Below are 57,671 nucleotides of genomic sequence, written 5' to 3'. Positions count from 1 at the left end.
TTGTAAAGGATTTTCAAATGCATCAATTTTACCTCCAACTGGAGTGTACATATCTTTATTAGGTTCCTTTAATCTTTTTAATAATAAGAATTTGTTTTGATAACGTAAAATGCAAAGTGTTGCGACACGTTTCATTCCAACAGGTAATGTATTCATGATCGGATTCAGTCTTTAATTTGTTTTAAAAGGGTTTGAATATTCACAGCAGGATTAATGGCTAATAAAAATAATATTCCTTCATACTTGGCAATAATCTGCGTAGCAGTTTTTTTTGATCTTTCGCCATTATCTTTTGCATGAGTCAGCAGATATTCCAGGTTGCTGTAAAACTTTTTGATCTCTTCTTTAAAATGTGGAAGAATCGTAAATGCTTCAAAATACATAATATAATATGCAGACATTCCATTTTCTGTAATAGATAGGATCTGTGGAATAAAACCTAAATAAAAGTCTTGAATTTTCTCCTCGATATCCTTTAGCGTCATTTCAGCCTTTGCATAGCTGCTCCAATCAACAGAATGATAAAATTGCAGGAAATAATGATTGATAACTTCCTTATAAAGATCATTTTTGTTTTTAAAATGATGATAAAATGCTCCTTTAGAAAAGCCTGAAGCTTCAACCAGCTGCTGCATGGAAGTATTATGAAATCCTTTATTGATAAATTGCTGATAGGAGACTAATAATATCTTTTCTTTTGTATCCATTACTTTTCTGTCATTGCGGCATTGGTTGCAAAGATAATAATCCCTAGTCCTATGACAATAGCAAATCCCATAAACCAATATAAAGATTTTGAATAGTGAACAACATTTTCTCTGCTTTTAAATTCTTTAATTTTCCTTTGAGCATAAAACATGAGCGGAATTGATACAATTATTCCCAGTGCTTCTAAAATCAACAGTAAATTAGGCATTGGGGTAGGAGACTTAGGAAAAACCTCCAATAAATCAATGGTGTATACTATAAAATAACTGATCCCCGAGAAATAGGCTATTCTATAGGCCCAGCCATACTGCTTACTAATAAAATAAACCAGAAATAGACTTATAATCCCCAAGGTTGTCAAAAAAAAGTTAAATACTCCCAGAATAAGAGGTGAAATTTGCGAAAAATCTCTAGACTCAATAAATCCTCCGGGGATCATCAATGTTAGATTTACTGATGATAAAATAAGTAATGTATTCATCAATTTAGATGTTTTCATAATATATACAATTTTATATACCGACCGTTCGGTATGTAAAATTAGACAATTAATCTGAATAATCAAAATAGAGGTATATTTTTTAAACATTCAAGAAAAAATATCTGCTTTTAAAATCAATAATTCTATTTGGGCAGTAATGAACTCTGTGATGAAAGAATAGTTTCCCAGTGCCTATTTTCGTCTTTACATTTTTTGCCACGAGCTAAAGAAGCGTTAAATGACCATTATAAATATAAAACGATCATTATCTAACATAAGGAATGCTCTAATTTTGCTGGAAAGAGTAGGATAAGATAAATAAAGGGATTAAATGCAGAGCATTATTAAGAAAAATAGATAAAAAATATCTTATCCATCTATTATCCGGCTTGGTTCATTCAGTATTACTAATGCTTTAAGATTGGAACATAAAATAATAGTCACAATATTTAAATAATGAGTCATGATAAAAATTAACTTTTATCCCCAACAATTGGGGGTTTGTAGCTTACCCTTCCTTTTATGTTTTTACTTTAATACCAAAGCACAAAAGAATATAGAATATGTTCTTCCTACAGCTGCTTTTAATAAAGAAGAAGCTTATAAATTGCTTGATCCGGGGAACGGCAGCATTGAAGGCACTATTTCATTTAAAAAAAGAGGATATGTCAATTATCCGGACTACCTGTCCAAAGTTTTATTATATCCTGCAACCCCTCATCTTACTGAATATCTTGAGCTTAAAAAGAAATATAACAGTCGGAAAAAACAGGCTGCTATGACAAAGGAAGCTGCTATGGCCCGCATTGAAACAAAGACCAGAGACAACAAAGGCAATTTTGTTTTTACTAACATAAAACCGGGGAAGTATTATATTGTAAGCTTGGTAAAGTGGGAAAAAGTTAGAGGAAATAAAGTTCAGTCAGGGGAGGTTGTTGCCAATAAAAACATGCTTGGAATCCAGATGGGAGGTGGCTATTTTTCAACAGAGATGCAATATGAATCAAAGGCTTATGAAGAAGAGGTAGGAGAATATATTGAAGTATCAGGAAATAATAGAGTGACTACTATCAATATAGCTAAATAAACGGACTTTTTTAAAGGTCATCGTTATTACATAAAAATGAATCATTAAAAATCAAACTTATGAAAGCTGTTACAATAATTCTCATATACTTGTATTTAGGTATTTTCACCATAAAAGCCCAAATTATCAATTTTTCTGATGAAAATTTTAAAGAAGCCCTGATAGCCCAGGGCGTTGATACAAATAAAGATGGAAACATTCAGAAATCAGAAGCAGTAAATATTAAAAAGCTGCATGTAAATAACGCCAACATTTCTTCGGTTGTAGGGATTAAAAACTTTACCAACCTTGAAGATTTTGCTTTTCTTGATAATAAGCTTACCATTGTTGATCTTGAAGGGATGCGAAATCTCAAATACCTTTATGGAATCAATAATAAAATTAAGCAGCTCAAATTAAAAGGCTGTACAAACCTTGAAGTGATTTTTATGGATCAGAATGAATTGTCTGTTCTGGACCTTTCCGGGCTTACAAAGTTAAAAGACATAAGAATCAATGTAAACAATTTAGAATCAATAGATCTAAGCAGAAAGCCTAAGTTAGAAAATGTACAGCTTTTCAGAAATCAGATAAGAGCATTCAAAGCTGAGGACTCTTTTGATATTAAAGGATTGGACCTTTCTAAGAATCTAATCACAGAAATAGATTTGAGACCTTTTTCTAAACTTGAAGAAGTTGATCTTAATGGTAATCCTTTAAGAAAAATCAATGTGGAAGGTCTTAGCAAGCTGGAAAAACTTTATCTGGAACCTGCAGCTTTTACATCATCTTATATTAATCAATTGAATACCAGTGGACTTGTTAGTCTAAAAGAGTATAAATGGTAAATCTTAGGGTTTGTATTTAAAAAAGACTGATCATCATCAGTCTTTTTTATTGAATCTGTTTTTCAAAGAATTCTTATTCTCACTTTGAGCTTTACTACAAGCTTCTTGAACGGGCTACCGAAAGAAGATACACTAGATGGGCAAACATATTTCTTTTTACAGATTCTATCTTTATATCTCCAGTGGTCTGGTTAATAGTCGTTACCAGATCCGTATTACACTGCCCGCTAAAATTTCCGCTTCCTAAATAATTTACAGAATTGGCAGCTGGATAAGAAATTCTGGGATAATCTGGAGCTGTTTGGTTGGCAATAGCAGTAGTATTTGCAAACCCTTTATTATCAATATATCGGGCAGTCCACGAACCTAAGAATTGTCCGTTAGCTGTATTAATACCTTGTCCTACTACTACTTGTGTGTCTACAGGATTACTAAACCCAGCACAGGAAGTATAATGATTTATAGAAACAGTACAGGAAGAAGCATTATCTGCAGGTTGAAAGCATTTTCCTTCATATACTGTTAATCTTTGCTCAGTGGCAGACATTGAAGTATTTAATAAAGCTTTAGGAGCAAAAATCTCTTCAGGAGAGATAAGTGTCAGAACCCCCTGAGCATTAGCAGCAACAATTTTATTTTCAGGATTTGCAAGTCCTCTTACTCTTACCGATCCGTTAACATCCAATGTATTTGTTGGTGAGGCGGTATTAATTCCTACTTGTGCACCAACAAAACTACACAAAGCAAGTGCTGTCAAAAAAAAAAGTCTTTGTTTTCATGGTATTTTTTAAATACATTTTAAATTTTTCACTAATGTAAGAAATATGTTTTAATAGATAATAAAAAACTAATTAAAAATACTTAACATCTAAATTTATATTCAAAAATGTGTTTTTAATGAAAATTTTAAACAAACCTTTGAAATATTAATTCAAAGTTTATGGTTGTTGAATTTGTTTGAAAAATAGTTGTATTTTAGCCGAAATATGTTGGTTTTTAATAAACATATTGTCTACTCATTAAAATTCAGATAATTTGAATGAAAAAATTAGTAGATTTGCACGGAATTAAAAAATAATAAATATTAAGCTCATTCTCTATGACAGCATATTCTTAAATAAAATGGAATAGAGGATAACAGGATTTTAGGTTATAAAACTACTGAAACTATGAAGAAACTTTTTTTACTTTTACTAACGGCATTTTTATTTATCGGTTGTAGTTCGGATGATGATACAATCTATGATTATGTAGGAACATGGTCCGGAACTTATGAAGGAGGAGATAAGGGAGTGTGGAACTTTGTGGTGGATAAAACTGGTAAAGTATCAGGAACCATGCATTCCGATGTTAGCAGTGAGAACTATAATATTGCCGGTAAGTTAAGTACCACTGGAGATCTGGTAGGAACAGTAGGTCTTCCGTCAAAAGGAGAATTTAAAGGAAAACTTAATCCGGATAAAAAAGGAAACGGAAGCTGGTCAAACACCCTTCCAACTCCGGCACAATACGGAACCTGGAACGGGGAAAAGAAATAAAACAAAAGCCTGCAAATTTGCAGGCTTTTTATTTATACAAATCCCATATGGGAAATTTCATTTTTTTCATTCTTCAATACGACAAAATAAAGCACACAGTCAGCACCTGAGAAATATTCTTTAAAAGATGCATGATGATCATCAAAAGAGCACTCTTCTTCAGTCTTTTCAATAGTATAATTTTCTGAATCCAGCTTTAAAGTAATGAGTATTGCTTTTTCAACTTGAGCACTTTTTTTAATAAGGGTACAGTCTTGACGTTCAATTTCTGCCGATACATTTTTTATTTCACCAAACTGAAAAGATTTCAAGAGTCTTTTTCCTTCCTCAGTCTTTAAACCGCTTTCAACCGTTCGTTTTCCTCTTCCGGAAATGGTGTCCAGATTTTTTATTTCAGTCATCAGCTTTGCAAAACTCTGGTAGAGTAGGGCATCTCCTGTTTCTTTAAGATAAAGATCCAGGCTGTTTCTGATGATCTTTCCGGTTTTAGAACAATGTCCGAATTCAGAACTGTTTTGCCTTACTTTTTCATAAGACGGATTCTTTTTAAAAGCCGTTTTATTGAACCCGCTTTTCTTCCGAACCACATTTTTTCCATTCAGAGTATAAAAAACAAGGTCACCTACAGAACCTTTAATCTTAATGAGACTTTCATAAGTTGCCATATCGCAAAATTGAATTCCAAATATAGCAATAAATAACGGAAATCAAAATTTTAACATATATTTATCATATAGTTGTAGTATAGTTATAATATAATTAAAATATAAAATGTATATTTGTACATCAATCGTTAATCAAGTAAAAATCAGACGAGTATGGGACCAGGATTATTTGAAAAAAATTGAGTATAAAGCAGCTTTCTCTTTGGCTGATTGCATCTGCTTTTGTAGTGTCTTGCGGCTCTTCAAAAAACGTTTCTTCCAGCAAGAAACCGGGCTCTAAAACCGTAGTGAAATCTGAAAATCTGAGAAAATTGGATTCTAAATTCGATGGAAATGTATCAAGGTCCATCAATGATGTCCTAAAAGATGCTGAGAAATACCTTGGAACTCCTTATAAATTCGGAGGGAATACATCTTCAGGTTTTGATTGTTCCGGTTTTACTGTAAAAGTGTTTGAAGAAAATGACTTTAGCCTTCCAAGAAGATCAACCGATCAGGCCGGAACCGGGAAAAACATTGATATCAGGGATGTAAAACCTGGTGACTTGCTGTTTTTTGCTACTGCCGGAGGAAGCAGGGTTTCCCATGTAGGAATTGTTCATGACATTGGCCCGGACGGAGAAGTGAAGTTCATTCATGCTTCCACTTCAAAAGGAGTTATTATTTCATCCCTGAACGAAAAATACTGGAATAAAGCTTATCTTCATGCCCAAAGAATTTTATAATAATTCCAATGGAGGACAGAACGTTTGCTTTTATTAAAACAGACAAAAAGCTGGTAAAACTTTTCTTTAAGGATATCAATATTATCAAAGGTCTGGGGAACTATGTAGAAGTACATACCATAGACCGGAAAAGATATGTTTATTACAGAACACTCAAAGATCTGATCGAAAACCTGCCGAAGGAATTTATGCGGGTTCATAACTCATATATCGTTAACTTAACGAATATTGAATCTTTTGAAGATAACCAGCTGTTATGCGGAGATTTAAAAATTACTGTAGCCAAAAGCTATAAAGACTGTCTTCTTGAAGCCATCAGTAAAATGATGCTTTAAATTCTATCAACATTAAGAAATCAATCATATACATCTGATTTTAATCTATCGGTATAAAAAAAGTTTTTATTCAATTCTTCTTCACTTAGGTTTACAAAAACTTATCAAATGAATAAAAACAAAGCATTGGAATATATCAGAACTCATAATCTATCTATGCATTATCATTTTAATATTAAAATTAATTCCATAGGCTTTAAACCTAAAAAAAAGCAACCCCTAAAGAGTTGCTTTCAAATAGATGAATATAAAATGAATTAAATATGTTCACAAACCGTTGTTCCAAGTTCTTTTTCTTCACTGCTTTCGTCTGTCGTAATGCTTTTAGGGAACGAAAAGAAACTCAGGAATAATGTTGCTGTAAGTAGCAAGACACTCACTGAAAGAACATACTGAACTCCATAATAAGCGCTTACTATCCCACCAAGAAATGCACCTAATGAAATCCCGATATTAAAAGATGATGTGAGCAAACTGTTAACAAATTCCAGCGCATGATGAGGAATGTTTTGTGTAGTTCTGATATTGGAGACTAAAAAGCCACCTGTGTGGATCATGCCCCAAAAAGATACAATAATAACCATAGGAACAAAAAGTCCGCCCAGAAAGTAAGCCAGAATTTGTACTGAAATGAGAAGCAGCAAAAACAATCTTGTTGTGAGCTTTACATTTCGGCTTAAAACTATTCCCATAAGCCAGTTGCCAAGGGTTCCCATGCCTCCGAAAAGAAGCAGCATGATACTGATCTGGGCTCCATTCATTTTGGTAATTTCTTCAAGATAAGCCGTAAGGTAAGTATAGCTTGAGAACATGGCTGCTAATGTACCGATGGTGGAAATCAGATTGATCCACAAAAGAGGGTTTTTCAAAATAACGAACTGATTTTGCTCTGATTTTTCTTTTTCTGCAGGGAGAGAGGGTATAAAAAGCAATAACCCGATAAACGCAATAAAGCTGATGATACTGCTCAGGAAAAATGAAGCTTTCCAATCATGAAAAAGATCTGCAGCATAAGTCGTCATAGGAATACCAAGAACGGTGGCAAGACTCAGTCCCAGCATGACAGTAGATACTCCTTTTGCTCCCTTTTCTTTGAAGGCAATGGCAATGGAGATATTCCAGAACAAAGGATGCAGTATGGCTGGTAAAATACGGGCAATCATAAGCATCGTAAAGTTGGTGGAAAAAGCAGAGATAAGATTGGAAAGAACAAATATGCTCATCACGAGACATAGAAGAAACTTACGGTTTATTTTGCTGGTAAAAGAAGTGATAAAAGGGGAGGAAACAGCCACTGTGATAGCAAAAGCGCTCAGCAGCCATCCTGCCGTATCAATTGATACCCCGAATTGCCTGCTGATCGTAGGAAGAATACCCACAACCCCAAATTCGGTAGTAATAATGCCAAAAGCACCTAGCGCCAGGACATAGATTGATCTTTTCATTGATTTTAAATTTTAATGTAGCAAATTTGAACAGAAAAAACGTAAAAAATCAGTACATTTTAATGATAAATAAGTATTTTTACCGCATGAAATCGTCATGATTTGCCAACGCAACCACAAATGAGGATGACGCGATTGCATATGACCATTAAAAAACAATTAAATATCTTCATATGAAAAGAGAGAATATAGATCAATTGGTAAAAGTTGAATATCATGAAACTGAAAATTGCCCTTTAACAGGCAATCGTTTCTCTTTTTTCAGATCATCTATGTGATTTCCGGAAAAGGTTCCTTTACCATAAATAACAATATAGCTTCTTATAGCAAGGGCAGCCTGATATTACTAACTCCTGATGATGAACACCACTTGAAAGTTGAGGAAAAAACTGAGCTTTTACTTGTAAAGTTTAGTGAACGTTATGTAAAGGATTACAAATGGAATAGTATTGATTCAATAGGATGCTTATTGTATGGGGCTTCTTATCTTTCCGGATGTATTTTACAGAATAAGCCGGATGTTGTTTTGGTGGATTCTATTGTCACTTCACTGCTTCACGGTCTGAATTATCCGGATCTTTATCAGGAGGAGCTGACCCTGCATTACGTGAATGCATTAATTGTGATTGCTGCCAGGAATATATCAAAGATGCGGGTTGAACATATAGCATCCAATACAGATAAAAGAATAGTGGAGATCATTGATTATATCCAGGGAAATATCCATGATCCGGCACTTTTAAAGGTGGCTGTCATCGCTCATAAATTTGGACTTTCCGAAACCTATCTTGGCAGCTATTTTAAAAACCATTGCGGAGAAACCATTACCCATTATATCCTGAATTATAAATTAAGATTGATTGAACATCGGCTTCTTTTTAGCGATATGAGGATTAATGAGATAGTCACCGAGTTTGGTTTTTCTGATGAAAGTCATCTCAATAAGTTCTTCAAAAAGCAGCATAACATGAGTCTGACCGAGTTTAAAAAAAGCAAATCATTATCTAAAGTTATAGATTAAGTAAACTTATGTAATGTTTTGTTATATAGTGTTATATTTATATTTAAGTTTTGGCTGTCTTTAATTACTTTAATGAGAATTTAATAATCATTCACAACAATTGAAAAAAGATTGCAATAGTATTGCACATCAAAAATTATTGAAATTTGCTGCAAACAAATAAGCATGACAGATTTTATCCGATTTTTTATCCCGTGTTATTTTATACTTTTTTTTTGCTGTTTCATTTCTTGGAATCAGTATAGCTGTTGCAAGGAAAATTGGCAAGAATCCTAATGTATTGCCAAAAGATGATTCTGCTTATGCGTTAGTAGGTTGGTATTTCAAGCTGATTCTCATCGTTTTATTCATTTATGCCTTATTGCCTTTACCTTTTCCAAGGGTAAGAGAATTATTTGGAATAGATTTTTTGAGCTTTAATCTGTTTCAGTACATTGGAGTTGGATTAATGATTTTAGCCTTTATCTGGGTGGTTATTGCACAATTTCAAATGAAAAACTCCTGGCGCATAGGCATCGATGAGCACATGAAAACAGAACTTATTACAATCGGATTATTTCGGTTTTCACGAAATCCTATTTTTTTAGGGATGACGCTAAGCCTTATCGGGTTTTTCTTTGCTTACCCTACAGTAATTGCCTTCTTTTTGTTGATAATCGGCAGTATCTTAATGCAGATTCAGATTCGTCTTGAAGAAGAACATTTACAGAGACAGCACGGCTCTGTTTATCTGACTTATAAAAAGAGAGTTGGACGTATGTTACACCTTTATTAAAAGCAAAAACTTAAAAATCGTTTTGCTGAACTTTTTGTATCTTTGACGGGTATAATTTTTCAAACTAATTTAAATAAGAAACATGTCGTTACAACAAACTATTGAAAACATTTGGGATAATAGAGAACTATTACAAAATGAAGACAGCCAAAAAGCGATCAGAGAGGTTATTTCTTTATTAGATTCCGGAGAACTTCGTGTAGCAGAGCCTACGGAAAACGGATGGCAGGTAAATGAGTGGGTGAAGAAAGCAGTAGTAATGTATTTCCCGATCCAAAAGATGGAAACTATTGAAGTAGGTCCATTTGAATTCCATGACAAGATTCCTTTAAAGAAAAATTATGCGGAAAAAGGAGTGAGAGTAGTTCCTCATGCAATTGCCAGAGAAGGATCTTTCGTCGCTTCAGGGGTAATTATGATGCCGTCTTATGTCAACATTGGAGCTTATGTAGATTCAGGAACAATGGTAGATACCTGGGCAACAGTAGGAAGCTGTGCACAGATCGGTAAAAATGTTCACTTGAGCGGCGGTGTTGGAATCGGTGGTGTATTAGAGCCATTACAAGCAGCTCCGGTAATCATTGAAGATGATTGTTTTATCGGTTCAAGATGTATCGTGGTAGAAGGAGTGCATGTAGAAAGAGAAGCAGTATTGGGAGCGAATGTTGTTTTAACAGCATCTACAAAAATCATTGATGTAACAGGAAGCGAACCTATCGAAATTAAAGGAAGAGTTCCTGCTCGTTCTGTAGTAATCCCGGGAAGCTATACAAAACAATATCCAGCTGGAGAATATCAGGTTCCTTGTGCTCTGATCATCGGTCAGAGAAAAGAATCTACAGATAAAAAAACATCTCTTAATGATGCATTGAGAGAAAATAATGTAGCTGTTTAAGATTAGGTTTTTAAACTAATACCACTTATTTTGAAAGAAAAATTTCTTAAGATACTATTAAACCCTAAATATATATTTGGGGTTTATATTATTGTAGCCATAGCTACTGCACTTTCTAAGCTCTCCAGAGGTCCTCAGGCGATTAACAATTACCTGATTTTCAAAGGAGTTTTCTTTAATACCATTGATGAGAAAAACTTGTATCTGGCATACCCTGAGCGTTATGGTGATACCAACCATTATGGTATCTTATTCAGTTTGCTGATTGCTCCTTTTGCAGTAATGCCGGATTGGATGGGAATTGCTCTTTGGAATGTTGCCAATACAGCTGTTTTTCTATATGCTATTTATAAACTTCCATTTTCTGATCCTAAAAAAGCTCTTTTTGCTTTATTATGTCTGCAGGAATTCATCACTGCGGCAGTGAGTTTACAGTTTAATGTGGCTTTGGCAGGGCTTTTAATGCTGTCTGCAACATTTATTTACGAAAGAAAAGAAGTACAGTCAGCAACTGCTATTGTTGTGGGAATTTTTGTGAAAATTTATGGAATTGTAGGCTTGTCACAGTTTTTCTTTATCAAAAATAAAGTGAAGTTTATTCTTGCAGGAATCGGTATTGCCGTCCTGTGTTTTGTGATCCCAATGATCTACTCAAGCCCGCAATTTGTCATTCAGAGTTACTCAGACTGGGTAACGTCTCTGATTGCGAAAAATGGTGATAATCAGATATTAGGAAATATGCAGGATATATCGCTAATGGGGTTTGTAAGAAGAATTTTGGGGGATGCTTCCATTTCCAATCTTACCTTTTTAGCTTTTGGTGTTCCTTTATTTGCATTACCCTATATCAGAATCAAGCAATATAAAAACTATGCATTTCAATTGATGATTCTGGCTTCTACATTGCTGTTTTTGGTGTTGTTTAGCTCAGGTTCAGAATCACCAACGTATATCATTGCCGTAGCAGGAGTAATGATCTGGTTTACCCTTCAAAAGGGAAAAACGCCTTTCATAATTGGATTATTGGTATTTGTTATCATTTTAACCTGTTTTTCACCATCGGATTTATTTCCGAAATTTATCAAACAAAATTATATTATTAAATATTCTTTGAAAGCCGTACCTTGTATCGTTGTTTGGTTCAGAGTTATTTACGAACTGATGACCAAAGACTTTGAGAAGGACTACACTTTAAATTAATGTATGAAGAAAATTTCTATTGTCATTCCTGCCCATAACGAAGAAGGAAATGTGGCTTTAGTTCATGAAAAAATAAAAGAAGTTTTTTCAGGGCTGGAGAATTATGATTTTGAAATCATTTTTGTGAATGATGGGAGCAGGGATAGCACACAGCAGAAGTTGGAAGAACTGTCCCAAAAGTATGAAGAAGTAAAATTTATTGAATTTTCCAGAAATTTTGGACACCAGCCGGCGGTAAAGGCCGGGATGGATTATGCACATGGAAATGCTGTGGTTTCAATGGATGGCGATCTTCAGCATCCCCCTGAATTAATCCCTGAAATGATTCAAAAATGGGAGGAAGGCTATGATATTGTGTATACGGTAAGAACCTATCCTAAACAGATTTCTTATTTTAAAAGAAAGACTTCAGATGTTTTTTATAAGCTTTTATCCAGCCTTTCAGATGTAAACCTTACCAAAGGAGGCGGATCTGATTTCAGATTGATGGATGCCAATGCTGTAGAAGCGATGAGAAGTTTTAAAGAAGATGATCTGTTCTTAAGAGGGCTAACAAGCTGGATGGGCTACAAACAAATCGGCATCGATTTTACTGCAGGAGAAAGAATGGCAGGAGAAAGCAGTTATAACCTCAAAAAAATGCTCAAATTTGCGTTTACAGGAATTACTGCTTTTAGTGTAAAACCACTTTATTTAGCAGCTTATCTGGGCTTTTTATTCTCTCTTTTTTCAGTAATTGGATATGTTGCTTATGTGATTCACTCATTTGTTGTTCATACTGAAATCTCAGGTTGGGCATCATTAATTATGACCATTGTATTCTTTGGAGGAATTCAACTCATCATCCTCGGAATCATTGGTATTTATTTAGGGAAAATCTTTAAACAGGTTAAAGAAAGACCTAATTATATTATAAAAAACAAAAATTTTTAAATGGTTTTATTAAGTTTTGATATCGAGGAGTTTGACATGCCTTTAGAATATAAAGGCGAGATCTCTTTTGATAAACAAATCTCTATATCTCAGCACGGACTTGAAAATATTTTAAATATTCTGAAAAAACATGGAGCAAAAGCTACCTTTTTTTCTACCGTAGTCTTTGCCGAAAACAGTAAACATCTTATTGAAAGACTACTGAATGAAGGTCATGAGCTCGCTTCTCACACTTGGTTTCACTCAGAGTTTGAAGATAAACATCTCAAAGAATCAAGAGAAAGACTGGAAGAGTTATTCTCCACAAAAGTAACAGGCTTAAGAATGCCGAGAATGATGCCTGTAGATGAAAAAGAAGTGGAAAAAGCTGGATATTCATACAATTCATCCATTAATCCAACATTTTTACCAGGAAGATATAACAACCTTAAAGTATCGAGAACTTACTTTAATGAAGGAAATGTAATGCAGGTTCCTGCATCAGTATCCCCGAATTTCAGAATTCCTTTATTCTGGTTAAGCTTTCATAATTTTCCATTAGCGATCTATAAAAAGCTGGCAGCTGATGTATTGAAAAAGGATAAGTATCTGAATATTTATTTCCATCCCTGGGAATTTTCATCCATTAAAGATGAAGCATTCAAACTTCCTGGTTTTACAGTGAAAAATTCCGGAAAAGAGATGGTAGAAAGATTTGATACCTTTGTGGGATGGCTTAAAGAAAAAGGCCATACCTTTGGTACCTTTCAGGAATTTCAAAAACAGATACACGCATGAAAATTGCTTTTGACGCAAAACGTTTTTTCCATAACACATCCGGGCTGGGCAATTATTCAAGAGATCTGGTAAGAATTCTTTCTCAATATGAACCGGACAACGAATATCTGCTGCTCAATAAAAACAAATCTGAGCGTGGAAAGGATATTCTTGACCGTCCCAATGTAAAGTTTGTAGAAACTTCAAAAGGAAGCCTCTCGCGCCAGCTTAAAATGGGAAAAGATGCCCAAAAGCTGGGTGCGGATATTTTTCATGGTTTATCCGGTGAATTGCCTTTGAAATGGGATCAGAAACCTATTAAAAAGATCGTAACCATCCATGATCTGATCTTTGTGAGATATCCGCAGTATTATTCCTTTTTTGACCGCAAAATACATCTTTGGAAGTTTAAAAAAGCGGCTGCTATGGCGGATAAGGTTATTGCCATATCAGAACAGACTAAAAGAGATATTATTCAATTTTTAAAAGTCCCTGAAAGCAAAATTGAAGTCATTTACCAAGGCTGTCACCATGCATTTAAAGAACAGCAGTCTCCTGAACAGGTCCAGGCTGCCAAAGATAAATTCAAGCTTCCGGAAAGGTTCATTTTGAATGTTGGAACCATTGAAGATAGAAAGAACCTGTTGACTGTGGTGAAGGCTATTAAAGACACAGAAATTCCTCTGGTAGTGGTAGGCAGAAAGACTAAATATTATCAGAAAATAGAACATTTCCTGAAGAAAAATAAGATGGAAAAGCAAGTGTTGTTTCTGGAAGGAGTTGCTATGGATGAGCTTGCTATAATTTATAAATTAGCTGATATTTTTGTGTATCCGAGTTTCTTTGAAGGATTCGGAATCCCAGTGATAGAAGCTCTTTTCTCAAAAACAGTTGTCGTAACAAGCAATACAAGCTGTCTGCCGGAAGCAGGAGGAAAAGATTCCGTTTATATCGATCCGAATAATGATCTTGACATCAGAGCCAAGATAAAATTTTTATGGGAAAATGAATCCGAGCGAAAACGCCGTGAGGAAAAGGGATTCGAGTTTGTTCAGAAGTTTAATGATGAACCTATTGCAAAGAATTTAATGAATCTTTATCAAAAAATTATCTGAAAAAACTTTGCATTTTAAAAATAAATCCTACATTTGCATCATAATTCAATACAATGAAACCAATTTTTTTAGCATTACATCATTATTATCATCATCTCTGTTAGGCGGAATTGATTGATATAGGATTATGCTAAAATCAAAAATATTTAAAAACCGTCTGAGTAAGTAGACGGTTTTTTTGTTTCCTGAATTCTCCTCAGAAATTTCAACAGATCAGTTTTTATTTACTCGGACTCAAAAAAGACGAAATGAGTAAATTAAAAATTGCGATCCAGAAAAGTGGCCGTTTATACGAAGAATCCCTGCAGCTTCTCAAAGACTGCGGAATCTTTGTGAACAACGGAAAAGACCAGCTTAAAGTCTCCGTAGACAACTTTCCGATGGAAATCATGTATCTGCGAAATTCAGATATCCCTCAATACCTTGAAGACGGGGTGGTGGATGTAGCCATCGTTGGCGAAAATCTTTTAATTGAAAAACAGAAAAGAATTCAGATTGTTGAGAAACTAGGCTTTTCAAAATGTCGTGTATCTATCGCTATTCCAAAAGAAGTGGAAACCGATGATCTGACTTACTTTCAAGGCCGAAAAATTGCCACTTCCTACCCAAACACCCTTAAAAACTTTTTAGAAACAAAAGGAATCACTTCAGATATCCACGTTATTTCAGGTTCTGTAGAAATTGCACCCAACATTGGGCTTGCAGACGGGATTTGTGATATTGTAAGTTCCGGAAGTACTTTATTTAAAAACGGATTGAGAGAAACTGTAACACTTTTAAAATCAGAAGCGGTTCTGGCGCAGACTCCACAATTATCAACAGAAAAAGCAGCTATTCTGGATAAATTTATTTTCAGAATTAAAGCAGTCTTAAAGGCGAAAAACTCAAAATACATCCTGATGAACGTTCCCAATGACATGATTCAAAAAGTGGCAGATGTACTTCCTGTACTGAAAAGTCCAACGGTGATTCCTTTGGCAGAAGAGGGCTGGAGCAGCATTCATTCTGTGATTGATGAAGAAAGGTTCTGGGAAGTTATTGATGAACTGAAGGCAAACGGAGCGCAGGATATCCTCATTATTCCGATTGATAAAATGGTGATTTAGAGAAAGATAATAACTGTTAAGAAAAGTAACGAATAGTAAAGTAAAATTAAGATAAGTTAAGTTTAAAAAGCTAATAAAATATTGTTAATTAAAACGTTAAGAACTGAAAATCAATTTATACTAAGAAAAAAATATACAGATGAAAATATATCGATATCCAACAAAAGACATATGGGCAGAGCTTGTACAACGTCCTGTTTTTTGAACGGGAGGAAATTTCCGGATTGATCACAGGAATATTTACTGAAGTGGAAAACAACGGAGACCAAGCTTTGATTGCATTCAATAAAAAATTTGATCAAGCAGAAACTGAAAGCATTGTTGTTACTGACGAAGAGATAAATAGTGCTGAAAAACAGCTTAGTAATGATTTGAAATTAGCCATCCGGCAAGCGAAAGAAAACATTTTTACATTTCACGAATCTCAGAATCCGGAAATTCAGAAAATTGAAACCACAAAAGGAGTGGTTTGCTGGAGAGAAAACCGAGCTATAGAAAAAGTAGGAATTTATATCCCCGGTGGAACAGCCCCTTTATTTTCAACAGTATTAATGCTTGCAGTACCCGCTAATATTGCCGGATGTAAGGAAATTATTCTTTGTACGCCACCGGATAAAAACGGAGCCGTTAACCCTGCCATTTTATATACAGCAAAGCTTTGCGGGGTTTCAAAAATGTTCAAAACAGGGGGTGCTCAAGCTATTGCTGCGATGACTTTAGGAACTGAAAGTATACCACAGGTGTATAAGATTTTTGGCCCGGGAAATCAGTTCGTAGTGGCTGCTAAAGAATATGCGCAACGATATGGAGTTGCTATTGATATGCCGGCTGGTCCAAGTGAAGTGCTTGTGATGGCAGATGAACAAGCTGTTCCTGAATTTTGTGCTGCAGACTTACTTTCTCAGGCAGAACACGGAAGTGATAGCCAGGTGATTTTTCTTACGACCGATCTTAAAGTTTTTAAGGAGACGATTAGTGCGGTTGAACAGCAAGTCAGAGACTTACCAAGAAATGAAATGGCAGGAAAAGCTTTGGAGAACAGTTGTTTTATTTTGTTGAGCAGCCTTGAGGAAGCCGTTGAGTTCAGTAACCTATATGCTCCGGAACACCTTATTCTTGCAATGGATGAATTTGAAAAATATATTCCTCTGATTCAGAATGCAGGTTCAGTATTCCTTGGAAATTACTCCTGTGAAAGCGCTGGAGATTATGCCAGCGGAACCAATCACACGCTTCCCACGAATGCATATGCAAAAAATTATAGCGGGGTGTCTCTGGATAGTTTTGTAAAGAAAATCACCTTCCAGCATTTATCAAAGAAAGGCCTTCAGAATCTGGGAAAAACAATAAAAATAATGGCGGAAGCTGAGGGGCTTATTGCCCACAAAAATGCAGTATCAATAAGATTAAAACGATAATATGAACACAATCAGTACCAATACATTAGTAAGAGAGAATATTTTAAAATTAAAACCTTATATAAGCTTCAGGGATCATAATGAGTTCAATGAGCCCACATTTTTGGATGCTAATGAAAGTCCTTTTGGAGAATGGAACCGTTATCCCGATTCTACTCAAAGAAAACTTAAAAACAAGTTAGCTGAACTTAAAAACTTATCTGCTAAACAGATAGCCGTAGGAAATGGAAGTGATGAACTGATTGATTTAATTATTAAAATCTTCTGTGAGCCTAAAAAGGATGCTATTTTGATGATGAATCCCTCTTTTGCAATGTATGGCTTTTATGCTGCTATTAATGAAAACAGGGTTTTACAACTGAATCTGGATGAGAACTTTGAGATTGTAAAAAATGACTTTTTAAACATCATAAAAGAAGAATCTATAAAGATTTTCTTTCTGTGTTCTCCTAACAACCCAACCGGAAACAGCACAGAAGATATTGAGTTTTATATTCAGAATTTCAATGGGATTGTGGTGGTAGATGAAGCTTATATTGAATTTTCCGGAAAAAAATCAAGCCTGGAGCTTTTGGAAAAGTATCCTAATCTGATTGTACTACAGACTTTTTCAAAAGCCTGGGGAATGGCAGGAGCCAGAGTAGGTGTAGCTTATTCTTCTGAAGAAATTACTCAGTTAATTAATACAGTGAAAGCACCCTATAATGTGAATGCATTGAGCCAGGAACTCATTTTGAATGTGCTGGAAGATGAAAGTGCATTGAAAAAGAATGTACATGATATTATTGCTGAGCGTGAATGGCTGCAGGCACAATTTAAGAGCATTGAATGCATTACCAAGGTCTTCCCAACGGATGCTAACTTTTTTTTAATCAAAATGAAAGACATAGAAAAGGTATATGCACAAATGCTGGAACAGGAAATTTTAACAAGCAGAAGAGATCCTGCCATTCCGGGATGTATCAGGATTAATGTAGGAAACCGCAAGGAGAATGAGAAGCTGATTACTCTTTTAAAGAACATATAGAGATGAAAAAAGTATTATTTATCGATCGGGATGGTACCTTGATTATTGAACCACCTATTGATTTTCAGGTAGATTCATTAGAGAAACTGGAATTTTATCCCGGTGTTTTCCAAAACCTTTCAAAAATTGCCGGTGAACTGGATTATGAATTGGTGATGGTGACCAACCAGGACGGGCTAGGAACAGAAAGTTTTCCTTTCGAAGACTTTATAAAGCCTCAAGAAAAAATGCTCAAAGCTTTCCAAAATGAAGGGGTTATTTTCAGTGATATTTTAATTGATAAAAGCTTTGAAAGTGAAAATTTACCCACCAGAAAACCTGGCATAGGAATGCTTGCAAAATACATTTATGGGGATTATGATCTTGAGAATTCCTATGTGATTGGTGATCGGATTACAGATGTTCAACTTGCTAAAAATATGGGGTCTAAATCTATTTTCCTAAATGAAAACTTTAATGGTGAAGCAGATCTTTCTACAACAGAATGGAGTACGATTTATCAGTTCTTAAAGACGGGAATGAGGAGCGCAAAAGTCTACAGAAAGACCAATGAAACAGAAATCGAAATTGAGGTCAATATTGATGGAAAAGGAAAATCTGAAATCTCTACCGGACTCCACTTTTTTGATCACATGCTGGAACAGATTGCCAGACACGGAAATATGGATCTTAAGATCAAAGTAAACGGAGATCTTCAGGTAGATGAGCACCACACCGTAGAAGATACAGGAATTGTACTGGGGGAAGCTGTTTTAAAAGCGCTGGGAAAGAAAAAAGGAATTGAAAGGTATGGTTTCCTGCTTCCGATGGATGACTGTCTATCACAGGTCGCTATTGATTTTGGCGGTAGATCATGGCTGGTTTGGGATGCAGAATTCAAAAGAGAAAAAATAGGAGATGTGCCAACAGAAATGTTTTTTCACTTTTTTAAATCTTTTACAGATTCTTCAAGAACCAATTTGAATATTAAAGCAGAAGGAGAAAATGAGCATCACAAAATAGAATCAATTTTTAAAGCTTTTGCTAAAGCAGTGAAAATGGCCGTCAATCAATCTGATAGTAACTATAATTTACCCTCAACAAAAGGAAGTTTATAATTAAATAGATTGAATTGAATTTAAAATCAACTATCTGGATATTAAGTATATGGAGAAGCTTAAGATAAGTTAAACTTTATCTAAAATGGTTTAAAATAAATCAATGGATTTATTTACAATTAAAATAAGACTTATGATCGCAATAATAAAATATAACGGAGGGAATGTAAGCTCCGTACAGAACGCTTTAAACAGGCTGAATATCGACTCAGTCATTACAGATGACCCTGAACAGATCCTGAAAGCTGATAAGGTTATTTTCCCTGGTGTAGGCGAAGCCTCGTCTACGATGAAGCTGTTGAAAGCAAAAGGGCTTGATTACCTTATTCCTACATTAAAACAACCTGTTTTAGGGATATGTCTGGGTATGCAGCTGATGTGTAAAGGAAATGAGGAAGGAAATACAGAAGGTTTGGGGATTTTCGATATCAGTGTCAAAAGGTTTCCTCCTTTGGATCTTGTCCCTCATATGGGCTGGAATACGCTTTCAAAACAAGAATCTTCAATATTCTCTGGAATTGAACCCGAAAATGATGTGTATTTTGTGCATAGTTATTATTGTGAACTGTCAGAATTTACTACTTCGGTTTGTGATTATATTCTTCCATTTAGTGCCTCTCTACAGAAAGATAACTTTTATGCGGTTCAGTTTCATCCAGAGAAATCGGGGGATGTGGGCAGCCGAATATTAAATAATTTTATAAACTTATCATGATGAAGATTATTCCTGCTATTGATGTTATTGACGGAAAATGTGTGCGTTTATCCAAAGGAGATTATAGCACCAAGAAAATATACAATGAAGATCCTGTAGAAGTGGCCAGAGAGTTTGAAGACTTTGGTATTCAGTTTCTTCATCTTGTGGATCTTGACGGGGCAAAATCTAAGCATATTGTTAATCAGAAAGTGCTTGAAAATATTGCGAAATCAACTTCGTTACAGATTGATTTTGGGGGCGGTTTAAAAACTTCGCAGGATATTGAAACAGCTTTCAATTCCGGTGCAAAGCAGATTACATTGGGAAGTATTGCGGTACAGGATCCCGAGTTTTGTCTTACCGTTATTGAAAAATATGGTCCCGGAAAAATTATTTTGGGAGCAGATTGTGACAACAGGAAGATTAAAACCTCCGGCTGGCTGGAAGAAAGCAATCTGGATATTATTGATTTTATTCTTGGATATCAGAAAAAAGGAATCAACACGGTGATATGCACTGATATTTCAAAGGATGGGATGCTGGAAGGTCCTTCAACAGAGCTTTATATCGAAACTTTATCTACAACATCAATACAGTTGGTAGCCAGTGGTGGTATTTCCGGGATTAATGATGTCTATAAAATGAAAGATATCGGCTGCGCCGGAACAATCATCGGGAAAGCAATTTACGAAGGAAGAATAAGCCTTCAACAACTTCAAAATTTTATTGAAAATGCTTAAAAAAGAATTATTCCATGTCTGGATATTAAGGATGGAAGTACGGTAAAGGGAATCAACTTCGAGGATCTTAAAAATGCCGGAGATCCCGTAGAACTTGCTAAAAAATATGAAGCAGAGGGTGCTGATGAACTGGTTTTCCTTGATATTACAGCAACGCTGGAAAACAGGAAAACATTTGTAGAATTAGTACGGAAAATAGCTCAGGAACTAAGCATACCATTTACCGTTGGTGGTGGAATAGCCTCTGTTGAAGATGTCAGAAAGCTTTTAGAGGCCGGAGCAGATAAGATCAGTATCAATTCTGCTGCTGTTAAAGAACCCAAACTGATTGCTGAACTGGCTAATGAATTCGGAAGTCAGTGTGTAGTGGTTGCTATTGATACCAAAAGAATTGACCAAGCTGATCTTGTCCATATTAAAGGCGGAAGAGAAGCTACAGAACTGAACACGGTAGAATGGGCAAAAAGAGCAGAAGCCTTGGGAGCAGGTGAAATTCTTTTAACTTCAATGGATGGTGACGGAACCAAAAACGGGTTTGACCTTTACATTACCCAACAGGTTTCAGAAAAGATCTCAATTCCTGTAATCGCTTCCGGGGGCGCCGGAACTGTAAATGATTTTGTTAAAGTTTTTAATGAAACGAAAGCTACAGGAGCTTTGGCAGCCAGTATATTCCATTTTAATGAAATAGGAATTAAAGATTTAAAACAACAATTAAAAACTCAGAAAATAGACATACGATGAAGATTAATTTTAATAAAGATAACGGACTTGTTCCTGTTGTGATTCAGGATAACCGAACGCTGCAGGTTTTGATGCTGGGGTATATGAATGCAGAAGCTCTTGAGAAAACACAAAAAGAAAAAGTAGTGACTTTTTTCAGCCGTTCCAAAAACAGACTCTGGACAAAAGGGGAAGAATCAGGTAACTTTTTAACTGTAAAAAGTATCGATATCGATTGTGATCAGGATACCTTACTGATTAAAGTTGTTCCCACTCATATCGTATGTCATACCGGGAGTTTCAGCTGTTTTGGAGAAAAGGATTCAAAAGGTTTTATCTATGAGCTGGAAGAAACAATATCGCAAAGAATTGACAGTAAAGCCAGTGAGTCCTATACCTATTCACTGTATGAAAGAGGGATCAATAAGATGGCTCAGAAACTAGGAGAGGAAGCGGTGGAATTAGTTATTGAAGCTAAAGATAATAATGACAAGCTTTTTAAAAATGAAGCGGCTGACCTTTTATACCATTTACTGATTTTATTAAAAGCAAAAAGCTTTTCGCTTGAGGAAATTGAAGAAGTTCTTCAAAGCCGAAATCAATGAAACCTTTGAATTTTTTCAAAGGTTTTTTTATGAGAAAAATATAACACGACAGATTCTGTCGCTGTTTCGTAGTAGATTTGTATGATTAATGAAGGATGGTGCAAATGTAATGAAGGGTCTTTATTCATGGAAATATTTCATGTTAAATCACATAAATATGACTTGTGTAATGTAAAAAATTTTAAATTTGAAAAAATTTGAAAAGACTAATACTCAACTCAAAACAACACGGGAATGAAAAAACTTTATTTTAGTGCATGTACGCTATGCACCATTCTGGGACTGTCTGCCCAGGAAGTTCTCTGGCAAAAAGATATCCAATCCTCTACCCAGGATTTTCTAAGTCAGGTGACCACAACAATCGATCAGCAATACCTTATCACAGGAAGTTCTATACAGTCAGGAAATGGGAAGCTGGAGGCTGGAAGTAAGCAGAACAACGGTTATGATTTCCATTTGGTGAAACTTAACCAACAGGGAGAACAGGCCTGGGAAAAGTATTTCTCAGGAAATAATCATGATTATCTTTCTGCAACGGTATCTACCCAGGATGGCGGATTTCTTGTAGCCGGAACTTCATATTCAGGAAAAGGACTGGATAAGAAAGAGGATTCCAAAGGCGGATCTGATATGTGGCTGATCCGAATCAATGAATTCGGAGATGAACTATGGCAGAAAACTCTGGGAACTGCTTCAGATGAAGAAGCCAAAGCAGTGATCCAAACTACAGATCTAGGATTCTTTATTGCCGGAAATGTTCAAAACTCCTCCAAAGGCTATGGTTCTAAGGATGTCTGGATCACAAGACTCGACAAAGACGGAAAAGAACTCTCTCAATTGATCATAGGCGGAAAAAGTCTGGACGAAGTAGAAAAAATGATTCCAACAAAGGATGGTGGAGCCTTATTGGGAATATATTCCAGGAGTTCCGAGGTTAAGGATTCCGGGGTTAGAAATTCTGAAAGTAAATCTTCGACTGGAAGTACTAGTACCTATAACCTACTATCTGCTGCCTCAAAACAAAGCAGCAACTTCGGTGAAGGCGACTACTGGATTGTCAAACTGGACAAAAACGGAAAAGTAGAATGGGAAAAGAACTTTGGCGGGAAAGGAGATGATCATATCAGAACCCTGGCTTTAACTTCAAACGGCTATATCATTGGCGGTGAATCGAGATCCGAAAGATCCGGAAACAAAACGGTAGGGATTGAAGAAGGCACAGACCTTTGGCTGATTGCATTGAATGAAAGAGGTGATGAGCAGTGGCAGAAATCCTATAATTTCAAAAACCGCGATATCCTGATGGGAATGAGTGTCATTCATTCTTCAGATGACAAGTCTTCAAAAGGAATTCTGTTAGGCGGTTACACTCAAGCTGAAGGAAGAATAGAAAAAGATGATGAGACCTTCTGGATGCTATATCTGGATGCAAATGGCAATGAACAGTGGAGAAAACATGTCGCAGGAGAGTCCAGACAAAAAGAAGAAAGGCTTTCAGATTTGAAATTAAACAGGGACGGTTCTATTGTTTTAGCAGGAACTAGTGCCAAAGAATTAGGAAAAGAGAATTGGAAGATTGTAAAGCTAGGTGATAAGCAAGTGAATGATCTGATAGCAAAATACGATATCAAGATCTATCCAAATCCTGTATCGGATTATGCGTATGTAGAAATCGGCTTTGATTTCAAAGAAGCTGATATTATGCTGTATGATATGAGCGGAAGGCAACTTCAGAGCTTAAAAACCAAAAACAGAGTGACTAAAATTAATACCCAAGCTTTGATACAGGGGGCTTATTTAGTAACCATAAAAACGGATAACAACAAGACAGCGAATGCAAAGCTGATTAAGAAATAAAAAACATTAATCATGAAAAAAAACTATAAAATACCTTTATTCCTTTTGCTTCTATCTGGCATTGGAGTATTTGCTCAAGATAGTAAAATTACAAATGTTGTTCCTACAACCCCTGAAATGTCTGGTTTAGTAAAAAGAGTTGATATACCAATCAATTACTCATCAGGTGCAATAAACTATTCTTTAAATATTTATACTTTAAAGGTTAAAGACCTTGAAATTCCAATTACATTGAATTATACATCTACCGGATTTAAACCCGGTGAAAATTCCTCCAATATTGGACTGGGCTGGGATTTGGACGTAGGAGGTAAAATTTCACATAAAGTGAATGGTTTGGATGATCTTCATTCGCTGAAGGAATACTATGTTTTTTTTAATGGTTTTCCTGTTGATAGGCCATTAAAGATGGGGTTCGCGAATATGTCTGAAGCTCTGAATTATCCGGAATATCAAGTTTTGAGTGAGAATTCCAATTCTTTTTTAGATGAGCATAGTACCTTTATGCGAAATCCTGTTAACAGGGTAGATACAGAGCCCGATATTTTTCACTTCTCTTACGCTGGAAAAAGCAATAAATTTTTTTCTGGACAAAGATTTTAATGGAAGACAGATGCCTGTAGGAAAGGAAAAAATTCAATTCGATAGTAATAAATTTGTAATTGTTGATATACAAGGCAATATTTATGAATATGCGGTTCAGGATGAAGTTAATTTACTATCAGACATGGTAACGTTGAGAGGAATTTATCCATACAGTGGGGGAAATATAAGATATAATAATTATTACCTATCAAAAATTAAGACAAAAACTGATATTATTGAATTTTTATATGATTATGTTGATTATGCCTATGATAATCCAACCTCTTATATGAGGGGAAGCACTGAGGATTATGACATCCCGGATAATTACTATCGGTTCTTTGAAGTTAAATATATATCAAAAGTAACACAACATACCCTTCCAATATTAAAAGAAATCAAAGTTAATGCAAGAACAAGGGTTTCTTTTGGGTATAAAACGGATCCCAGGGCTGATGTGAAGAATAATTTCTCTAGAAAAATTTCTGCACTTGATAAAATAATGATCCAGGATGGAGGGGGCAGTTATAAAGTAGATTTTAACCAATCCTATTTCCAATCCTTGGGTAATGGAGGTGTAAATAATGATCTTACTACCTGGTTAAAATTAAATTCAGTCAAAATAAATGACAAACAGTATTCCTTTAAATATTACGAGGAAGACATCCCACAAAAAGATAGTGAAAGTAAGGATTTTTGGGGATATTATAGTAGAGATGGAGGTGAAAGATATAATGAAAAAAACTTTAAAACTTATTATTATCTGGGAGGAAAGAAACCGAACATAAATAATAGCCAAACAACATTATTAAAAGAAATTATTTATCCTACAAAAGGAAGTGATGACTTTTTTTATGAAAATAATACTTATAATGAGGCAAGTTATAACGAATATTCTGTAAAGGATATAAATGTTGGAGTGTATTATAGTGATGAACTGTCTACTGGAGGTGATTTTCATGAAGTTGTCCCTTTTGAAATAGCTCAACAGGTTAAATTCAAAATAAAATATAATATCCCAACTCCAACTGGCGGAGCTACATCAGGCTCCTATATTTTTTATGATTTAAAAAATAATTCAACAAATACGTTTGTACAGCTCCCTCCGATGTCTGATACAGGTGAAGCAGAGCTTACTTTAAATCCTGGGTCTTATTCTTTAAGTATGAAAACCAAAGGGCTTCCTGACCCTTATATACAACTTTACGGAGAAGAAATCGTTATGACGAATTCAGGACAGAAAAATCTGGTAGTTGGAGGAGTAAGGATTGCAAAAATAGTTTCAAAAGATAATAACGGAAATACCCTACTGAGCAAAAATATCAGTTATATTGATAATAATATTTCAACTGGCAAAATCTATGATTATCCTCTTTTATATGAACTGGAAAGAGCAAGCAGTAGCAAATACTATCCAGACTATTGTAAAGTACTTACTAAAGATTTTACGCTGGCTAAATATTACAGTACTTCAATTAGTGATATATTAGGATATAATGGAGCTACTGTATTTTATTCTAAAGTTACAGAAAGCAGTATCAGCAATGGCAATGATAATGGAAAAATTACTTATTCATTTTATGACGACGACGACCAAAAGCTATATTATGATACTCCATTTCTTTTATTTAATGATGATTCATGGAAGAGAGGGTTTATAAAGAAGCAGGAAATTTTTGAAAAAGGAAACTCAGCTCCTGTTAAAACAATAACGAATGATTATTCATTTATTCAAACTCCTTCCACTCAACAAATAGAATCAGGATTAGATTTTACAGCTCCTACTAAACCTAATGAATTTCATAAAATGAGTTATCAGTTTTTTGTTGAAAGTCCTCAGTATGCTTTGGGGTGTGCAGGTAGTTTTAAAGCACCTGCTGCCAGCTTTAGCTTCTATGGAAAAAAACTAGTATCTGCTCAGGTAAATAAAGACAAGGAAGTAATAGAAGAGAATCTAAATGGAAAATTATTAAAAACAGAAACTGAATATTTTTACAACAACCCTTTACACATACAGCCTACTTCACAAAAGATTACATTTCCTGATAAGTCTATCCAAGAAACAACTTTTCAGTATGCCCATGAAAAAGGAAATCAATATCTAATTAATAAAAATATAATAGGCATTCCTTTGGAAACAACAGTTGTTAAGAAAACGAATTCAGGAGATGCAGGAAAAACTATTTCAAAAATTATAAGTCTTTATCCAAACTCTGATACTGAGGCTAATAATAAAACATCCGGCTTACCATTGCCTATCAGCATATCCAGTCTGAATGTTCAGAGTAATACTCTTACAATAGATGTACTATTTAAGCAATATCACCCAATAAGTGGAAATCTCCTGCAATATAATCCCAAACCGGATGCCAATGGTAATAGCAGTAATCCAGTATCTATTGTCTGGGGATATAACAATACATTACCTATTGCTAAGATTGAAGGGGCTAATTATGAGCAGGTTTCTTCTTATATCAGTACTATTGTTGGTGCTTCTGATACAGACGCAGCAGCTGAAAGGAATAATGATGAGACTGAACTTCTGAAGGTATTGAATGACTTCAAAAATAATCCCAATCTTGCAGGATTTCAAATTACGACCTACACCTACGACCCATTAATCGGAGTAAGAAGCATTACCCCTCCATCCGGAATTAGAGAAATTTACCTTTATGATGATGCGGGAAGGCTTAAAGAAGTCAGAGAGCATAACAAAACAGGAAAACTGTTAAAAGAATTCAATTACCACTACAAAAACTAAGACGATGAAAAAACTTATAATTCCCATAAGCATGCTGCTGCTGCTGAGTCATTCAGTACATGGCCAGCTTACCCAGGGAGAAAACTATATCCAATCCAAAATCTATCTGGATTACAATGGAACGACTCCCACAAAAACCTCAGAAACCGTTCAGTATTTTGACGGTTTGGGAAGACCTAAACAGGTGGTCAATGTAAAAGCATCCCCATTGGGAAAAGATGTAGTAGTTCATATTGAATACGACCAGTTTGGAAGACGGGTTAAAGACTATTTACCCGTGCCTCAATCAGCAACTCTGAATGGCGGTATTATTCCCAATCCGTTATCCAATGCTTCCCAGCCTAATATTTATGGCTCAGAAAAAATTTATTCAGAGAAAATATTGGAAAACTCACCATTAAATAGACTCCAGCAGCAGATTCAGGTGGGTAATGACTGGAGTACTAAACCTGTAAAATTTGACTATGCAGCGAATGAAACAGGAGAAGTAATAAAATATATCACTACAACAACTTGGGAAAATAATGCTACTAAATCCACCATTGACCATGGTGGGATGTATGGAGCTGGTCAGCTTTATAAAAATACCGTTACCGATGAAGACGGAAACAAAACCATTGAATTTAAAAATGGTAAAGGACAAGTTCTATTAGTAAGAAAAGTAATAAGTGCTACAGAAAACGCTGATACCTATTATGTTTATAATGAGTATGATCAATTAGCATGGGTAATTCCACCTTTGTTATCCCAAAAACAAACCTGGGGATGGGATGATCAGCAAAATTTAGCTTATGAGTATCGCTATGACGGAAGAAACCGTCTTGTAGAAAAGAAGCTCCCAGGGAAAGGCTGGGAGTATATGTTATATGATAAAAAGGACCGTTTGGTCTCTACCCAGGATGCTAATCTAAGAGCTAAAGGACATTGGTTATATACCCAATATGACGAGTTTGGAAGAGTAGCAATAACAGGTATTTGTACCAACCAGGGAAACGGTACAAGACAGGGAGAACAGTCCGTTGCAGATGTGTTTGATAATAATAATGTGAAAAGAACCCCACAATCATTTTTCTATGTACAGGGAATGGACGTTTTTTATGATCCTAATGGAACTTACCCTAATGGGACCTGGGTGACACTCTTGTCAGTGAATTACTACGATTCTTATCCTGCTTATGGTTTTAATCCAACTTTCCCTACTACTATTCAAGAAGAGGCTACTTTAAAAGATACCGTTTCCTCTGAAGGAAAAAGCACCAAGGGACTTCCTGTGATGAGTCTGGTAAAGAATATTGAAGATGATAACTGGACAAAAAACTACAGCTATTATGACACCAAAGGAAGAATGATCGGAACCCATTCCATCAATCACTTGGGCGGATACACCAAAACAGAATCCAAACTAGATTTTGTGGGACTTCCAACTCAAGTTGTTACCAGGCACCTGAAAAAGCAGGGAGAAATAGGGGTAACTGTCAATGAGCGATTTGAGTATGATAATGCTAACAGACTGATAAAACACTGGCATAAAGTAGATGACCAACAGGAAGTAATATTGGCAGAAAATACCTATAATGAACTTTCGCAGCTGGTTAATAAAAAGGTTGGAAATAACCTGCAAAGTATAGATTATTCCTATAATATCAGAGGCTGGATGACTGATATTAATAAAAATGAGATGGCCTTGCCGGATCTTGGTGGAAAACTATTCTCCTATAAAATAAAGTATAATCAAAGAGAAGGACTTGAAAATCCGGATCCGGCTTTATTTTCAGGAAAAAATGTAAAATCCAGATACAATGGAAATATCGCAGAGATCGATTGGAGGGCTGTGGAATCCCTTGGAGCGAACCCATCTACAATTCCCAAAAGATATGGCTATGCCTATGATGGATTGAACAGGTTAACCGCTGGATATTACCAGAACCCAATGAACCCATGGACTAAAGAAAATACTGAATCTATGGATTATGACCTTAACGGAAATATCCTAAAACTGTACAGAACTTCTGTTACTGAAAATAACAATATAGCTACTGTTATTGATAAATTAGAATATAGTTATACAGGAAATAAGCTCACAAATGTTCATGATGTTTATAATAACCCTTCAGGCTATGAAGGTGGTGGAAATACCATTACCTATGATGCTAATGGAAATATGGAAAATATGCATGATAAAGGGATTAGTTCCATAGCCTACAACTTTCTCAATCTTCCTGATAAAATGAGTTTATTACAGTCAGAAGTAGGTCTTACTTATTTATATGGAGCCAATGGTACAAAACTTCAGAAAGTAAAATCAACTTATGAATGTGGTATTGTAGATTGCTATACTGTCAATACAGTTTCAGATTATTTAGATGGATTTCAGTACTTAAAAACCACCATGATCAGAAATGGTGGTGGCACTGAATTATTGGCTAAAAGTCGGGAAATGTCAAAAGCTATGGAAATACAGGCCTATACGCTAAGAAATAATGTTCCCATAGATCCCATAGATCCCATAGATCCCATAGATCCTGGAATAGATCCGCCTATTGGAGGGGGCGGCCTTATAGTGAAGATAAAGGATGCCGATCTATCTTTCTTTCCAACAGCAGAAGGGTATTACGATTATAAAAAAGATCAGTATATTTACCAATACAAGGATCATCTTGGAAATGTAAGAATAAGTTTTGGAAGAAACAGCACAGGTGCTCTTGAAATCACAGATGCCAATGATTACTACCCGTTTGGGATGAATCATTTGAATACTAGAAATGCATTCTTTGGTCAAGGTATTTATAAGAATTACAAGTACAACGGAAAGGAGCTTCAAGAGACGGGTATGTATGATTATGGTGCGAGGTTCTATATGCCGGATTTGGGAAGATGGGGTGTGATGGATCCACTGGCGGAAACTTCCAGACGGTGGAGTACTTACACCTATGCCTACAATAACCCAATTAGATTTATTGATCCAGATGGAATGCAAAATAAAGATATAACATTTGGTAAAAATATTTCTGCTGAAACTCAAAATAAAATTGTAAGTGATTTAGAGCAAGAAACAGGACTTAAACTATCTATTGGTGATAATGGTAAATTAAGTTATACGGAACCTTCCGATGCTAGTGGAAGTAAAACAGCCCGTGATATGATAAAAGGAGCAATCGATAATCATAGAACAGTATATAGTATAGACTCAGACAATAGTAAAGGTTCATCAATTAGTGGTGAACCTACAGTAAAAGGAGAATGGATTGGAAATGAATACGGTTTTACAAGCTATTTTGATTTAAACATTAATACTGACCAAATAGATGCTTTTATTTCAGGAACTAGTGAAGCTCTTAATCCTTTGACTATGGGATATGGAATGATAACTCTTCATGAAGTAAGTCATAAATATAATAATTTAATAGATGGTATTATTGGAGATGATGGAAGAGAGCTTTCGGCGACCTCTATATATGGTATGCAGGGAGATAATGAAAAAAAAGTTATTAATGTCATTAGAACTGAGTTAGATAATTCAAAAGGATTTAAACTGCCATTTGGCCAACGAAAATCTTATTCTCCAATGAATTCAGGAAGTTTTAATTTTAGTGCATTTAGTAGTGAAGCCTATTCTAAAGGACCGCTGAAAGTCGATCCTAAAAAAGATTTATATATCAAAACTCCTCAAAGATAATAAACTCAATAAAAGATATAAAATGAAAACTTATCAAGTACTTGTATATTGTGTAGCTCTTGTTACTTTTATTAGCTGTAATTCTCAATCGAAAACAATGTATAATGAAGCATATATGGCTATAAGCAATGATTTTATCAGCAAAGATATTTCATTAAAAGAGTTTGGGAAAGATGTTTCTGGATTATATATTTATGATTTAATCTACCCCTATCCTTTAGATAAAAATGATTCAAGTAATTTTTATAAAAATATTTTATCAGAAAAAGAAGAAATAAAACCTTTAAGAGAAGATAAGCATCTTAAAGAGTTATCTAATAAATATAAGAATATAAACTGGGAACTTAATGCTCAATTTAATACTATATTTAAAACCGTTGTGCAATATCAAGGGGTTCCAAATGGACCATTAAATGCTGCTATATTTTCTGAAATTCACGACAATCAATTAAGAATTGATGTGGTCCCTTTTTTAAAGGAAATCCCAAATATTGCGGATCAATTACCAAATACTACTTTAAATTTGATAAAACTAAAATTATAGAAAATAAAAAATGGACTGATCACTATGAGTGTTGGTAATAAAGACTATTGATTGGTAGCTTTAATTATAAGTACAATGGGAAGGAGTTGCAAGAGACTGGTATGTATGATTATGGTGCGAGGATGTATATGCCGGATCTGGGAAGATGGGGAGTAATTGATAATAAAGCTGAAAAATATTTTCCTTTCTCTGGTTATAATTATGCGGTCAATAATCCCATTAAATATTTAGACCCAGATGGAAATGATGTAATAATTTGGTATCTGGCTTCAGATGGAAAAATGCATACATATGATTATAAATATGGTGCAGGTTACACTGGAAAAAATAAGTACGTGGTTGCCTTTCATAGAGCAGCAAAGGCATTAATTGAATCTGGGGCAGGAGGTAACCTTAAGGCTTTAGATTCAAGAGAGGAGAAAGTATATGTAACAGATAATGGTTATAATGACAAGGATGGACCTAATTTCGACAATAAAGATAAAATTAGATGGAAACCTACTAAAGGTTTAAGAACTACAAATGGCAAAGAACTAACAGCAACAGCTATTTTAGACCACGAATTTGATCATGCAAATAATTGCTTTAGGGATCCGGAAAAACATATAATGAATGTCTTAAAACCTACAGGAGATAATTATGATAATGCCGAAGAAATGAGAGTTATACAAGGAAGTGAACAAGCCACGGCTAAAAAACTAGGGCTAATAAAAGGAAAAGAAGTCACTAGGAAAGATCATAGAGGAGAGTTATATGATACAGCAGGGGTAAATACAACAAAACCAAAACCAACTGAAATCCAAGAGGTGATAATAACCGTTAAAAAGAAAAAATAGTAATGAAAGTTATATTTAAATTATTTCTCACAATTTTTTTGTTTTTAGTTCTTAGCTGTCAAAAGCAAGAGGGACAAATGTATTATATTGATATGAGACTTAGTCCGGTAAGGTCAATAAATTGTGATAGTTTAAGATTACATCCCAATAAAAAACAACTTACTTTGTCTAACGATGAAAATAATAAATTAATAAATATTTTTTCTAAGTTAGAACCAGTAAAAAATAATCTAGATGTAGATGCAAGATTATATGGATTTGTTTATGACGGCTCTAAAAAGTTAGATTTTTGTTCCGGTATTGGAGTTATAGAATTAAATGGGAAAAAATATCTTGTAAATGATAGTTTGAGAGAATACATGATAAAACTAACATTGGGGAAAAAATAAACTCTATAATCATAAAATAATATAGCCGCCAAATTGGTGGCTATTTATCAATATAAGTACAACGGCAAAGAGTTGCAGGAGACAGGTATGTATGATTACGGAGCGAGAATGTATATGCCGGATTTGGGAAGATGGGGAGTAATTGATAATAAAGCTGAAAAATATTTTCCTTTCTCTGGTTATAATTATGCAATCAATAATCCCATTAAATATTTAGATCCAGATGGAAATGATGTTATAATTTGGTATTTGGCTTCAGATGGAAATAAAGAGTTTACGAAAACAGCGGGGCTATACCCAGGAATATATGTCTAAGATCATACCCCCTCGCTCCCGCACGATTGCATCGTGTGGTGGATATTAACTCTCCAGAAGTCTACCTCCCGACAAGAACATCTTGCTCATGTCTAGATTAAATATAAACAGGTTCTGCAAATAATCGATACCAAAAACTATTACCCATTTGGGATGAATCATTTGAATACTAGGGAGAAGATTTTATAGAAATTGTCTATTCAGACGAAAAACCAGCTTTCACTTAAAATAAAGCCATCCTCTCATTGGTATTAGCTTCTGGCTTCTTCTCCATAAATAAAATAGATAATTATAGGGCAATAGTAAAACAAAAAAACAGAGCAAAGCTGCTCTGTTTTTTGTTAAATAAAATATCTAATTATCTCTCAATCATAATGTTCTTCACAACCGTCTGCTCTCCAATTTTTAAAATTCCTACAAAAACCCCTCTATCCAGTGTAGAAACATTTATCTTAGTTTCATTGTTCACCTTTAATAAGGTCCTTCCTGTCACATTAGTAATTTCAAAGCTGAAGCTGGCTGTTTTATCCGGTAATTCAATATTAAGGATATTATTGGCCGGGTTAGGGTAGAACTTCACATTTTCTAATGGGTTTTGCGATGCTGACTTGTTCACTGTTAAAGTGGTAGAAGCAGCTGCAAAATGCTGTAAAGCTCCTACGGTGGCCTTTCCGATATTATAAACATATACAGGATCTACATTCGCAAAAGTATCTTTGGAACTATGGGGAAATGTACTTCTAATTCTTTCAAAAAAGCCGGTAATAACTTCTCCTTTCTGCTCAAAAGGGATGTAGTCAGTATCTGCAGCAGGATCTACAGCAGTCTGAAGTGGAGAATAGAGTGCTGTACAGTTTCTGAGCTGTTGTGTTACGGCAGCTGATGCCGCATTATTACTGGAAAGACCTCCCTGATCTTCATCACAGTACACCGTATTATTGTTATTTCCTTTTACGCCGCCTACCTGATCGAGGTTAAAGACCAATTTTATATCCAATTTGCGAACTCCGTTCTGATAAACCACATTATTCACGTAATGCGAACTTCCAATCAGGCCTTGTTCCTCACCGGAAAAATGAATAAACTTAATGGAATACTCTGTAGGTACATTTTGTAATATTCTGGCTGCTTCAAGAATAATAGAAGTACCACTTCCATTATCATTTACCCCAGGTCCGTTAATAGTATCAAAATGTCCACAAATAATTACATACTTATTAGGATAAAGAGTCCCGGTTTTAGTAATAATCAAGTTCTTTGAAGTTGCTGATCCGTAAGTAAAAGCACTTTCCGTAATTTGGCTGGCAGTATAACCATAAGCAAGATACTTGTTTTTGATCCAGTTTAAGGCATTAGTATTGGCTTGAGAACCGGTCTTTTTAATCCCAAAGTTACCAAAATCCTGAAGGTTTGTGGTGATGTTAGTCTGGGTAACCATATCAGCTCTGTCTTTATAAGCCTGAATAAAAGTTTGAGCAGCAATGCTCTGCACAATCAATGAAGTGCATAAAAGAGTGGTAATTCTTTTCATATAATTAATTTTTAAATGGTTGTGCTAATGTAGTGAATAAATCACAATAAAGTGTTTAAAATTTTATGGATGCCATAATTTTTTTATAAAAAAATTGAAAAGTAGTAGAGGAGTGGAATGTACCTTGCCTGGTACTAATATATCGAGCAATAAAAACCCCTCTGAATTATTTCAAAGGGGTTAATTATTTTAAAAAAGATTTTTTATTATTTAGCGACAATAACTTTCCTGACTACAGTTTGGTCTCCAGCTTTTATTACCCCAACATACGCACCGTTTTCAAGTTTTGAAATATTAACTTTAGCTTCATTATTTGTCTTAAACAAAGAGTGCCCCTCAAAATCAGTAATTTCAAAACTAAAATTCTTTATTTTGGAATCCGGAAATTCAATGTTGATGAAATCCTTTGCCGGATTAGGATAGACTTTTATAGATTCTAAATTATTTTTTACCGGAAGCTCATGGGTTCCCAAAGTTTGGGTAGTGGCAACTGCAAAATGCTGCAAAGCTCCTACAGCAGCCTTTCCAATATTGTAAATATACACCGGGTCAGTATTGGCAAAAGTGTCATTAACCGTATGGGGAAATGAGCTTCTGATTCTTTCAAAAAAACCTGTGATGATTTCACCTCTTTCCTCAAATGGGATATAGTCTGTATCTTCAGCAGGGTCTACAGCAGTCTGAAGTGTTGAATACAAAGCTGTACAATTCCTTAACTCTTGAGTAATCGTTGCAGATGCTGCATTATTACCTGGAAGCCCGCCTTGATCTTCGTCACAATATACCGTATTATTGGTATTTCCCATCACACCACCTACCTGATCCAGATTGAAAACCAGTTTAATATCCAGGACACGATTATTACCCTGATAAACAACATTGTCTACATAATGATAGCTTCCTAAAAGTCCTTGCTCTTCGCCAGAAAAGTGGATGAATTTAATAGAATATTCGGTCGGAATGGTTCTTAAAATTTTCGCAGCTTCTAACATGATAGAGGTTCCGCTTCCGTTATCATTCACTCCCGGGCCGGTAATTGTATCAAAATGCCCGCAGATAATCACATATTTATCAGGATATACTGTTCCTGTCTTTGTAATGATTAAGTTTTTTGAAGTTGTATTTCCAAAGGGGAAAGTATCTTCCTCCATCTGGCTAGCTGTATATCCATAAGAAAGATATTTATTTTTGAGCCAGTTCAGTGCATTGGTATTGGCTTGAGTCCCTGTTTTTTTGACTCCCCAACTGGCAAACTCCTGCAGATTGGTGATAATATCCGTCTGAGATACCGCCTCAGCTCTGTTTTTATAGGCTTGGATAAAACTCTGGGCGCTAAGAGTATGTGAGGCTATAGCAATCAGTAAAAAGGAGGTTATTTTTTTCATCGTGATTTATAAGACTTAATATATATTACCGAACCAGAAAATATCTATGAGTTATTTTTGGATGATCAGCTTTTTTAGTGAGATGGTTTTTATCTGTTTTTACTGAAATCATATACATCCCATTATTCAATGGAGTAGTATCTATTTTATTCTGATTCTCAGCACGAAGTATGATATTGCCTGTCATATCAGAAATTTCAACAGTAAATTGTTGTGGCTTTTGTGGAAGCTCCAGCGTTAATAGGTTCTTTGCCGGATTAGGATAAATGGTAAAATCCTCTGATAATTTTTGACCTGTAGTTTCCTGGGTTCCCAGAATATTATTGGTTGTTGTAGCAATCGCAAAATGTTGTAATGCTCCTACCGCTGCTTTACCTACATTGAAGACATAAACGGGATCTATATTGGCAAAAGTATCGTCTGTTGTGTGTTCGTTTTCACTTCTGATATATTCATAAAAGCCGGTAATAATTTCTCCTTTTTGTTCGAAAGGGATATAATCTGAGCTATAGGCATTAGAAGTAGAAGTCAGAAGCGGAGAATAAAGTCCGGTACAAGCAGCCAGCTCTTGGGTAATTGTAGCTGATGCTGCATTATTCCCAGACATTCCGCTGATGTCTTTTTCACATATTATCGTATTATTGTTATTACCTAGCTGGCCGCCTACCTGATCAATATTAAATACTAATTTGATATCCAGCTTACGGGTACTTCCCTGGTAGGCAATATTGTCTGCATAATGGTAGCTGCCTTTCAAACCTTGCTCTTCTCCTGAAAAATGAATAAACTTAATGGAATATTCAGTTGGAACATTTTGCAATATTCTTGCTGCCTCTAAAAGAATAGAAGTTCCGCTTCCGTTATCACTCACTCCAGGTCCGGTAATGGTGTCAAAATGCCCACAGATAATTACATATTTATCAGGATAAACAGTTCCTGTTTTGGTAATGACCAAATTTTTAGAACTTATAGGAGTACCATTAAAATCCAAGTAAGTAAAAGGATCTTCCTCAATTTGGCTTGCAGTATACCCATAAGAAAGATATTTATTCTTCAACCAATTCAGAGCATTGGTATTTGCCGTGGACCCGGTTGTCTTTACGCCCAGACTTTCAAAATAAGTAAGATTGTTTGTAATATTGGTTTGAGAAACCATATCCGCTCTGTTTTTATAAGCTTGTATAAAATTTTGGGCTCCTATATTTTGCAATGCTAGCGAGGTAAATAAAAAAACAGCGATCTTTTTCATTTATTCAATTGAATTATTTTTCGATTGCTAATATAAGGATTAATCGGGATTTTATTTCACAAATAAGTGTTGTTTATTTATATTTAATTGGTTTTTTGATAATGATAGGGTCTGTAGTATTATTTGACCTTAAAATTAATTTTATTTTAATCCCAATATCATTTCAGGCTTATTTTTTACATCCCATATCAAAAGCATTGAGCCTCAGCTAACCTTCTTGTTTGTAAACAAAAAATCCCGGGAAAAACCCGGGACTATATTGATAACAAAAATAGTATTCTACATTATTTTACTTGATCTACAACAGCTTTGAAAGCTTCAGGGTGATTCATTGCTAAATCTGCTAAAACTTTTCTGTTAAGCTCAATGTTGTTCTTTTTAAGAGCTCCCATAAATTGAGAGTAAGACATTCCGTGCTCTCTAGTTCCCGCGTTGATACGAGTGATCCAAAGTGCTCTGAAGTTTCTTTTCTTCTCTTTTCTACCACGGTAAGCATATTGCATTGCTTTTTCTACCGCGTTTTTAGCTACTGTCCAAACATTCTTTCTTCTACCGAAAAAACCTTTAGCTTGCTTAAAAATTTTCTTTCTGCGAGCTCTTGAAGCTACCGCATTTACTGATCTTGGCATAATTTAAATTGTTTTTTTGAAAAGGGCGGCAACTGATGTTACTCTTTATTTGCACCGTTTCAGGGTTAAATTGTTGAATTTGTTTTGAATTCTTATAAACCGAATATAGATTTATAAAAACTACTTAATTGCTAATTGACGTTGAACGCTTTTCTCATCCACTTTAGCTACGTAAGAAGTAGTAGTAAGATTTCTCTTCTGCTTAGTTTCTTTCTTAGTTAAGATGTGGCTTTTGTAAGCGTTTTTTCTTTTGATCTTACCAGATCCGGTAAGAGCAAAACGTTTCTTAGCACCTGATTTCGTTTTTAATTTTGGCATTGTTTTGCTTTTTTATTGTTTTTGTTATCAATATCTGTTTATGGTTTCCTAAAGACATTAGGAATAATAGTTTGCAAAAGTACGAAAAAAATATCAATATACCCTTTCCAAGACAATACTTTCTAAAAACATATTGCTTTGCGGGATAATTTCAAGGGTTAACTGCCCATTTTTCATATGAATATCAGTATTTAATTCTGCATTTTTCTTTTCTGAATCTGCAATTTTCCAATTTCCCGATGGAAGATTGTCAATAGACAGAATATAAGATTTCCCCTTATCCATTGTTTTTACCAGTTTATTTTCAGAAAATATACTTAGGTTATCTGATGAAGTCTGGAACAGGTATCCAGGAATAATTAATTGGTTTCCCTTGTTCTTAATCCCCGTATTTTTCCCGTATTTGTTAAAAAATAATTGATAATCCTGATCTTTTCCCCTTGCTTTTACTTTAATATAATTGTTGTTGAAAAGCGTATTGGTTTTCAGCTGATCACCAATATTGAAGTTGAGTTCACCTCCAATATGGAAAATAATAATGTCAGGATTTCGGTCCATAACATAGTTAGCATCACCCAGTTCATGCGCTAAAGATCCGTTCCCGAAATTTTTAGGCGGATGTCTTGGGATATAATAATCATTTAAACCCAGCATATCTACAACAGGCAGCTCAGACGAATAAGGAATACAGCCAGCGGCAGTAACAGCAAGAAGGGTTTGATTAGGAAAAGTTTTCTTCAAAGTTTCTCCCAGTTTCATTCCTCTGAACTCCCATCTTTCATCATTGGCATATTTATTATCCATAATTAGAGTCTGCATACACGCATTTAGTATTAAAATAAAAACCCAACACCAGCTTGCTTTTTTTGAGGTAAGATTGATCTTTTTAAAATAATGCAATCCAAAAATAATAGAGAAAACAAAAAGTATAAGTACAACATAATAATGTCTGAAAGCTGGAAATATATCTCCGCCAACCGAAGTCACATAGCCAACCCAGGCTGTTGCTAACAGTAATATGTAGTATCCGAAAAGATTTTTTTTCCTTACAAGATTATAAAGGGATATTAATCCTAATACTGACAATAAGAGAGTACCGAAGAATGCCTTAACATTATAAAATCCACCGCGTAAAACATGATGAATGGTCACTTTTACCTTCACCAAAGCTGTGTTAGGAACCAGCTCCCCGTAAAAGCTATAGCGAAATGCAAGCTGCCCCAATAAAAATAATGTTGAAATAATGGCTGCAGCGATCCCTATTTTAATGAACTGATCTTTCTTTTTTCTATAGACTAACAATAGAAATCCTGCTGTAAGTAAAGTAAATAAAAATCCATCCGGTCTGGTGAGTGCTAAAAGGCCTAACCAAAATGATAACAGATATATGGTTTTGAAATTCTGGTCATTAATGATCTTTGAAACCTCAATTAAAACCAAGGTCAGAAGTAACACATATAAAGGCTGTTCCAACCCGCCTATTGCCCAAACAGCAAAACATGGAGTAGTAGCTAATAATGCAACTCCCAGAAAAATAGATTCCTTTTGTATATTTTTATTTCTAAAATAATAAAGAATACTTCCCAATATTCCCAATGAACACAAAATGCCTATAATTCTGGCTGCAAGAATCAGATCCATGCCTAATTTGCCCAATACAGATACTCCTAAAACCCAAAGTAAATTGGAATATCCTTCAACCGGATGTCCATCATTCCAGGTCAAACCTTTTCCTTCAATAAAGCGTTGTGCATATCGTAATGAAATCAAACTGTCATCTGAAAAGAAAGGGTAATAATAGAAGCATCCGAGAGAAAAAAGGATCACTGCTATGAAAAAAAAGGATAAATATCCTAATCTCATGATTAATACGTATTTATACTAAGGGTTTCCTAATCTTTTTAGGATAACGAATGCAAAATAACGAAAATATAAAAAAACTACTGATAAAATATCTGTAGTTTTTCTTCTATACTCAGTTAAATGATGTACTGAAAATGTTGAAAAGATCTCTGTTGATCATTTAAGCCTTAGTAGCTGGCATACCATGCGGAAAACCGGGATAAGAAACTAATCTGTCTTTTTTAAGCAAATCAGACCACCAGTAGAATCCCCAACGTGAATAGTATATTTCAAATCCAGGGCTTCTACAATTTCTGCTACATCTGAAGCGTAGGTTGGCCATAAGGTGTTTGCTCTGATCTGTCATGGGCAATACCTTGAAATATTAAATATTATCAACAATACTTCAAGGATCTAAGAAAGCAACAGCTTAACCTTTCTGAAATATGGCCGATAATCGGGATTGTAGCATCCTTCATTTCTTTTTAATATTGACCAATATGATGAATAAATTTTCGAAGATGAAAACAACACTATGCAGTATCCTTTTAATGCTGACCTCAGTGACTGCCTGCACACAGGAAAAAAAGATAGTCATTCACAAGTGCTCTCAAAAATGAAAATCATCAATAGTATTCCGCTTTTAACTCAACAGAATAAGTTTGCTTATGCAGACAAGATAAATCTGAAGCCTGTTAATAATCAAAGATACCAAAGTGCATCACCCTTTACGCCTACAGGTTTTGCTGTTGTTGTGAATGAAAAGAATGAATATGCTGTTGTAGATGAAACCGGAAAAATAATAGGGGATTATTCGGCGGAAGAAATTAATTTGGATGTTGTCAATGGCCTTACATTCTATAAAAAAGAGATTGAATACGAAAAGAAAATGCCAGTCTGGAAATGGGACTGGAATATCATGGGAAGTGGCATCAAAAAAGAACAGACTTACCATAAAGTAGAGATTGGTGTGTTAGAAAGCCAACAAGTTTTGCTTCATGAAGATATTCCGTATTTGGAGGATAATTATTATCTCAATTTTATTTCAGTAGATGAGAACCATATATTTTGGAATGGGACTCTTTATGAAATGAAAAAAAACCGTCTCAATAAAATCGAAAATAATATTGCAGAGCTCTTAGAGAATAAACGGTTTATCAAAAGCACCAATACTCACTTTTCAATATATCAATTAGGTCAAAAAAAAGCAATTCATAACGAACTGAAAGGTACAGAAACACTTTCCATCTTGTTTGGACAGGAAACGATCACGCTAAATGAAGTGAATAAAGAACGGTATGAACCGGAGGTTCCTAAGCTTTTAACAAACAGCAAAACCAATGATGTATATCTTTTTCCACAATATGAAAAGGTATTTCCTAAGAAAATTACAAAAGCAACCGCTTCACAGATTGATTTCATTAAAAAGGCTGGTTTAGTGTATTCTATTACCAATTCACCTTATTTTTTATTAGGAGTTTTTAATTATGACCATGAGGTTTGGGCGTATGATTGGCTATATATTGATACAGAAGGAAAGGTAACAGATTCTATTGATACTTATAATTTTAAAGTGTTGGATCAGGTTGGATATCTGGTCTGGCCTGACAGAAAAATGATTTTACCGGATCAATATATCAACAAAAACTGGAAGTTCGGGAAAATAAATTCTTACACAGGAATGAATGATTTGTACCTTATGAGAATTGAGGATGAAAAGCAATTAAGAACCATGGGTTTATGGAACAGTCGTGAAAATATCTGGGAGATACAGCCTGAATATCATAATATCTCAGTACTGGACACAGAAAAAGAGATCTATGCCCTTCAAAAAGAGGAGGATGGTTTGTATATCCTTTTTGATAATAAACATAAAAAAAATATTGGCTCCAAAGCTTATCAATCCATCAATTCAGGTGGCTTGGTGAGTCTGAAGTCTGGTTCAGAGAAGACACAGTACTATTATATTAATATCTATTCCGGGAAGGAATATAAAGAGTGATGTATAAAAGTTGGAAGCTGGAAGTTGCTTTCTGTTATCATTAGCAATGAACATCTTGTAGTTAAATTAAAAAGATAAACAGTAATTGTTATGACTATCATAACTTCCATCTTCAGGCTCACAGCTTCCAGCCCCCTTAATTTGTAATTTAAATATTAAAAATATGCTGTCATCCGTAGATTTACATTTGGAGAGACTATTATTCATTACTATTTTGATCCTCTTTTTCGGAGCGGGATTTTTGTGTACGTTTATTATTTTTATCATTAATTCCATCCGGAAGAAAAATAAGAAGCCGATTTATTATTTTCTTTTATTTTTGATTTCTGGAATTATTGCCATAGGTTTAGCGGCATTTTATTTTTATATGACTTACATTAATGAATCCTATACTTAGAGTCAGACGAATTGGGAAGTCCAAAAACCACCATTATCAGGGATATTTTGATCCAATATCTTTAGTTATCTTTCACTCAAAGATTTTATTAAAGATAAGCGGGTGAAATATTTTGTAGCTGTAACTTCAATTTTTGTACTATTGGGATGTAAAAGCAATACTCAGAAATTGCAGACTTCTCCGATTTACACAGAACCCAAACGGGTTACAAAAGAGATTCCCGAAACAGGGAAAATCCAAACCTATACAACTCGTAAGGCTGTTACGGAACGTCTTAGTCCCAAGATTTTAATGCTTTCTAAAAATACTGAAACACTGCAGTTTCGCCTACAGGGAAATATCAGCTCCAGCGGACATACCATTCATCAGGTGAGAAAAATTCGTTTTGAAAAAGGAGAACGAAATGGTAATGCTATTACCCTAAGATATTACGTAGAGATCAAAAAGATTCCTGGTAAAGAAAATGCTAATATTCTGGGGTATAATTATACAAAAGATGAGATCTACAAAATACCAAATGATGTTAAAATCATAAGAGTTGAATTGTATGAAGACAGAAGTAACAATGATTTAGATTCCAATCCCAAACTTATTGCTCAACAAATCTTTAATTTCTTTCCGAAAATATAAATGACCTCAAGCTTTTTGAAGATAAAAAGGGTTATTCAATCCAGGTAGAATAAAAACTATAGAATAAAAATTAAAAGAGTTTATGCTTGAAGAATTTATAAAACTGAGTAAAAAAGCCGAAAATACTAAAAGAGCAGCCTGTTTTTTTACAGATCCAATTCTGAAGAAAATATCAGCAAAAGGAGAGTATACTTTACAGCTGAAGTCTGATGATTTTTTGAGAACTTATCTGATTGTATTATAAAAGAATTAGCAAATTAATAGTATGAAAAAAGAATTAGCAAACCCGCCATCAGATGAACGTGATCGTGAACTGTGGATGCAGCATGGAGGAGGATATATTATCTTTGAAAATATTAGGAAATATGCCATTGGAAAACTCCCTAAAGAAATAGATGAAACACTTCGTGAAGCTCATCTAAAGACCATTGATAATACGATTTATGGAATGATGATGCAAATGGACGGAATTTTTGATCCGTTAGAAAACGAAAATTATCGTCTAGCATTAGAAACCAATATTGTCCTGTATAAAGATGATGATGTAATAAAAGAATTGAATACGCTTGATGGCGATGGAATGAGCATTGGATTCCATGGATGGATGGAAAATGACTTTGGAAGCGATGAAATTGTAATATAGAAATAAAAATGGTGAATCTGATATCAGATTCATATCTGCAAAACCAGTTAAACATACACCGGAAATACTTAAACTCCAAGACAGATTGAAATCTTAGAAGATATTTATACCCGTGATATTTTTAAATACACCTATAAAAATCTAAGGGAGGAGAATGTAAGACTGAAGGCATGCTCACTTTTGATGAACTTGAAAAAATTATTAATAAGGAAGTTGCTTTTGAAAAATTAAATACAAAATTCGAGGTTACGGAATAGTAAATTAAATAACTTAAAGACCATTGTATGAAAAACATTTTCGTTTTCCCTTTTCTGTGTTCTATGTTAATTACAGTTTGTGGTTGCAAAGAATCTGCACGAAAAAAAACAAATTTTCCGAATTATTTGAAAAATACCGAGTGGATTGTGAACGAAGGCGGACTTCTTGTTCCCGATGGCCCGAAAGTCTATTATATGTCTCCAAGAGATACGGCATTGATCTTCAATTTTCATGCAGTACACTTTTTAGGCTCAGAAAACTTTAATAGCTATGATGCCTGGCAATGTGGAAACGATTGTTTTACAAAAATACACGGGAAGTATTATTTCACAGAAAAGAATCAAATACAAATGGAAATCGATAGTATTAGCAAGTCTGACTTCTGTGATACACCGACACAGGTTTTCAGGCCAGCAAAGACCATGTCTTTTGACCTTGTGAAAAAAGGAAAGCAGTTACAGCTTATAAGAAAATAAAAATGTCAAGTTTAATAATTATGGTGCATTGAAATAGCAATAACATGGTTTCTAAATTGATTCGCAAGTATTTTACTTATATTTACGTTCTTTACAATAATAAAATTTAATAGAGATAAGGGTTTGATGTACAGGTTATTATTCATATTCACTTTATGTATTTTTCCGTTTTTTGTTCAGGCACAGGGTGTTTTAAACAAATTAGAGAAGGAATATAATAATGCTTCAGACAAAACAATAGAGCAGCTGAGTCTGGCTCCCCGATATGCTACGGCCTTATTTTTTCATAAATTCAAACCGAAATCCTACCAGATTTTGGCCTATAATATTTCCATTGCCACAAAACAGACTGATGGAAAATATGCCACTATTTTGTATGCTGTTCAGGCAATGAATTACAGACTGGATAATAAAGAAGCTGAGTCTTCAAAAAGTCTTGAGATGGCCAGGGTATATAGCTTGAAGACGAATAGCAATGAGGCGAAAGGTTATATGGAGTATGCAAAAGGCTGGATTCTCACTCGTAATAATAAAATCACAGATGCTGTTGCGGCTTATCTGAAAGCAATTAACTATTATGAAAATTCGCCAACAACGTCTACACTGTATGGAAGATTTGGTAATGTAGCTAAAGAATTATCTGCAATTTATTCCAACCTGAACGAATATCAGCTGGAAGAAAAATACAGCAAACAGTTTCTACTATTGGCATCCAAACAAAATGATCCAAACCTGATCTTTGATGCGTATATGCGAATGGGCTACATGTATGAACAAAAGTACGCTCAAAACCCATCTGATATCCAACTGAGAAATAAAACAGAGCAATACTATCTGCAGGCGATTACGACTTTCAATAAAAATAGTGAAGCGATGCTTAATAAGAGCAATCTTTCCTATGCAGCCATTAATTTAGCCAATTTATATACGGAATTTAACCCTGATAAAGCCATGCAATACGCTCAACTGGCCAACAAGGTAAGTCTGGAAACCGGTGATCCTATTCATATTGCTTCTTCATTTGGGATTTTGGCAGAACTGGCCATTCAGGATAAAAATTACGATGTAGCAAAGTCTTACTTTCTGAAAGCCTCCATGGAAATTGGGAAAAGCCCGGTTAGAGATCATAATATAGAATTATCTATTCTTGAATCGTTATCAAGAATTAGTGAAGAACAAGGCAATTATAAAGAAGCATTGACTTATTATAAAAGTTATGTAGATAAATACAAAAGTGTTTATGATCAAGAAAAACTGGATATTACCAAAAGATTAGAGTCACAGTTTGAAAAAGAACGACAGGAACAGAAGTATATAAAACTGCAACTGGAAAGTGATAAGAAAGCACAGCAAATTAAGTTGATCAACATCCTGAGAGCACAGAGAGAGCAAGTATACAATAACTTAAAACTGGTAGAAGAAAATCAGCGTGAACGGTTAAAATTTTCAGAACTGGAGTCAGAGAAAAAAGAACAGCAGCTCCGTTTGGCAAAACTGGAAACCCAACAAAAGAATAATGATATCAACAGTTATAAAAAGCTGCTGGCCTTCAAAGAAAAGATCAATACCTATTATATTGTTTTTATCTTCATCTTCATCGTCCTGATTTTCTTATTGCTTTATGCCTATAAACAGCGTGTAAAATCGATTAAACAAAGGGATGAGCTGCATGCTTTAGCCATGGAAAAAGAAAAACAAAACTCCAAAATCTCCACGCTTACTGCATTGCTGGAAGGGCAGGAACAAGAGCGTGGCCGTCTGGCAAGGGATCTTCATGATGGATTAGGAGGTTTACTTTCAGGAACTAAACTTCAGTTGTCTATTTTAGATCCTCAGCAATCTGAAAATATAGAAGATGGAATTTCAAAATCAATTACCCAGATTGATGGAGCTGTGGAAGAGCTAAGAAGGGTAGCTCATAATTTAATGCCTGATTTATTAATGAAATACGGTTTGGTAGCAGCCATTCAGGAATTTGCTTTAAGGATGTCCAACAGTGCATTAAACATTCATACCGAATTTATCAATTACAGTAATTCCTTATCGGAAGAAAAACAATTGCTTATTTACAGAGTCATTCAGGAATTGGTCAACAATGCTATAAAACATGCCAAAGCCTCAGAAATTATCATCCAGATCAGTGAAGAAGATAAAATATTAAACCTTACAGTAGAAGATGATGGGAAAGGGTTTGATCCTGCCAATTTAGACTTTAGAAAAACAGCAGGTTTTCATAATATAGAATCAAGAGTACAATTTTTAAAAGGAACAATGAATATCAACTCCCAATTGAATATTGGTACGAGTATAGAGCTTCAGATTCCTATTCATTAATAAACATGATAAAAGTAGCCATAACAGACGATCATCCGCTTCTATTGGAAGGGTTGAAGAATATTTTAGGAAATAATGAGAGCATAGATGTGGTAGATTGCTACAAAAATGCTTCGGAAATGAATGCAGGCTTGAAAAAACAAGCTGTTGACATTTTACTGCTAGATATTAACCTGGCAGACATCAACAGTATCGAACTGATAAAGCCTTTAAAGAAAAAATACGAAAATCTTCAGATTATTATGTTGAGTGTTCACAATGAACTGCCTGTCATCAACAGTACTTTAGCTGAAGGAGCTTTAGGATACATTCAAAAAAATGCTTCCGTTTCTGAAATCCTGGAAGGAATTAATGCCGTATATACTGGCAATCAGTTTTTATGCTCACAAACAAGGTCTGTCTTGGAGAAAAAATCAGCTGATGGATTAAACCAGGTTCCCAAACTAACCCGAAGAGAAAAAGAAATTCTGGCCGAAGCTGCCAAAGGGCTTACCACCAATCAGATGGCAGAAAAGCTTTTCATCAGCCCACACACTGTAGAAAGCCACCGAAAAAATCTTATTGAAAAATTTCAGACTTCTAATCTTAGTTCAGCCATTAAACTGGCCATAGAATACGGCCTGATTATAGAATAAAATATGCAATGTATTGAGTAGGTACAACGTGTCTTTAGTTTCCACAGATGATTTTGAAAATATTAGGGATAATTGCTTCAAAATCTGTGTGCCTTTGTGGTCAAATGCCTTTAACACATGGTAAAACTATCGCTTCATAAGAATTGATATAATTGATTCAAATCTTAGCTTCCTTAAATAAAGCGTAACTTAAAATAAAACTTTGCGTCACCAAAAAGCAAGTTAATTTCATCAAATATGAATTTAAGATATTGCTTTAACAATTCCCTTAACCTTTCTTATTCTTTTAAAAATCTTAATGGTTTAAAGTATTGTCAATATTTCAGCCATATTAATACAGCAAAAAGGTCTGCTTACATCGTAAAAGCAGACCTTTTCTATATAAATTTAAAATTAGGTGTTCAATTATTAATCTTTAAATCTTAATGCCGCCTGGAACAGGTTTTTCTTTCCAATTAAATCATATTCATCATTATATTCAGGCTGATACATAAAAAGAAAAACGCTTCCATCAAAGTCTTTTAAGTTGACAGGCTGATCTACCATAATATCGTAAAACCTTGTAATCGTACGGGTAGCTGTCCATTGTTTCAAAGTACCTTTAGGATTTTTATCGAATCTGTGATCTTTAACATCTGTATAATACCAATAGGAAGGGGCAGAATCCATCAGAAACATTTCTTTATCCTTATTATAGAGTTCTTCAGCCATTCCTGTACTCTGGAACCACGGAACCTCAGTATTGATGAGCCCCAGAGCTCCTGCATAAATATCTTTATTCGTCGTTGCTCCTACTAAAAAACCTTCAAGATTGGTCGATGTAAACTCAAATACGAAAGGTGATTTTTTCAGATCATAAACATCATTTACGGGTTCAATTACTTTTCCGTCCTGTTTAATCACTACTTTTAATGTTTGTGCGAAAGTTATAAAACTTAGCAAACAAAAAAGAAATGTTAAGCTTATTTTTCTCATGGTATATCTTTAAATAACTGTTGCAAAGATATTGGACTTTACCACCATAAACACTGGCCGGTTTCAGGGGTTTTTATTTTATTTCAACCTCTTTTCTACAATAGATTAGCTTTTAACTGAATTTTTATGAAAGCTGTCTTTTGCTTTTTACCCTTGGATGAAGCAGAATTGACAGGATATACTTCAGCATAGAAGGTGTCATTATTCGTCCAGAAAGCTTTCTTTTCGTCAGCAATTTTGAAATTAGTAAAGTTGATATACAAAAGGTTTTCCTGATTATGGCTTTGCTCCTTATATTGATTGATCTCAAAATTACTTCCTACCTCACTATTTGAAGAGATAGAAGAAATCCAGTTCTTATTGGGAAGAATCTGTGGATATCCCCCTGTAAACAAAGCAAAATCTGCTGTTGCTTTTACATTATAAAAAGAATAGTATGTATCTATAGTCTCTACTGAGTTTTCCTTGAAAACTTCCAGATGCAGATAAGGTGACTGCCCAATATATTCATTGGATAAAGTTCCATCTTCTGTAGAGACATTTTCATGTTGTGTAATCACGGTTTCTTTGGCATTTTCTGTAGAAATCCAGTTGCCTTCTTTTAGTTTAATCTGAGGATTTTTTATTAAGGCTTCATTAATTCTATTTTTAGAAGCTGTTGTAAATTCCTGTTCTGAAACTTCAGTTATCGTCCCATATTTACTGAATGACTTATTTTTTGAATCATGAACTTCTTTGAATGTACTGCTTCTGATCTGATAAAGATCCACCCCTTGTAACGTCAGATCAAACGCAGCTGTAAATTCTGATTTTAAGACAAAAGCTTCGATGCTGTTTGAAATATTATTATTAATGCTGTAATGAATAGAGTAGAAGTCATCAAACTCTTCAAATCCGTAATAATTATGAAGTTTATTATAAGCTATTTTCAGATGGGCAGCCTCTTTATTCGGTGATACAAAAAACTGTATAGAATCCCGCTTAGTCGATAATTCAAAAGGTACATCCTGTACATTCTCTACTCCTTTTATCTTTTTGAAATCGGCAAATGTTATGGCCTTCTGTGTAACTTCAGTTTCTGTCTTATTGGCTTCTGATGATTTGTTCTTAGAATTACATCCCATAAAAACAATCATAGAAGATATAAAGAATTGAGATAAAGGTTTCATTTTTTATTTTTTGGCAAATGTATCGGTATTCGGATCAGCAGCCAATAAAACCTTTGATTACAAGGGAAAAATGGCTGAAAACAGGGATATATTGAACCATATATTTTGAACAATTTTACAACCGAAAAAACTAAGTATTAATAGGAGATGAAAAACGTAATAACCAGCTTTTCATTAGTGATTGTTTTACTCGCTTCCTGTTCTCCCGCAACGGAAAAAGAAGCAGATAAAACAGACCTTATGACGGCCAAAGAAGATATAGATTCTAAGCCTGTCTCAGAAAAGAAAACCAATTCTAAAACAGAGATACCAAAGGATTTCTCAACATTGGTTCCTATTGATGTTTTGGATACCAAAAACACCAATGTGTATGAAAAATATGGAATAGAGTTCTCCGGAAATTGTTATTCATGCGATCTGGCAGGCTTATCCATAACAGGAAATAAAATGGTATGGACAAATATCTGTGATGAAAAAGATACCTTTGAAATTAATAGTTTCATGGTCTCCGGTGAAGGTAATACAACGATTATGAAAACATCAGAAAGGACTTACATTCTAACACAGATCGATAAAGCACCTGTTTATGAGTTAACTATTGAAGGCCAAAAACTGGAATTACATAATAAAAGAGTCGCCAAATATTTTACAACTAAAAAAGCATTATCTCTTTTTAAAGAACATGAGTGTGGCGAATTTGAAGGGTAAAAACTAATACTAAATAACCTGTAGAAAGGGGGAGTGATGAAAGAAAATTATTCGAAAACAAAAGGTATCTACATAATCCCTCTTTCTATTTTTGATGAATATACCATGAAAGCTTTTATAAAAAAAAACCTCAAAGTAATTTGAGGTTTTTATATGTAAAATAATGATTGAATTATTTTGCCGGTTTTTTAGGACTCATCATCATAATCATTCTCTTTCCTTCAAGTTTAGGAAGCTGATCTACTTTACCAACATGCTCTAGTTCCTGAGCCAGTTTTAAAAGCAAGATTTCTCCCTGGTCTTTAAAGATAATCGAACGTCCTTTAAAAAATACGTAGGTCTTCAGTTTAGAACCTTCTTCAAGGAATTTCTCAGCATGCTTCTTTTTGAATTCATAATCATGGTCATCAGTCTGAGGTCCGAAACGGATCTCTTTTACGACCACTTTTACTTGCTTAGCTTTAAGTTCCTTCTGTTTTTTCTTTTGCTCGTATAAGAATTTCTTGTATTCCAATACTCTTGCAATAAAAGGTTCTGCCTTGTCAGAAATTACTACTAGATCCAATTCTTGTTCTGCAGCAATCTGTCTTGCTTTGTCAATTGGATAAATTCCCGGCTCTACGTTATCGCCCACCAAACGAAGCTCTCTCACACGAATTTTATCGTTGATCAAGTGTAAGTCCTCCTGTACAGGACGTCTTTGTGGGCCCCTGTTGTTAAATCTTTGTGCTATTGTATTATAATTTTATTGGTTAACTACTTATTTATATTTAAAGTATTGAGAGGCTATTCTTAATCTCTCAATACTTTAATTTTATTTTTAAACGGCTGCTTCTTTTTTGAAGTAAGCTGCGAAATCTTCCAGATTCATCACTCCAAGATCTCCTTCACCACGTCTTCTTACAGAAATCGTACCTTCTTTCTCTTCATTTTCTCCCACTACAAGCATGAAAGGAATCTTCTTTAATTCAGCATCACGGATCTTTTTACCCGTTTTCTCGTTTCTGTCATCAATCTGACCGCTAATATCGTGATTTTCCAAAAATTGTGAAACTTTTTTTGCATAATCTACATATTTTTCACTGATCGGAAGAATGATGAACTGATCCGGGCTCAACCATAGAGGGAAATCACCTGCTGTGTTTTCCAACAAGATCGCAATAAAACGTTCCATAGAACCGAATGGTGCTCTGTGGATCATTACTGGTCTGTGTTTCTCATTGTCATTCCCGATATAGTGAAGATCAAATCTTTCTGGTAAGTTATAATCTACCTGAATAGTTCCAAGCTGCCATTTTCTTCCCAATGCATCTTTCACCATGAAGTCAAGTTTAGGACCGTAGAATGCCGCTTCACCGTATTCAACTACAGTTTTAAGACCTTTCTTCTCTGCTGCATTGATAATTGCAGTTTCAGCTTTTTCCCAGTTTTCATCAGAACCGATATACTTTTCTCTGTTTTCAGGATCTCTTAATGATACCTGAGTTACAAAGTCTTCAAAACCTAAAGATTTGAAAACATACAGCGTTAAATCAATTACTTTTTCAAACTCTTCAGAAAGCTGATCCGGAGTACAGAATAAGTGAGCATCATCCTGAGTAAATCCACGAACTCTTGTTAATCCGTGAAGTTCTCCACTTTGCTCATATCTGTATACAGTACCGAATTCTGCATATCTTTTCGGAAGGTCTCTGTAGCTCCATTGTGAAGTTTTGTAGATTTCACAGTGGTGCGGACAGTTCATGGGCTTTAATAAAAATTCCTCTCCTTCATTTGGAGTTTTAATCGGCTGGAAGCTGTCTGCTCCATATTTATCCCAGTGACCTGAAGTTACATACAATTCTTTAGCTCCGATATGTGGAGACATTACAAATTCGTAACCTCCTTTTTTCTGTGCATCAGAAAGGAAATTTTCTAATTTTCTTCTTAAAGCTGTTCCTTTTGGTAACCAAAGCGGTAAACCAGCACCTACTTTTTCAGAAAATGCGAAGATTCCAAGCTCTTTACCAAGCTTTCTGTGGTCTCTTCTTTTAGCTTCCTCCAATCTTTCAAGATATTCAGTAAGTTCTTTCTGTTTAGGGAAAGAAATACCATATACTCTTGTTAATTGAGGATTCTTTTCATTTCCTCTCCAGTAAGCTCCTGCAGCATTTAAAATCTTAACAGCCTTTACAAGTCCGGTGTTTGGAATGTGTCCTCCACGACATAGATCTGTAAAGTTATCATGTGTTACAAAAGTGATTTCTCCATCATTCAGATTAGAGATCAATTCCACTTTGTAAGGATTATCAGCATATGTTTTTAAAGCATCTTCTTTTGAAACCGGATATAATGAGAATGTAGATCCTTTCTTTGCATTTTCAAGAACCTTCTTTTCGATCTTTTCAAAATCTTTTTCAGATAAACTTTCATCCCCGAAATCTACATCATAATAGAATCCGCTTTCAATTGCCGGACCAATGGTCAACTTAGCATTAGGATAAAATTCTAGGATAGCCTGCGCCAAAAGGTGAGCAGATGAATGCCAGAAAGCTTTCTTTCCAAGATCATCATTCCAGGTTAAAAGCTGTACCGTAGAATCCGTGGTTATAGGTGTGGTCGTTTCTACTTGTTTGTCATTAACAATTGCGGAAATGGTATTTCTAGCCAATCCCTCGCTTATAGATTTTGCCACATCTAGGGGAGTAACTGCTCCCTCGAATTCTTTGACACTATTGTCTGGAAGTGTAATTTTTATCATTGTTTACTAAGAAATTTTAAGATGCAAAAATACGCATTTTTTAGATAAAATACTATATTAGCTTATATTTAGAATGATAATTAATATCAAAAATGAAAAAGATACTGCTTGTTTTAGTTTCATTAAGTTCGATATTTAGTTTTTCGCAAAAAAAATCATCCAAATTTTCTGTTGATTTCAATAAGAATATTGAGACTTATTTTCTCGCAGAAATTCTTTCAGCTGAGCATCGGAAAAACAATAAAGATTTCGAATTGTATAAAATAAAAGAATGTTCTGTTTACCAACCTATTGTAAATAATGCTTTGAAAAAGTATGGACACCTGAAGAACTCAGATATAGCAATAGCTACAGCAAAAGTTAATGATGTTTTGCTTGAAAAATATGGTTCAGGAAATGATATCTTCATGAATCCGTTGATGCATCACAAAGAATTTCCAGCCACAGAATGGAACAGTGATTATCAGTTTAGCAGCAATAATTTGACAGGGGAGCAGAACAAAGAAGTTACCGAACTAATAAAAGATTATCTGTCTAAGCTTTCAAAATTCTATATACAAGAAAATATTAATCAGTTTTTTATCGAGAACAAAGCCTTCTACAAAGGAGGAATAAATGAGTATAACAAGCATATTCCTGCCGGCTTCACCAATGCTATGGAACAGTTTTATGGTGAAGGTTTTAATTCTTATACCATTCTTATTTCTCCGATGATGATGTGGCCGATAACAGATGGTGAAGGAAGAGGGATTGGGACCAACGTCATTTCCAGATCCGGAAAAACAGACGTTTATGAAATAGCAAGTCCGTTTGTGAAAGTTGAAAATAAGAGACAATTTGGGTATGACAATCAGTTTCAGGCAAGGTTTTTAAGTGTTCATGAGTTTGGACATTCATTTGTAAATAAAGAAGTATATCTGCATAAGGATAAGCTTGAAAAGTTCAAAGATTTGTTTGAAAAATCATATTTAAAGGAAACAATGATAAAAACAGGAGGTTATGGAGACTATCAAACATGTGTTGCTGAGCATTTGGTGAGACTTGGCGAAATTGAAACCGCAAGAATCCAGAAAGATTTTGAAAGAGCTAAAAAGTTAGAAGAATATCACTTGAAAAACAACTTTATCTTCCTTCCTCTGTTAGAAAAAAAGCTTAAGGAATATCATTCCAACAGAAAAAAATATAGAAAGTTTGGAGATTTTGTACCCCAATTGATAAAGGTTTTTGAAAATTCAAATATTGAATTTATCAATAATTCATTAGCTCAGAACAAAAAATAAAACCATAAATTGCTTCCTACTATGAATACAATAAACATTGATCTACACTGTGACCTGTTATATTATTTACTAAGGTCAAATTCAACAATTGACGACAGAGAAATAGGATGCTCACTGCCTTATCTGCAGGAAGGAAATGTAAAACTCCAGATAATGGCTATGTACGCAGGAACTGGAGAAGGGAGTACAGCTTACGGACTGAAGCAGAGTCAATTATTTTCAGATCTCATCAAAAATGAAAACTTCTTCTTGTTCGAAAATGGAAATTATAACAATCCTGAGAATGAAAATCGGGTAGGAGTTATTGCCTCCATCGAAAATGCATCTGCTTTCTGTGATGAAAATGAAGCTTTGGACTCCGGATTTAAAAAATTGGAAATCCTCATTGAAAATGCACAAAAAGTACTTTATATCGGGATTACCCATCATCTTGAAAACCGTTTCGGAGGAGGGAATAGTACAACTGCCGGATTAAAGGAAGACGGTAAAGTACTGATTGATTATATCGCAGACCGGAAAATTGCTGTCGACTTGGCTCATACAAGTGATCAATTAGCTTACGATATCTTCAATTATATCGATCAGAAAAATTATTCCATTCCTATTCTGGCAAGCCATTCCAACTACAGAACAGTGTATAATAATAAGAGAAATCTTCCGGATGAACTGGCCAAAGAAGTTATCAAAAGAAATGGATTGATTGGCCTGAATTTCATCAAAGATTACGTGGACCTTGACCATCCTGAGAGGCTTTATGAACATATTCAGTATGGATTAGAATTGGGTGGTGAAAACAATATTGCCTATGGAGCAGACTATTTCTATTGGAAAGATCATCCGGACACTTCACGCCATCCGTTTTTCTTTGAAGAACATTCCAATGCATCAGCTTATCTGGAGATTAATAAAGAAATTGAAAAAAGGTTCTCTTCCGAATTGTTAGAAAAGATCAGTCACAGAAATGCATTGGATTTCATAGAGAATATGTATAAATAAAATTATCCTTATCTGATTAAATCAAAGCGTAATTAACAGGTCGCTCCTCCGGAGCTCTAATTTTAAAAACAAATACTTCTTATTAACAATTAGCTCCTATTGGAGCTGGATTTGATCCCATCGGGATCTACTGTTAGTAGAAAAAATGAAGTGTCTTTAAAAGAGAGCTCCGGAGGAGCGACCTGTTAATATATAAATCTTTGAAATTATAGTAAAAAGAAAATAGATTTGCATGTATTATTCTACATGAAATAAAATGCTATAATGTGTTGTAAAATAGGTTTTTATGTTATTTTATTTAATACTTCCTTTTATATTTTACTTTCTGCTTGATGATCTCAATCACATCCACATTCTGGACTTTAGATTTAATCCATCCGTGAATATCAATATAGAATAAGGATCGTCTGTAGTATTCGTTATTGGAATACGCTTCCAGCTTTTTATCAAAGCTTTCAAATGCTTTCTGTCTCTGATCCAAAACCTGATTATTAAGATTCTTAAAAAACTGAATACTTTCAAAATGAAACTCTTCAGGTTTTTTCATCTTTTTAGCAAACTTTAGCGTAGAAGCAATGAATTCATCATAGTCTTCATCATTCCCGGATTCATACTTGGACATTAAAATCAAAATCCGAGTATGAAATAATAAATCTTCCTGTACATTACCCTTTGATTCTATAACTCTCATAGAGTATTCGATGGCTTTTTTGTACATCTTACTTCCAAAAAACATAGCTGCCATTTTAAGATAAAGAATCATAAAATGGTGTTCATCAATTCTTTCTCTAAGCTTTTCCATTTTCAATTCAATTTCCGGAATAAGCTTTGTCCCTGTAAAAAATTCCCCTTTTACAAAATGAATATTCATCAGTGTATTGTAATGAGTAAGGAAAATAAGTGACTGAAGATTCTCATTCTGAGCAAAGTTTTCGGCATTCACCCGTGTATTAAACTCTTCGAAATTTTCTTCCAGAATATCAATGTTCCCGTATAGGAAAAGAATTTTCAGCAGGTATGTGTTTCCTTTAATATACCAAACCGGATGACTGAAAATCATCTCCGGATTCTTATGGAATAAGTCTACCCATTGATAGGCATATTTCAAGGTATATTTATAATCTTGTAACAACTGATTTTTCCATACATGGGCTTTAAAATACCACAGTTTTTCAGTGAAATTTAGCTTATCGAATTTAATATTTTTAATTTCTGCATAGAAAATATCCAAAACTTCCTCACGGTCAGCATCATTTTTTACATACCCGTGAGTCAGCATTTCACTGTATAATTTCAGAGAAAGATTGGATAATTTTGTTGTATATCGGTTTTGTTTGCTTAATTCTTGTGATTGTCTGATCAATTCTTCTGCACGCCCCGCAATACTTCGGGTAATGAATTGAGATTCAATTACTTTTTCCAGGTCAATGATTTCGGAAGCAATGCTTTTTTCATCCAGTTCCAACGCAGACTGTTTAGTTTTATCCAGTATTTTTAAAGCTTGTTTATAAAGCCCTTTTTGGTACAAAATATTGGCAAAATCCAATTGCTCTCTAAGCTGGATTCTGTAGTTCTGATGACTTGGGTTCATTCGTAAGCTTACCAGAATTTGTTTGTAAAGGTGTGCCTTAAGATTGGAGAGCTGCTGCTTGGTAGATATTTTCTTTTCAATAATGACGCTTTCATCATATTCTTTCATTTTATCCATTTCAGAAAAAAGGAGTAAAAATTTAGCATCTACATTAATTCCGAGACGGTTAACATACAATTTAAACTGTCGCTTTTCTGAAGTCGTCAATGACTTTACCAATACAAACAAAAAATCTTTCTGCAATTCTGCCATTGTAATTTTTTAAATTTTAAACAATTGTATACCAGCAACATGTGTTTATTTCTTCAACTGTTGAATATTGTAATTTTCTAAGAAATTGAAAATGAAAAAATGTAACAAGCTGTAGTTTTGGATCAAAATTAAGTAAAAAACTTTTATTTATGAACTCCGAAAAAATTGAAATTTTTGATACCACGTTGCGCGATGGAGAACAGGTTCCTGGATGTAAATTGAATACAAGACAGAAACTGATTATTGCTGAAAAGCTTGATGAACTGGGAGTTGATATCATTGAAGCAGGATTTCCAATTTCCAGCCCGGGAGATTTTGAATCTGTTTCTGAAATTTCAAAACTCGTAAGAAATGCAAAGGTATGCGGATTGACAAGGGCTAATAAAAAGGACATTGATACCGCTGCAGAAGCATTAAAGTTTGCAAAGAAACCAAGAATACATACGGGAATCGGAACTTCTGATTCACATATCAAATATAAATTCAACTCAACAAGGGAAAATATTATAGAACGTGCTGCAGAAGCCGTGAGATACGCTAAAAACTATGTAGAAGATGTAGAGTTTTATGCTGAAGATGCAGGAAGAACAGACAATGCTTATCTGGCACAGGTATGTGAAGCCGTCATTAAAGCAGGTGCTACTGTGCTGAATATTCCTGATACTACAGGATATTGTTTGCCGGAAGAATACGGACAGAAAATTAAATACCTGAAAGAAAACGTAAAAGGAATTGAAAAAGCAGTTTTA

The 57,671-nt window shown here is 34.6% G+C and carries 54 protein-coding genes and 2 pseudogenes (2 of these 56 only partly in view); 39 read left to right on the top strand and 17 right to left on the bottom strand.

Going from position 1 to position 57,671, the window contains the following annotated elements; all coding sequences use genetic code 11:
- The 3 genes in view from H5J24_RS10715 to H5J24_RS10705 are tightly spaced (at most 8 nt apart) and all read right to left on the bottom strand, a layout consistent with a single transcriptional unit that may run on beyond the window.
- Window positions 1–156: the beginning of an NUDIX hydrolase gene (locus tag H5J24_RS10715; protein ID WP_068943187.1), read on the bottom strand. It extends 348 nt beyond the left edge of the window; 156 of the gene's 504 nt are visible here — the first part of the coding sequence; its start codon is at window positions 154–156; its stop codon lies beyond the left edge, outside the window.
- A gap of 8 nt (window positions 157–164) precedes the next feature.
- Complete coding sequence (locus tag H5J24_RS10710) at window positions 165–707, bottom strand: TetR/AcrR family transcriptional regulator (RefSeq protein WP_068943188.1); 543 nt, start codon at window positions 705–707, stop codon at window positions 165–167.
- Entirely contained in the window at window positions 707–1,207 is a 501-nt protein-coding gene (locus H5J24_RS10705) for a DUF8051 family protein (RefSeq protein WP_068945084.1), read from the bottom strand. Before H5J24_RS10705 ends, H5J24_RS10710 begins: the two co-directional genes overlap by 1 nt.
- A gap of 445 nt (window positions 1,208–1,652) precedes the next feature.
- Here H5J24_RS10705 and H5J24_RS10700 point away from each other — a divergent pair, with 445 nt between their 5' ends.
- A complete protein-coding gene (locus H5J24_RS10700; protein ID WP_068943189.1) occupies window positions 1,653–2,276 on the top strand; it encodes a hypothetical protein in 624 nt (207 codons plus the stop codon).
- Between the two features lie 59 nt (window positions 2,277–2,335).
- Window positions 2,336–3,103 (top strand): leucine-rich repeat domain-containing protein, encoded by a 768-nt coding sequence (locus H5J24_RS10695; RefSeq protein WP_068943190.1) that lies wholly within the window; start codon window positions 2,336–2,338, stop codon window positions 3,101–3,103.
- 94 nt (window positions 3,104–3,197) lie between these two features.
- On the opposite strand, the gene H5J24_RS10690 is transcribed toward H5J24_RS10695, so the two are convergent.
- The gene (locus H5J24_RS10690; RefSeq protein ID WP_232816296.1) at window positions 3,198–3,860 is read right to left on the bottom strand and encodes a hypothetical protein; all 663 of its coding nucleotides are present in this window, start codon (window positions 3,858–3,860) and stop codon (window positions 3,198–3,200) included.
- A 412-nt stretch (window positions 3,861–4,272) separates the two neighbouring features.
- On the opposite strand from H5J24_RS10690, the gene H5J24_RS10685 reads away from it, so the two are divergent.
- Window positions 4,273–4,641, top strand: a complete 369-nt coding sequence (locus H5J24_RS10685; RefSeq protein WP_068943192.1) for a hypothetical protein — start codon at window positions 4,273–4,275, stop codon at window positions 4,639–4,641.
- 32 nt (window positions 4,642–4,673) lie between these two features.
- Here the strand turns inward: H5J24_RS10685 and H5J24_RS10680 are convergent, their stop codons facing one another.
- Window positions 4,674–5,306: a hypothetical protein gene (locus H5J24_RS10680; protein WP_068943193.1), complete on the bottom strand. Its 633-nt coding sequence runs from the start codon at window positions 5,304–5,306 to the stop codon at window positions 4,674–4,676.
- Between the two features lie 185 nt (window positions 5,307–5,491).
- Here H5J24_RS10680 and H5J24_RS10675 point away from each other — a divergent pair, with 185 nt between their 5' ends.
- Together H5J24_RS10675 and H5J24_RS10670 are read left to right on the top strand one after the other, a co-directional pair.
- Entirely contained in the window at window positions 5,492–6,031 is a 540-nt protein-coding gene (locus H5J24_RS10675) for a C40 family peptidase (protein WP_068945085.1), read from the top strand.
- An 8-nt stretch (window positions 6,032–6,039) separates the two neighbouring features.
- Window positions 6,040–6,366: a LytR/AlgR family response regulator transcription factor gene (locus tag H5J24_RS10670; RefSeq protein ID WP_068943194.1), complete on the top strand. Its 327-nt coding sequence runs from the start codon at window positions 6,040–6,042 to the stop codon at window positions 6,364–6,366.
- 257 nt (window positions 6,367–6,623) lie between these two features.
- On the opposite strand, the gene H5J24_RS10665 is transcribed toward H5J24_RS10670, so the two are convergent.
- A complete protein-coding gene (locus tag H5J24_RS10665; RefSeq protein WP_068943195.1) occupies window positions 6,624–7,811 on the bottom strand; it encodes an MFS transporter in 1,188 nt (395 codons plus the stop codon).
- 274 nt (window positions 7,812–8,085) lie between these two features.
- On the opposite strand from H5J24_RS10665, the gene H5J24_RS10660 reads away from it, so the two are divergent.
- The 23 genes and pseudogenes from H5J24_RS10660 to H5J24_RS10550 all read left to right on the top strand — a co-directional run.
- On the top strand, window positions 8,086–8,832 hold the full coding sequence (locus H5J24_RS10660; protein ID WP_232816295.1) for a helix-turn-helix domain-containing protein: 747 nt from the start codon (window positions 8,086–8,088) through the stop codon (window positions 8,830–8,832).
- A 280-nt stretch (window positions 8,833–9,112) separates the two neighbouring features.
- A complete protein-coding gene (locus H5J24_RS10655; RefSeq protein ID WP_232816294.1) occupies window positions 9,113–9,607 on the top strand; it encodes a methyltransferase family protein in 495 nt (164 codons plus the stop codon).
- Between the two features lie 82 nt (window positions 9,608–9,689).
- Complete coding sequence (locus H5J24_RS10650) at window positions 9,690–10,502, top strand: 2,3,4,5-tetrahydropyridine-2,6-dicarboxylate N-succinyltransferase (protein ID WP_068943197.1); 813 nt, start codon at window positions 9,690–9,692, stop codon at window positions 10,500–10,502.
- Window positions 10,503–10,532: 30 nt separating this feature from the next.
- Window positions 10,533–11,702: a glycosyltransferase family 87 protein gene (locus H5J24_RS10645; RefSeq protein WP_082811204.1), complete on the top strand. Its 1,170-nt coding sequence runs from the start codon at window positions 10,533–10,535 to the stop codon at window positions 11,700–11,702.
- Between the two features lie 3 nt (window positions 11,703–11,705).
- Window positions 11,706–12,635 (top strand): glycosyltransferase family 2 protein, encoded by a 930-nt coding sequence (locus tag H5J24_RS10640; RefSeq protein ID WP_068943199.1) that lies wholly within the window; start codon window positions 11,706–11,708, stop codon window positions 12,633–12,635.
- Entirely contained in the window at window positions 12,636–13,412 is a 777-nt protein-coding gene (locus H5J24_RS10635; RefSeq protein ID WP_068943200.1) for a polysaccharide deacetylase family protein, read from the top strand. It begins immediately after the preceding gene.
- Window positions 13,409–14,506: a glycosyltransferase family 4 protein gene (locus H5J24_RS10630; RefSeq protein ID WP_068943201.1), complete on the top strand. Its 1,098-nt coding sequence runs from the start codon at window positions 13,409–13,411 to the stop codon at window positions 14,504–14,506. The genes H5J24_RS10635 and H5J24_RS10630 overlap by 4 nt, the downstream gene beginning before the upstream one ends.
- A gap of 248 nt (window positions 14,507–14,754) precedes the next feature.
- On the top strand, window positions 14,755–15,612 hold the full coding sequence (gene hisG / locus H5J24_RS10625) for an ATP phosphoribosyltransferase (RefSeq protein ID WP_068943202.1): 858 nt from the start codon (window positions 14,755–14,757) through the stop codon (window positions 15,610–15,612).
- A 139-nt stretch (window positions 15,613–15,751) separates the two neighbouring features.
- Window positions 15,752–17,030: pseudogene (hisD, locus tag H5J24_RS10620) on the top strand (histidinol dehydrogenase).
- 1 nt (window position 17,031) lies between these two features.
- Entirely contained in the window at window positions 17,032–18,057 is a 1,026-nt protein-coding gene (gene hisC / locus H5J24_RS10615; RefSeq protein WP_068943204.1) for a histidinol-phosphate transaminase, read from the top strand.
- 2 nt (window positions 18,058–18,059) lie between these two features.
- Complete coding sequence (hisB, locus tag H5J24_RS10610) at window positions 18,060–19,154, top strand: bifunctional histidinol-phosphatase/imidazoleglycerol-phosphate dehydratase HisB (protein ID WP_068943205.1); 1,095 nt, start codon at window positions 18,060–18,062, stop codon at window positions 19,152–19,154.
- 133 nt (window positions 19,155–19,287) lie between these two features.
- Window positions 19,288–19,869: an imidazole glycerol phosphate synthase subunit HisH gene (gene hisH, locus H5J24_RS10605; RefSeq protein WP_068945087.1), complete on the top strand. Its 582-nt coding sequence runs from the start codon at window positions 19,288–19,290 to the stop codon at window positions 19,867–19,869.
- A complete protein-coding gene (gene hisA, locus H5J24_RS10600) occupies window positions 19,869–20,591 on the top strand; it encodes a 1-(5-phosphoribosyl)-5-[(5-phosphoribosylamino)methylideneamino]imidazole-4-carboxamide isomerase (protein WP_068943206.1) in 723 nt (240 codons plus the stop codon). The genes hisH and hisA overlap by 1 nt, the downstream gene beginning before the upstream one ends.
- A gap of 6 nt (window positions 20,592–20,597) precedes the next feature.
- The gene (gene hisF / locus H5J24_RS10595) at window positions 20,598–21,335 is read left to right on the top strand and encodes an imidazole glycerol phosphate synthase subunit HisF (protein WP_232816373.1); all 738 of its coding nucleotides are present in this window, start codon (window positions 20,598–20,600) and stop codon (window positions 21,333–21,335) included.
- Window positions 21,332–21,919: a bifunctional phosphoribosyl-AMP cyclohydrolase/phosphoribosyl-ATP diphosphatase HisIE gene (gene hisIE / locus H5J24_RS10590; RefSeq protein WP_068943208.1), complete on the top strand. Its 588-nt coding sequence runs from the start codon at window positions 21,332–21,334 to the stop codon at window positions 21,917–21,919. The genes hisF and hisIE overlap by 4 nt, the downstream gene beginning before the upstream one ends.
- 234 nt (window positions 21,920–22,153) lie before the next feature.
- Window positions 22,154–23,776, top strand: coding sequence for a T9SS type A sorting domain-containing protein (locus H5J24_RS10585; protein WP_068943209.1), 1,623 nt, complete (start codon window positions 22,154–22,156; stop codon window positions 23,774–23,776).
- A 12-nt stretch (window positions 23,777–23,788) separates the two neighbouring features.
- Window positions 23,789–24,379 carry a hypothetical protein gene (locus tag H5J24_RS10580; RefSeq protein ID WP_232816293.1) on the top strand — a complete coding sequence of 197 codons (591 nt, stop codon included), beginning with the start codon at window positions 23,789–23,791 and terminating at the stop codon, window positions 24,377–24,379.
- Between the two features lie 10 nt (window positions 24,380–24,389).
- Window positions 24,390–27,122 carry a hypothetical protein gene (locus H5J24_RS10575; RefSeq protein ID WP_232816292.1) on the top strand — a complete coding sequence of 911 codons (2,733 nt, stop codon included), beginning with the start codon at window positions 24,390–24,392 and terminating at the stop codon, window positions 27,120–27,122.
- Between the two features lie 4 nt (window positions 27,123–27,126).
- Complete coding sequence (locus H5J24_RS10570) at window positions 27,127–30,798, top strand: DUF6443 domain-containing protein (RefSeq protein WP_068943211.1); 3,672 nt, start codon at window positions 27,127–27,129, stop codon at window positions 30,796–30,798.
- A 22-nt stretch (window positions 30,799–30,820) separates the two neighbouring features.
- Window positions 30,821–31,342: a hypothetical protein gene (locus tag H5J24_RS10565; protein ID WP_232816291.1), complete on the top strand. Its 522-nt coding sequence runs from the start codon at window positions 30,821–30,823 to the stop codon at window positions 31,340–31,342.
- Window positions 31,343–31,389: 47 nt separating this feature from the next.
- Window positions 31,390–32,178: an RHS repeat-associated core domain-containing protein gene (locus H5J24_RS10560; protein ID WP_228407627.1), complete on the top strand. Its 789-nt coding sequence runs from the start codon at window positions 31,390–31,392 to the stop codon at window positions 32,176–32,178.
- 2 nt (window positions 32,179–32,180) lie between these two features.
- The gene (locus H5J24_RS10555; RefSeq protein WP_068943214.1) at window positions 32,181–32,567 is read left to right on the top strand and encodes a hypothetical protein; all 387 of its coding nucleotides are present in this window, start codon (window positions 32,181–32,183) and stop codon (window positions 32,565–32,567) included.
- A 42-nt stretch (window positions 32,568–32,609) separates the two neighbouring features.
- Window positions 32,610–32,795, top strand: a pseudogene (locus H5J24_RS10550) (RHS repeat-associated core domain-containing protein); the annotation flags it as partial.
- 445 nt (window positions 32,796–33,240) lie between these two features.
- Here H5J24_RS10550 and H5J24_RS10545 read toward each other — a convergent pair.
- From H5J24_RS10545 to H5J24_RS10520, 6 genes are all read right to left on the bottom strand, one after another.
- Entirely contained in the window at window positions 33,241–34,413 is a 1,173-nt protein-coding gene (locus tag H5J24_RS10545; RefSeq protein ID WP_068943216.1) for a M28 family peptidase, read from the bottom strand.
- 206 nt (window positions 34,414–34,619) lie between these two features.
- Entirely contained in the window at window positions 34,620–35,798 is a 1,179-nt protein-coding gene (locus H5J24_RS10540; protein WP_068943217.1) for a M28 family peptidase, read from the bottom strand.
- A 25-nt stretch (window positions 35,799–35,823) separates the two neighbouring features.
- Complete coding sequence (locus H5J24_RS10535) at window positions 35,824–37,047, bottom strand: M28 family peptidase (RefSeq protein WP_232816290.1); 1,224 nt, start codon at window positions 37,045–37,047, stop codon at window positions 35,824–35,826.
- Between the two features lie 284 nt (window positions 37,048–37,331).
- A complete protein-coding gene (gene rplT / locus H5J24_RS10530) occupies window positions 37,332–37,676 on the bottom strand; it encodes a 50S ribosomal protein L20 (RefSeq protein WP_034694451.1) in 345 nt (114 codons plus the stop codon).
- A gap of 120 nt (window positions 37,677–37,796) precedes the next feature.
- Window positions 37,797–37,994, bottom strand: a complete 198-nt coding sequence (rpmI, locus tag H5J24_RS10525; RefSeq protein WP_002979658.1) for a 50S ribosomal protein L35 — start codon at window positions 37,992–37,994, stop codon at window positions 37,797–37,799.
- A 93-nt stretch (window positions 37,995–38,087) separates the two neighbouring features.
- On the bottom strand, window positions 38,088–39,857 hold the full coding sequence (locus tag H5J24_RS10520) for a glycosyltransferase family 39 protein (protein ID WP_068943219.1): 1,770 nt from the start codon (window positions 39,855–39,857) through the stop codon (window positions 38,088–38,090).
- A 514-nt stretch (window positions 39,858–40,371) separates the two neighbouring features.
- Here H5J24_RS10520 and H5J24_RS10515 point away from each other — a divergent pair.
- The 7 genes from H5J24_RS10515 to H5J24_RS10485 all read left to right on the top strand — a co-directional run bounded on the left by H5J24_RS10515 (window position 40,372) and on the right by H5J24_RS10485 (window position 47,211).
- Entirely contained in the window at window positions 40,372–41,838 is a 1,467-nt protein-coding gene (locus H5J24_RS10515) for a hypothetical protein (RefSeq protein WP_232816289.1), read from the top strand.
- Window positions 41,839–42,337: 499 nt separating this feature from the next.
- Entirely contained in the window at window positions 42,338–42,865 is a 528-nt protein-coding gene (locus tag H5J24_RS10510) for a hypothetical protein (protein WP_082811206.1), read from the top strand.
- 82 nt (window positions 42,866–42,947) lie between these two features.
- On the top strand, window positions 42,948–43,109 hold the full coding sequence (locus H5J24_RS10505) for a hypothetical protein (RefSeq protein ID WP_167386996.1): 162 nt from the start codon (window positions 42,948–42,950) through the stop codon (window positions 43,107–43,109).
- Window positions 43,110–43,130: 21 nt separating this feature from the next.
- A complete protein-coding gene (locus tag H5J24_RS10500) occupies window positions 43,131–43,508 on the top strand; it encodes a hypothetical protein (protein WP_082811207.1) in 378 nt (125 codons plus the stop codon).
- A gap of 383 nt (window positions 43,509–43,891) precedes the next feature.
- On the top strand, window positions 43,892–44,242 hold the full coding sequence (locus H5J24_RS10495; RefSeq protein ID WP_232816288.1) for a hypothetical protein: 351 nt from the start codon (window positions 43,892–43,894) through the stop codon (window positions 44,240–44,242).
- Between the two features lie 126 nt (window positions 44,243–44,368).
- On the top strand, window positions 44,369–46,576 hold the full coding sequence (locus H5J24_RS10490) for an ATP-binding protein (protein ID WP_082811208.1): 2,208 nt from the start codon (window positions 44,369–44,371) through the stop codon (window positions 46,574–46,576).
- A gap of 5 nt (window positions 46,577–46,581) precedes the next feature.
- Window positions 46,582–47,211, top strand: coding sequence for a response regulator transcription factor (locus H5J24_RS10485; protein ID WP_068943225.1), 630 nt, complete (start codon window positions 46,582–46,584; stop codon window positions 47,209–47,211).
- Between the two features lie 408 nt (window positions 47,212–47,619).
- Here H5J24_RS10485 and H5J24_RS10480 read toward each other — a convergent pair whose 3' ends face one another.
- A complete protein-coding gene (locus tag H5J24_RS10480) occupies window positions 47,620–48,114 on the bottom strand; it encodes a hypothetical protein (RefSeq protein ID WP_232816287.1) in 495 nt (164 codons plus the stop codon).
- Window positions 48,115–48,281: 167 nt separating this feature from the next.
- Window positions 48,282–49,355 carry a resolvase gene (locus H5J24_RS10475; protein WP_068943228.1) on the bottom strand — a complete coding sequence of 358 codons (1,074 nt, stop codon included), beginning with the start codon at window positions 49,353–49,355 and terminating at the stop codon, window positions 48,282–48,284.
- A gap of 147 nt (window positions 49,356–49,502) precedes the next feature.
- Between H5J24_RS10475 and H5J24_RS10470 the strand changes: the two genes are divergently transcribed.
- Complete coding sequence (locus tag H5J24_RS10470; protein ID WP_068943229.1) at window positions 49,503–50,063, top strand: hypothetical protein; 561 nt, start codon at window positions 49,503–49,505, stop codon at window positions 50,061–50,063.
- Between the two features lie 172 nt (window positions 50,064–50,235).
- On the opposite strand, the gene infC is transcribed toward H5J24_RS10470, so the two are convergent.
- Both infC and thrS read right to left on the bottom strand, forming a co-directional pair.
- Window positions 50,236–50,736, bottom strand: a complete 501-nt coding sequence (gene infC / locus H5J24_RS10465) for a translation initiation factor IF-3 (protein WP_027372223.1) — start codon at window positions 50,734–50,736, stop codon at window positions 50,236–50,238.
- Window positions 50,737–50,883: 147 nt separating this feature from the next.
- On the bottom strand, window positions 50,884–52,803 hold the full coding sequence (thrS, locus tag H5J24_RS10460) for a threonine--tRNA ligase (protein WP_068943230.1): 1,920 nt from the start codon (window positions 52,801–52,803) through the stop codon (window positions 50,884–50,886).
- 92 nt (window positions 52,804–52,895) lie between these two features.
- On the opposite strand from thrS, the gene H5J24_RS10455 reads away from it, so the two are divergent.
- Together H5J24_RS10455 and H5J24_RS10450 are read left to right on the top strand one after the other, a co-directional pair.
- A complete protein-coding gene (locus H5J24_RS10455) occupies window positions 52,896–54,083 on the top strand; it encodes a DUF4932 domain-containing protein (RefSeq protein ID WP_068943231.1) in 1,188 nt (395 codons plus the stop codon).
- A 21-nt stretch (window positions 54,084–54,104) separates the two neighbouring features.
- Entirely contained in the window at window positions 54,105–55,079 is a 975-nt protein-coding gene (locus H5J24_RS10450) for a dipeptidase (RefSeq protein WP_068943232.1), read from the top strand.
- Between the two features lie 298 nt (window positions 55,080–55,377).
- Here H5J24_RS10450 and H5J24_RS10445 read toward each other — a convergent pair whose 3' ends face one another.
- Window positions 55,378–56,922 (bottom strand): hypothetical protein, encoded by a 1,545-nt coding sequence (locus H5J24_RS10445; protein WP_068943233.1) that lies wholly within the window; start codon window positions 56,920–56,922, stop codon window positions 55,378–55,380.
- A 149-nt stretch (window positions 56,923–57,071) separates the two neighbouring features.
- Here H5J24_RS10445 and H5J24_RS10440 point away from each other — a divergent pair, with 149 nt between their 5' ends.
- Window positions 57,072–57,671, top strand: partial view of a 2-isopropylmalate synthase gene (locus tag H5J24_RS10440; protein ID WP_082811209.1) — the 5' portion only. 564 nt of this gene lie beyond the right edge of the window; only the first 600 of its 1,164 coding nucleotides appear in the window; the start codon lies at window positions 57,072–57,074; its stop codon lies off the right edge, out of view.

This window comes from Chryseobacterium capnotolerans (assembly GCF_021278965.1).
GTDB classification, from domain to species: domain Bacteria; phylum Bacteroidota; class Bacteroidia; order Flavobacteriales; family Weeksellaceae; genus Chryseobacterium; species Chryseobacterium capnotolerans.
This window is presented reverse-complemented; position numbering and strand designations above follow the sequence as displayed.

What these genes read in the sequence shown, in the direction of transcription:
- H5J24_RS10710 (WP_068943188.1), bottom strand. Translation starts at nt 707, where the DNA reads ATGGATACAAAAGAAAAGATATTATTAGTCTCCTATCAGCAATTTATC.
- H5J24_RS10680 (WP_068943193.1), bottom strand. Translation starts at nt 5,306, where the DNA reads ATGGCAACTTATGAAAGTCTCATTAAGATTAAAGGTTCTGTAGGTGAC.
- thrS (WP_068943230.1), bottom strand. Translation starts at nt 52,803, where the DNA reads ATGATAAAAATTACACTTCCAGACAATAGTGTCAAAGAATTCGAGGGA.
- H5J24_RS10585 (WP_068943209.1), top strand. Translation starts at nt 22,154, where the DNA reads ATGAAAAAACTTTATTTTAGTGCATGTACGCTATGCACCATTCTGGGA.
- H5J24_RS10700 (WP_068943189.1), top strand. Translation starts at nt 1,653, where the DNA reads ATGATAAAAATTAACTTTTATCCCCAACAATTGGGGGTTTGTAGCTTA.
- H5J24_RS10485 (WP_068943225.1), top strand. Translation starts at nt 46,582, where the DNA reads ATGATAAAAGTAGCCATAACAGACGATCATCCGCTTCTATTGGAAGGG.
- rplT (WP_034694451.1), bottom strand. Translation starts at nt 37,676, where the DNA reads ATGCCAAGATCAGTAAATGCGGTAGCTTCAAGAGCTCGCAGAAAGAAA.
- hisB (WP_068943205.1), top strand. Translation starts at nt 18,060, where the DNA reads ATGAAAAAAGTATTATTTATCGATCGGGATGGTACCTTGATTATTGAA.
- H5J24_RS10685 (WP_068943192.1), top strand. Translation starts at nt 4,273, where the DNA reads ATGAAGAAACTTTTTTTACTTTTACTAACGGCATTTTTATTTATCGGT.
- H5J24_RS10640 (WP_068943199.1), top strand. Translation starts at nt 11,706, where the DNA reads ATGAAGAAAATTTCTATTGTCATTCCTGCCCATAACGAAGAAGGAAAT.
- H5J24_RS10665 (WP_068943195.1), bottom strand. Translation starts at nt 7,811, where the DNA reads ATGAAAAGATCAATCTATGTCCTGGCGCTAGGTGCTTTTGGCATTATT.
- H5J24_RS10515 (WP_232816289.1), top strand. Translation starts at nt 40,372, where the DNA reads ATGCAGTATCCTTTTAATGCTGACCTCAGTGACTGCCTGCACACAGGA.
- H5J24_RS10545 (WP_068943216.1), bottom strand. Translation starts at nt 34,413, where the DNA reads ATGAAAAGAATTACCACTCTTTTATGCACTTCATTGATTGTGCAGAGC.
- H5J24_RS10450 (WP_068943232.1), top strand. Translation starts at nt 54,105, where the DNA reads ATGAATACAATAAACATTGATCTACACTGTGACCTGTTATATTATTTA.
- H5J24_RS10635 (WP_068943200.1), top strand. Translation starts at nt 12,636, where the DNA reads ATGGTTTTATTAAGTTTTGATATCGAGGAGTTTGACATGCCTTTAGAA.
- H5J24_RS10670 (WP_068943194.1), top strand. Translation starts at nt 6,040, where the DNA reads ATGGAGGACAGAACGTTTGCTTTTATTAAAACAGACAAAAAGCTGGTA.
- H5J24_RS10490 (WP_082811208.1), top strand. Translation starts at nt 44,369, where the DNA reads ATGTACAGGTTATTATTCATATTCACTTTATGTATTTTTCCGTTTTTT.
- H5J24_RS10565 (WP_232816291.1), top strand. Translation starts at nt 30,821, where the DNA reads ATGAAAACTTATCAAGTACTTGTATATTGTGTAGCTCTTGTTACTTTT.
- H5J24_RS10500 (WP_082811207.1), top strand. Translation starts at nt 43,131, where the DNA reads ATGAAAAAAGAATTAGCAAACCCGCCATCAGATGAACGTGATCGTGAA.
- H5J24_RS10470 (WP_068943229.1), top strand. Translation starts at nt 49,503, where the DNA reads ATGAAAAACGTAATAACCAGCTTTTCATTAGTGATTGTTTTACTCGCT.
- H5J24_RS10505 (WP_167386996.1), top strand. Translation starts at nt 42,948, where the DNA reads ATGCTTGAAGAATTTATAAAACTGAGTAAAAAAGCCGAAAATACTAAA.
- H5J24_RS10555 (WP_068943214.1), top strand. Translation starts at nt 32,181, where the DNA reads ATGAAAGTTATATTTAAATTATTTCTCACAATTTTTTTGTTTTTAGTT.
- H5J24_RS10695 (WP_068943190.1), top strand. Translation starts at nt 2,336, where the DNA reads ATGAAAGCTGTTACAATAATTCTCATATACTTGTATTTAGGTATTTTC.
- H5J24_RS10650 (WP_068943197.1), top strand. Translation starts at nt 9,690, where the DNA reads ATGTCGTTACAACAAACTATTGAAAACATTTGGGATAATAGAGAACTA.
- H5J24_RS10455 (WP_068943231.1), top strand. Translation starts at nt 52,896, where the DNA reads ATGAAAAAGATACTGCTTGTTTTAGTTTCATTAAGTTCGATATTTAGT.
- H5J24_RS10580 (WP_232816293.1), top strand. Translation starts at nt 23,789, where the DNA reads ATGAAAAAAAACTATAAAATACCTTTATTCCTTTTGCTTCTATCTGGC.
- rpmI (WP_002979658.1), bottom strand. Translation starts at nt 37,994, where the DNA reads ATGCCAAAATTAAAAACGAAATCAGGTGCTAAGAAACGTTTTGCTCTT.
- H5J24_RS10575 (WP_232816292.1), top strand. Translation starts at nt 24,390, where the DNA reads ATGCCTGTAGGAAAGGAAAAAATTCAATTCGATAGTAATAAATTTGTA.
- hisH (WP_068945087.1), top strand. Translation starts at nt 19,288, where the DNA reads ATGATCGCAATAATAAAATATAACGGAGGGAATGTAAGCTCCGTACAG.
- H5J24_RS10540 (WP_068943217.1), bottom strand. Translation starts at nt 35,798, where the DNA reads ATGAAAAAAATAACCTCCTTTTTACTGATTGCTATAGCCTCACATACT.
- hisA (WP_068943206.1), top strand. Translation starts at nt 19,869, where the DNA reads ATGAAGATTATTCCTGCTATTGATGTTATTGACGGAAAATGTGTGCGT.
- H5J24_RS10445 (WP_068943233.1), bottom strand. Translation starts at nt 56,922, where the DNA reads ATGGCAGAATTGCAGAAAGATTTTTTGTTTGTATTGGTAAAGTCATTG.
- H5J24_RS10705 (WP_068945084.1), bottom strand. Translation starts at nt 1,207, where the DNA reads ATGAAAACATCTAAATTGATGAATACATTACTTATTTTATCATCAGTA.
- H5J24_RS10630 (WP_068943201.1), top strand. Translation starts at nt 13,409, where the DNA reads ATGAAAATTGCTTTTGACGCAAAACGTTTTTTCCATAACACATCCGGG.
- H5J24_RS10535 (WP_232816290.1), bottom strand. Translation starts at nt 37,047, where the DNA reads ATGAAAAAGATCGCTGTTTTTTTATTTACCTCGCTAGCATTGCAAAAT.
- H5J24_RS10475 (WP_068943228.1), bottom strand. Translation starts at nt 49,355, where the DNA reads ATGAAACCTTTATCTCAATTCTTTATATCTTCTATGATTGTTTTTATG.
- hisG (WP_068943202.1), top strand. Translation starts at nt 14,755, where the DNA reads ATGAGTAAATTAAAAATTGCGATCCAGAAAAGTGGCCGTTTATACGAA.
- hisC (WP_068943204.1), top strand. Translation starts at nt 17,032, where the DNA reads ATGAACACAATCAGTACCAATACATTAGTAAGAGAGAATATTTTAAAA.
- H5J24_RS10520 (WP_068943219.1), bottom strand. Translation starts at nt 39,857, where the DNA reads ATGAGATTAGGATATTTATCCTTTTTTTTCATAGCAGTGATCCTTTTT.
- hisIE (WP_068943208.1), top strand. Translation starts at nt 21,332, where the DNA reads ATGAAGATTAATTTTAATAAAGATAACGGACTTGTTCCTGTTGTGATT.
- H5J24_RS10570 (WP_068943211.1), top strand. Translation starts at nt 27,127, where the DNA reads ATGAAAAAACTTATAATTCCCATAAGCATGCTGCTGCTGCTGAGTCAT.